Source organism: Planosporangium mesophilum (genome assembly GCF_016863255.1).
Lineage (GTDB): Bacteria > Actinomycetota > Actinomycetes > Mycobacteriales > Micromonosporaceae > Planosporangium > Planosporangium mesophilum.
On sequence record NZ_BOON01000035.1, the window covers coordinates 56,450 to 114,120 of the forward strand.

The following is a 57,671-nucleotide window of genomic DNA, read 5'->3' on the forward strand; positions in this document are numbered from 1 at the left end:
TCGTCGGCGCCGGCCTGCTGGGCGTCGGCACCCTGAAGGACCTGGCCCTGGTGCTGTTCGTCGGCATGTTGACCGGCGCGTACTCGTCGCTGTTCCTGGCGACCCCCTGGCTGGTCGACTTCAAGCTGTTCGACCAGCGCTACAAGCTGCACACCCAGCGGGTGCTCGCCAAGCGCGCCGCGGCGGCCAAGCAGGCCGAGGGCGGCGCCGAGGCCAAGCCGGGTCGCGCCCGGGCGAAAGACGCCGAGGCCGACGTGGACTCCGACCACCAGGCGCGGATCGACGCCCTGGCCGCGTCGTCCGCGCCCCGGGTGGGGGCCAGGCCCACGGGCGGCAAGCAGGCGCAGTCGCGTAAGCGGCCGGGTGGCGGCAAGCGTCGCTGACACTCGAACACAAGACGATCACCGTGAAGACCTTCCCGGCCGAGCCGCGGAAGGTCTTCACGATCGTGAGGGGAGCGACATGGTAGACGGCGACAGCGGGCCCGAGATGGCCCGGCGGGTGGCCGACCTGGCGGTGGATGTCCGGGACTTCCCACAGCCGGGCATTGTGTTCAAGGACCTGACCCCGCTCTTCGCGAGCGGACCGGACTTCGCGGCGACGATCGACGCGATCGTGGAGCACTACGGCGCGGACTCGTTCGACGTGGTGGCCGGCATCGAGGCCCGTGGCTTCATGATCGCGTCCGCGGTCGCGTACGCGGCGGGGGTCGGGGTCGTGCCGGTCCGCAAGGTCGGCAAGCTGCCGCGGAAGACGCTGCGCGAGACGTACGCCCTCGAGTACGGCGAGGCCACCCTCGAACTGCACACCGACTCGTTCACCCCCGGGCAGCGGGTGCTCGTGGTCGACGACGTGCTGGCCACGGGCGGTACGGCGGAGGCTTCGCTGAGCCTGGTCGAGCAGGCGGGCGGCGTAGTGACCGGATTCACGGTCCTGCTGGAACTCGCGTTCCTGGAGGGGCGGAAACGCCTGAAACCGCGGACGGTACACGCGCTTTTGACGGTTTGACGGCCCAACCGGACCCTGGCCGTTCGGTTTGTACCCCGGACGATCTGGTCGGAAAGCTTCCGTGAGCAGGTAGGATTGCCTTTCCGCCGACGGCGATGAGGAGCGGCGTGTGTCAGGCGATATCGCGCCTCCCGTGGAGGGCACAGTCAAGCCGATGAACCCGGCGCGCGGGGGATCCGGAGACGGGGTGACCGGCGAGCCGACCAACGGTCAGCCGAGCGCCGCCGATGGGTCGCGGCCGGTCGCCCCCGACGCCGCTGCCGGCGGTCCGGAACCGACCACCGGAGTCGTGCTGCCGTTCCGCGCCGCCGAGGGCGGCACCGGGACGCCGGCCGGCCGCCCGTCGCCGGGTTCCCGGCCGTCACCGGCCGCTCGACCGTCGCCCACCCCGGCCGCCCGGTCGGCGCCCACGCCCCCGACCCCGGCCACCCGGCCGGCGCCGCCGTCGACACCGTCCGGCGCCGGCGGATCCACCGCCGCGTCCGGGGGCCAGGGGTTCACGTTCGCCAGCGCGCCCACCGGCCGGCGGGTACGGGCCCGACTCGCGCGGTTCAACGCCCCCTGGCAGACGCAGACCGTCAGCGAGGCCCTCGAACCGCTGATCGCCAATCACCGGGCCAGCCACCCGAAGGCCGACATCCAGGTGCTCCAGCGCGCCTACGACACCGCCGCGCGCTGGCACAACGGGCAGTACCGCAAGTCCGGCGACCCCTACATCACCCACCCGCTCGCGGTCGCCGGGATCCTGGCCGAGCTGGGCATGGACACGACCACCCTGGTCGCCGCGCTGCTGCACGACACGATCGAGGACACCGCCTACACGCTCGACCAGATGCGCGCCGACTTCGGCGGTGAGGTCACGCTGCTCGTCGACGGCGTCACCAAGCTCGACAAGGTCAAGCTGGGCGACGCGGCCAAGGCCGAGACCATCCGCAAGATGGTGGTCGCGATGGCCAAGGACCCTCGGGTGCTGGTCATCAAGCTGGCCGACCGACTGCACAACATGCGTACCCTGACCTTCCTGCCCAGCACCAAGCAGGAGCAGAAGGCCAAGGAGACGCTCGAGATCCTCGCGCCGCTGGCCCACCGGCTCGGTATGAACACGATCAAGTGGGAGCTCGAGGACCTGTCGTTCAAGACGCTGTTCCCCAAGCGCTTCGAGGAGATCAACCGGCTCATCGGCGACCACGCACCGCAGCGGGAGGCGCTGCTGCGGCAGGTCACCCAGAAGGTCGCGATCGACCTCAAGTCGGCGAAGATCAAGGCCGAGGTCAACGGGCGGCCGAAGCACCTGTACTCGGTCTACCAGAAGATGATCGTGCGGGGCCGCGAGTTCGCCGACATCTACGACCTCGTCGGCGTCCGCATCCTCGTCGACACCGTCCGCGACTGCTACGCGGCCCTCGGTGTGATCCACGCGAACTGGCAGCCCGTTCCGGGCCGGTTCAAGGACTACATCGCGATGCCGAAGTTCAACATGTACCAGTCGCTGCACACCACCGTGATCGGTCCGACCGGCAAGCCGGTGGAGATGCAGATCCGCACGTACGCGATGCATCGCACCGCCGAGTACGGCATCGCCGCGCACTGGCGGTACAAGGAGACCAAGGGCGCCACGATCGCCGGCCCGCCGGCGCACATCGACGAGATGACCTGGCTGCGCCAGTTGCTGGACTGGCAGCGCGAGGCGAGCGACCCGAGCGAGTTCCTCGACGCGCTGCGCTTCGACCTGTCCAGCCAGGAGGTGTACGTCTTCACGCCGAAGGGCGACGTGATCGCGTTGCCGACCGGCTCCACCCCGGTCGACTTCGCGTACGCGGTGCACACCGAGGTCGGGCACAAGTGCATCGGGGCGCGGGTCAACGGCAAGCTGGTGCCACTGGAGAGCACGCTGTCCAACGGCGACGTCATCGAGATCTTCACCTCGAAGTCGGACACCGCCAGCCCCACCCAGGACTGGCTCGGCTTCGTCAAGAGCCCCCGCGCGCGTACCAAGATCCGGCAGTACTTCAACAAGGAGCGGCGCGAGGAGGCGATCGAACTCGGCAAGGAGGCGATCGTCAAGGCCATGCGCAAGCAGGGCCTGCCGCTGCAACGGCTGCTGACCACCGACGCGCTGCTCACGATCGCCCGTGACCTGCACCTGGCAGACGTCGCCTCGCTGTACGCGGCGGTGGGGGAGAGCCAGGTCTCGGCGCAGTCGGTGGTGCAGAAGCTCGTCGCCGGGTACGGCGGCGAGGAGGGGGCGGTCGAGGACATCGCCGAGACGGCGCTGCCGACCCGGCCCACCCGCCACCCCGGCGCCACCGCCGACCCCGGGGTGGTCGTCAAGGGCGCCGACGACGTCTGGATCAAGCTGGCGCGCTGCTGCACGCCGGTACCGGGGGACAAGGTGTTCGGCTTCGTCACCCGCTCCGGCGGCGTGAGCGTGCACCGGGAGGACTGCGCGAACGCGGGCGACCTGCAGGCCCAGGAGGAGCGGATCCTCGACGTGGCGTGGAAGCCGACGTCGGCCTCGACATTCCTGGTCGCGATCCAGGTCGAGGCGCTCGACCGGCACAAGCTGCTCGCCGACATCACCAAGTCGCTGTCCGAGGAGAAGGTCAACATCCTCTCGGCGACGGTGACCACCACCCGGGACCGGGTGGCGGTCAGCCGGTTCAGCTTCGAGATGGCCGACCCGAAGCACCTCGGGCACCTGCTCGCCGCGGTGCGGCGCGTCGACGGCGTCTACGACGCCTACCGGGTCACGTCCGGGGCCTAAATTCCTCGGCGCATGGGTCGGACATCGGTCCGGCCACCGTGCGTGCGCGAATCGGCGTGGAAAGCGGCTCGGAAGGGCATCGCGCTCAAAGCGGCCGGTGGGTGGAATCCTCCACCCACCGGCCGCTTTTCCGTACGGTGTGGATCAGCCCTTGTTCGGGGCGCCGACGGTGACCGAGAGGAACTTGAACTCCGTCTTCGGGCGACCGCCGCCGGGCTGCGGCTCGTACGCGCCGTCGTCGCCGCCGGCCGCCACCTTCTCGATGATGTCCATGCCCTCCACGACCTTGCCCCACAGGCTGTAGTCCGGAGACAGGCGCTGGCTGTCCACGTCGTTGAACAGGAAGAAGAACTGGCTGCCGTTGGTGTCCGGGCCGCTGTTCGCCATGGCGACCGAGCCCTTCGGGTACGCGGGGCGGCGGTCGGTCGGCAGGTTCTCGTTGGCGAACCGGTACGTCGGGCCGCCGGTACCCTGGCCGCCCGGGTCGCCGCACTGGAGGGCGCTGATGCCGGCGACGAGGCGGTGGCACGACGAGTTGTCGAGGAAGTGCTTGCTCGCCAGGTGGGCGAAGCTCGCGGCGGTGCAGGGCGCCTTCGCCAGGTCCATCTCGATCTTGACGACGCCGAGGTTGGTGTTGATCGTCATCGTCTGGGTACCGGACCGGGGCTCACCGGACGCCGGCGGCGTGCCGACGTCCTTGACGCCCGCCGGCAGTGCCTGCGTGGGCGCGCTGGGATCGACCGCGGAGTTCCACTTGCACGAGGTGGGCGAGGACGAGGCCGAGGCGGCGGTGTTGTTGGTCTTCTTGTCGCTGCCGGTGAGGGTCACCAGCAGGACGACGCCGACGAGCACGACCACGACGGCCAGGCCGGCACCGATCATCGCCTGCAGCCGGCGGCGCCGCTGGGCGGACTCGGCGCGCAGCGTCATCTCGCGCTCCAGCCTCGCGCGCGCGGCCGCGCGCTGTTGCCGGTCCCGGTTGGATGTCACGGTCTCTCCCTGCGATGAACGTACGGGTGGTGTGGTCAGTGGGTGCCGGGCAAGGTCACGCCGACGGTGCTGGCGAGGCCGGCGATGCCGGGGCGGGCGCCGGCCCGTTCGTGACGGTCAGGCTCTGGATCGTCACCTCGGTCTTGGGCTCGCCGTCGGTCGCGCTGGTCTTCGGGTTGACCCCGGCGGCCGCGATCTTCTGGACGAGGTCCAGACCCTTGGTGACCTTGCCGAAGACGGTGTACTTGGCCTCCAGCGACGAGCCGTCCTTGTACACGATGAAGAACTGGCTGCCGTTGGTGTCCGGACCGTTGTTGGCCATCGCCAGGGTGCCGGCGGGGTAGAGATTGGTGCTGGGCGGGGTGCCCGGGGACGCCGACGGCTCGGGCTGGGGCGTCGGCAGTTTCTCGTCCGGGAACTTGTAGGCCGGGCCGCCGGTACCGGTGGCCGACGGGTCGCCGCACTGCAGCACGTAGATGCCGTCAGTGGTCAGGCGGTGGCACTTGGTGTTGTTGAAGAACTGCTTGCCGGCCAGGTGCGCGAAGCTGGCGGCGGTGCAGGGCGCCCCGGCCCGGTCGAGTTCGGCCTCGACCACGCCCTGGTTCGTGGTGATCGTCATCGTGGCGGTGCCGGTCTTGGCGATCCCGGTCGTCGGCGGCTTGCCGACGTCTTTGACGGTGCCCTCGGCCGGTACCGGGGTCCAGGCGCAGTCCTCGGCGACGGTGGCCTTCTTGCTGCTGTCGAAGCCGCCGACGGCCCACACGATGCCGACCACGACCGCGACGACCGCGAGCCCGGCGGCGACCGAGGCCTGGATCTGACGGCGTCGACGCGCGGCCACGGCGCGGCGGGCGATCTGGCGCTCGACCTTGGCGCGGGCCAGCGCGCGCTGCCGGGACTTGCTTGGAGGCACCGGACGCTCCTTTTCGGGACTGTCGACAACGGGTGAGGCACGCGCCACACGCCCGCCAGAGTGTACGGGGCCACGCGGGTCGCAGGTCAATCCGGCAGGGCGCCCTGGGCAGATATCCGCTCGTCGGCGCGGTTAGGCTCGGATGGCTGCGCCGTTACGCTCAGCGGAAAGTACGCACGGAGGGTCGAGAGCTTGCTGGTTGCCGGATTTCCCGCCCAGGCGTTCGGGACGAACTGCTACGTCGTCGCGCCGGGCGTGGGGGAGCAGTGTGTGGTGGTCGACCCGGGCATCGGGGTCATCGACCAGCTCGACGCCGTGCTCGCCGAGCACCGCCTGCACCCGGCCGCGGTGCTGCTGACCCACGGGCACCTCGACCACACGTTCTCGGTGACGCCGGTCTGCGGTACGCGGGGGATCACGGCCTACATCCACCCGTCCGACCGCGAGCTGCTCGCCGACCCGACCAAGGGCCTGTCGATGGACATGACCGCGCTCTTCGGCGGCCGGCTGCCGTGGACCGAGCCCGACGACGTCGCGGAGCTGCCCGACGGTGGCACGATCAGCATCGCGGGCCTTTCGATCACGGTCGACCACGCGCCCGGCCATACCGGCGGGTCGGTGCTGTTCCGGATGCCGGGTGACGACGTGCCGCTGTGCTTCAGCGGTGACGTGCTGTTCGCCGGCTCCATCGGGCGCACCGACCTGCCGGGCGGCGACTCCGCGGCGATGATGGCGAGCCTTCGCGACAAGGTGCTGCCACTCGCCGACGAGACCGTCGTCCTGCCCGGCCACGGGCCCGAGACGACCATCGGCCGCGAGCGCGCGACCAACCCGTACCTGCGGGAAGCGGGCGCGGCCTTTCCCACCAGAGGCTGGTAGAGACTTTCATGACCCGTCCCAAGCCGATCAGTGGCTTCCCCGAGTGGATGCCGCCGCAGCGCACGATCGAGCAGTACGTCGTCGACCGCATCCGGAACACCTTCGAGCTCTACGGGTTCGCGCCGCTGGAGACCCGCGCGGTCGAGCCCCTCGACCAGCTCCTGCGCAAGGGCGAGACCTCCAAAGAGGTGTATGTGCTGCGCCGGCTGCAGGCCGAGGAGGGCGCGACCGACGACGACTCGCTCGGGCTGCACTTCGACCTCACCGTCCCGTTTGCCCGGTTCGTCCTTGAGAACGCCGGCAAGCTCCAGTTCCCGTTCCGGCGGTACCAGATCCAGAAGGTCTGGCGCGGCGAGCGGCCCCAGGAGGGCCGCTACCGGGAGTTCCTCCAGGCCGACATCGACGTCGTCGACCGGGACACCCTGCCGTTCCACTACGAGGCCGAGATGCCCCTGGTGGTCGCGGACGCGCTGGGTGGCCTGCCGATCCCGCCGATCCGCATCCAGGTCAACAACCGCAAGGTCTGCGAGGGCTTCTACCGCGGCGTCGGAATCGGCGACCCGGAGGCGGCCCTGCGGGCGGTGGACAAGCTCGACAAGATCGGGCCCGACCGGGTCGCGGAGCTGCTGGTCGAGACCGCCGGTGCGACCCAGGCACAGGCCAAGGCCGCGCTGGCGCTGGCCGAGATCTCGGCGACCGACGCCTCCTTCGCCGACGCGGTACGCGCCCTCGGCGTGGAGGATCCGCTGCTGGACGAGGGCCTGGCCGAGCTCGTCCGGGTCGTCGAGACGGCCAACGAGGTCGCGCCGGGCCTGGTGATCGCGGATTTGAAGATCGCTCGCGGCCTCGACTACTACACCGGCACGGTCTACGAGACCCAGCTGCGCGGGTACGAGCGGTTCGGCTCGATCTGCTCCGGCGGCCGGTACGACAACCTCGCGTCGACCGGTACCGAGCGCTTCCCCGGCGTCGGCATCTCGATCGGCGTCTCCCGGATGCTCGGCCTGCTCTTCGGGCACGACGCGCTGACGATCAGCCGGTCGGTACCGACGTGTGTGCTGGTCGCCGTGCCCACCGAGGACGACCGGCCGGCCTGCGACCGCACCGCCCGCGCGCTGCGGTCGCGAGGCGTCCCGACCGAGGTGGCGCCGACCGCCGCCAAGTACGGCAAGCAGATCAAGTACGCCGAGCGGCGGGGCATCCCGTACGTCTGGTTCCCCGGCGAGCCCGACACGGTCAAGGACATCCGCTCCGGTGAGCAGGTCGAGGCGGACGCGGCGACGTGGCAGCCGCCCGCCGAGGACCTGCGCCCGGTGGTGAGCGGTGCTTGATTGCCGGTAGGGCGCGGTGTTTCCTGGGTACATCCAGCAGTCGAGCCCGATGAGCCGGCCGTCGCCCCCGCGTCCGGCTCCCGGGCTACCACCCGATCCGAGCCGGGTAGGAGCGCGATGTCCCACGTCGATCCCGCCGCCGTCGGCGCATCCGCCGGCGGCGGGACCGCGAGCGTGCTGAACGGTGAGATCGGTCCGCCGCCGGGGGAGACGTCGAGGGAGACCGGGGCGTCGGCGGGACTGGACACCCGGTGACCCTGACCTGGGACATCGAGACCGATCCGCCGGTGGCGGTGATCTGGCTCATCGGCGAACTGGACGTGGAGACCGCGCCCGAGGTACGGCTCGCGGTGGCGACCGCACTGGCGGCGCAGCCGGCCGCGGTGGTGGTGGAGCTGTCGATGGTCACCGCGGCCGACGACGTCGTTCTCACCGTCTTCAGCGCACTGGCGCGGTCGGCGGTGGAGTGGCCGGGCTGCCCGGTGGTGCTCAGCGGGCCGACCGGTGAGGTCGCTGCCGGGCTGGAGCAGATGTCGATCAACCGGTCGGTCCCCGTACACCCGGACCGGGCACGCGCGCTCGCCGCGCTGGAGGGGGTGCCGGCGCCCCGCCGGTTCCTCCGGCGGCTGCCCGCCTCGCCCTCGGTCGCGGGGCCGGCCGCCCGCGCGACGGTCGCCGCGGCCTGCGAGGCGTGGCAGCTGACGCACGTCACGGACCGGGCCGAACTGCTGGTCACCGAGCTGATCAGCAATGCGATCCTGCACGCGAAGACCGAGATAGAATTGCTTGTCGCGCTGCGCGAGCCGTACCTGCACATCTCGGTGGTCGACGGCAGTAGCGCGCCACCCCGGCTCATGTCGGCCGACCCGACCGAGGTCCTGGGTGGTCGCGGGCTGATCCTCGTCGACGCGTTCGCGACGAAATGGGGGTTCCTGCCCACCCGGGACGGCAAGGTGGTGTGGGCCATGCTTCGTCTCGATTCGCCCCGCTACGGTGGGACGTCGCCCTGATGGGGTTGTGGCATCCTCCCGGTCCGCCGGTTGAGAGAATGCCGTTGGAACCCTGTGCCGTTTGAGCCAAACTGGGCCCGCACCCCGGGCCAGGCCATGAAGGAGAAGTACCCGTGATCCGTACCCATGAAGCCGGCACGCTGCGCGCCGCCGACGCCGGCACGACCGTGACGCTCGCCGGGTGGGTCGCCCGCCGGCGCGATCACGGCGGGGTGATCTTCGTGGATCTGCGGGACGCCTCCGGCACCACCCAGGTCGTGTTCCGAGGAGCGGAAGCGACCGAGGACCAGGAGCACGGTCGAGGAGCGGACGCGGCCGAAGGCCGCGGGCTCAGTCGGGAAGAGATTGGCGGCCTGAGCGAAGCTCACGCCCTGCGCAACGAGTTCTGCGTCCTGGTGACCGGCGAGGTGTCGCGCCGGCCGGCCGGCAACGAGAACCCCGAGCTGCCCACCGGCGAGATCGAGGTCACCGCGACCAACCTGGAGATCCTGTCCGAGGCGGCCCCGCTGCCGCTGCCCGTCGACGACAACGTCGAGGCCAGCGACGACATCAGGCTCAAGCACCGGTACCTGGACCTGCGCCGCAGCGGCCCGGCACGGGCGCTGCGCCTGCGCTCGAAGGCCAACCAGATCGCGCGCCGGGTGCTGCACGACCGCGACTTCTTCGAGATCGAGACGCCGACGCTGACCCGCTCCACCCCGGAGGGTGCCCGCGACTTCCTGGTGCCGGTGCGCCTGCAGCCCGGTTCCTGGTACGCGCTGCCGCAGTCGCCGCAGCTGTTCAAGCAGCTGCTGATGGTCGGCGGCATGGAGCGGTACTACCAGATCGCCCGCTGCTACCGCGACGAGGACTTCCGCGCCGACCGGCAGCCGGAGTTCACCCAGCTCGACATCGAGATGTCGTTCGTGACCCAGGACGACGTGATCGCGCTCGGCGAGGAGATCGTCTCCAACCTCTGGCGCGAGCTGGCAGACCACGAGATCACCACGCCGATCCCGCGGATCACCTGGCACGAGGCGATGGACAGGTACGGCTCCGACAAGCCCGACCTGCGGTACGGCCTCGAGCTGACCGAGCTGACCGACTACCTGCGCGGCACCGAGTTCCGGGTGTTCGCCGGCGCCATCGACGCGGGCGGGTACGTCGGCGCCGTGGTCATGCCCGGCGGCGCGTCGCAGTCCCGCAAGGAGCTGGACGGCTGGCAGGACTGGGCGAAGGCGCGCGGCGCGCGCGGCCTGGCCTACGTCGTGCTCGACGAGCAGACCGGCGAGGCGCGCGGGCCGGTCGCCAAGAACCTCTCGGCCGAGCACCTCGCCGGCCTGGCCGAGGCGGTCCAGGCCAAGCCCGGTGACGCGGTCTTCTTCGCCGCGTCGCCGTTCCGGCGCGAGGCGCAGGAGCTGCTGGGCGCCGCCCGGCAGGAGATCGCCCGCCGTACCGGCGTGATCGACCCCGACGCCTGGGCGTTCTGCTGGGTGGTCGACGCCCCGATGTTCGAGCGCACCGACGACGGTGGCTGGACCGCGGTGCACCACCCGTTCACCTCGCCCAACGCGGAGTGGATCGACCGGTTCGAGGACGCGCCCGACCAGGCGCTGGCGTACGCGTACGACATCGTCTGCAACGGCAACGAGATCGGCGGCGGTTCCGTGCGTATCCACCGCGCCGACGTCCAGCGCCGGGTGTTCGCGCTGCTCGGCATCACGCCGGACGAGGCCGACGAGAAGTTCGGCTTCCTGCTGGAGGCGTTCAAGTACGGGCCGCCGCCGCACGCCGGCATCGCGTTCGGCTGGGACCGGGTGACCATGCTGCTGGCCGGCGCCGACTCGATCCGCGAGGTCATCGCGTTCCCGAAGACCCGGGGCGGGTACGACCCGCTGACCAGTGCCCCGACGCCGATCACGCCGCAGCAGCGGGCCGAGGCGGGCGTGGACGCCAAGCCGAAGACGCCGGCGATCCCGGGTACCTCCGGGATCGCGGTTCCGGTCGAGCACAGCCGCTGACGTCGCCGAAGTCGTGGTCTCCCGAGCCTCGGGAGACCACGACTTCGTTGTTTCGCGGCAATGGTGACGCCGGCCGCGTGCCCGGAGATCGTGGCATGCCATGATGTCGCCCGTGGTTGTCTCCGCCGGTCAGTTCGACGCTCCCCAGGCAGCGACGCCCCCGCTGGGGACGCCCCCGCGTCTGCCCGCGCAGCCGGCCGCCGGGGAGTCCTCGCCCGGCGGTCGGACCGGTGGCCGGCTGGCGGTCCTCGACGGGCTGCGCCTGGTCGCGGCGCTCGCGGTCGTGACGTACCACTACACGTACCACGCGCCGCGCACCTGGGGAGCGCCGTCCACGGAGGTCTTCAGCAGGACGTCACTGGTCACCGGGTACGGCTGGCTCGGCGTCGAGCTGTTCTTCGTGATCAGCGGCTTCGTGATCTGCATGAGCGCCTGGGGCCGGGGCCTGGGCCGGTTCTTCGTGTCGCGGGTGGTGCGGCTGTATCCGGCGTACTGGTTCGCGGTCCTCGCCACCACCGCCGTGGTCGCCGCGGTCATGGTCGGGCATCCCCGGCCGAGCGGGACCGACCTGCTGGTCAACCTGACCATGTTGCAGCGGCCGATGGGCGTGCCGGAGATCGACGGGGTGTACTGGACGCTCTGGGAGGAGCTGCGCTTCTACCTGCTGTTCGCGATCGTGATCTGGCGCGGGCTGACCTACCGCAGGGCGGTGCTGTTCTGCCTGCTGTGGACGGTCGCGTCGGTCGTGGTCAGCGGTTCGCCGCACGCGGTCCTCCACCTCGTCGTGGGCGACGAGTTCTCGCCGTTCTTCATCGCCGGCATCGCGTTCTACCTGATGCACCGCTTCCGCCCCACCATCCTGCTGTGGGGCATCGTCGGGGTGTCCTGGGCGCTGGGCCTGAAGCGGGTCTACCCCACCGCCGAGTACGTCGCGCGGTCCGGCGACCGCCCCCACCTGTGGCTGGGCGTGGTCCTGGTGGTCACCGGCATCTTCGCGGTCATGGCCGCGATCTCCCTCGGGTGGTTGAACTGGATCCGCGGCGGATGGTTGACCATCGCAGGCGCCCTGACGTACCCGCTCTACCTGCTGCACCAGGAGATCGGGTACGTGGTGATCGTACGGCTGCACGACCGGGTGCCGAAGTGGCCGCTGCTGATCGGGCTGCTCGCCGCGATGCTGCTGGCCGCCTGGCTGGTGCACCGCTTGGTGGAGCGCCCGCTGGCGCCGCGGCTGAAGCGCGCCCTGACCGCCGCCATGGCTGACGCCGCCACCGCCGACACCGCCGCAGGCGGCACCGCAGTGGATCAGCAGCCGCGACGCTCCGGGTAACCTCGTCGCGGTGGACGACACGGGACTATTCGAACTCGGCGGGGGGCAGCCCCGCGCCGGTGGCGGCGACGCGACGGCGGGCGAGACGTTCGCCGCGCCGCTCCAGGACGCGCCGCTGGCGGTCCGCATGCGTCCCCGTACCCTCGATGAGCTGGTCGGCCAGGACCACCTGCTGACGCCGGGCGCACCGCTGCGCCGCCTGGTCGAGGGCGACTCGCCGATGTCGGTGGTCCTGTGGGGGCCGCCCGGCTGTGGCAAGACCACGATCGCCCACCTGGTCGCGGGCGCGACCGACCGCCGGTTCGTGGCCATGTCCGCGCTGTCGGCCGGGGTCAAGGACGTGCGCGCCGTGATCGACACCGCGCGCCGGACCCGTCGCTCCGGCGGCGCGCAGACCGTGCTCTTCATCGACGAGGTGCACCGCTTCTCCAAAACCCAGCAGGATTCGCTGCTCGCGGCGGTGGAGGACCGTACCGTCACGCTGCTGGCCGCGACCACCGAGAACCCGTACTTCTCGGTGATCTCGCCGCTGCTGTCCCGCTGCGTGCTGCTCACGCTGCAACCCCTCGACGACGATGCGGTGCGGCTGCTGCTGCGGCGCGCCGTCACCGACGAGCGCGGCCTGGGCGGCGCGGTCACCCTCGCGGCCGACGCGGAAGATCACCTCGTCCGCTTGGCGGGCGGTGACACCCGGAAGGCCCTGACCGCGCTCGAGGCGGCCGCCGGCGGCGCGCAGGCGCAGGGCGCGGCCGAGATCGACCTGGCGACCGCGGAGAAGGCGGTCGACGTGGCGGCGCTGCGCTACGACCGGGCCGGCGACGAGCACTACGATGTGGTGAGCGCGTTCATCAAGAGCATGCGCGGCTCCGACGTCGACGCCGCGCTGCACTGGCTGGCCCGCATGCTGGTCGCGGGGGAGGATGCCCGGTTCATCGCCCGCCGCATGGTGATTTTCGCGAGCGAGGACGTGGGGATGGCCGACCCGATGGCGCTGGTGGTGGCGAACGCCGCAGCAGCCGCCGTCGAGTACGTGGGCCTGCCCGAGGTGCAGCTCAACCTCGCCCAGGCGGTGATCCACCTGGCCACCGCGCCGAAGTCGAACGCGGTCACGACGGCGATCTTCGCGGCGATGGGCGACGTGCGGTCCGGTACCGGCGGTCCGGTGCCGCGCCACCTGCGCGACGCGCACTACCAGGGTTCGAAGGGGCTCGGCCACGGGGTCGGGTACGCGTACCCGCACGACGACGCGCGCGGGGTGGTGGCCCAGCAGTACCCGCCGGACGGGGTGGTGGGTCGCGACTACTACCGGCCCACCAGCCACGGCGCCGAGCGCCCGGTCGCGGAGCGGCTGGCCAGGCTGCGCCGGATCGTCCGCGCCGGGGCGGCCGGATCGGCACCGGAAGGGCGGTCGGCACCGGAAGGGCGGTCGACCCCGGGAAAACCACCGTCGGAAAAGAGTTAGGGCGGTAATCGGCTGGGTCTCACGATGGTGGGACCGTGGCCGAGGTGGTCGAGCGACCGGAGCGAATCGGGTGGATCGGCGCCGAATGCGAAACGGCGAGTCGGACAGTCGCGACGCGACCGGTCGATACCGACGGTAGGGTCTTGCGGAGTTGGCGGATGTACAGGTGTGCCCGAAGGAGGAAGTCGTGCAGATGCATGGCTGGGAGATAGCGCTGCTGATCGTTTCCGGCGCGTTCGCGTTGCTCGTCATCGCGCTGATCGTGCCGATCCTGCGATTGCGGCACACCGTCGACGCGGCGACCAGGACGCTCCGTGACGTCGCCGACGCCACCGGGCCGCTGCTTCGCAACGTCAACGAGACGGTCGAGAACGTCAACACCGCTCTGGGCCAGGCGCAGACGTCGCTCGACGGCGTCAACGTGCAGCTCGCGCGGCTGGACAACATCACCGACAACATCCAGCACGTCAGCGCGAACGTCGCCAACCTGTCGACCGTGGTCACCGCGGCCGCGGCCAACCCGCTGGTGAAGGTCGCCGCCTTCGGGTACGGCGTCCGTAACGCCGCCGCCAGGCGGCGCCGCTCCGACGAGGAGTCCGAGGTGCGCGACGAGCTCAAGCGCCGCCGGCGCCGGCCCCGCCCGTTCGGCGCCTGAGGAGGGACGAGAAGATGCGACGCTTGCTGTGGCTCGGCGTCGGCCTCGCGGTCGGTGCCCTCGCGGTCCGGGCGATCAACAAGAAGATGCAGGCCCTGACCCCTACCGGAATCGCCGGCTCGGTCCGGGAATCCGCTGTCGGTCTCCTCGGCGAGGTGCGTAGCTTTGTAGAGGACGTCCGAGAGAGCATGGCCGAGCGCGAGGCGGAGATCCACGACGCGTTCCAGGCCGGCGCCCTACTCGATGAGCACGACGAAGAAGGAAAACAGAACTGATGAGGACAGCGGAGATCAAGCGGCGTTTCCTGGCCCACTTCGAGGCGAACGGCCATGCCGTCGTGCCCAGCGCTCCGCTGCCCGCTATCGACGACCCCAACCTGTTGTTCGTCAACGCCGGCATGGTGCAGTTCGTGCCGTACTTCCTGGGGCAGCGCACGCCGCCGTGGAAGCGGGCGACGAGCGTACAGAAGTGCATCCGCACCCCGGACATCGACGAGGTCGGCAAGACCAGCCGGCACGGCACGTTCTTCCAGATGAACGGCAACTTCTCGTTCGGCGACTACTTCAAGGAAGGCGCGATCACCCTCGCCTGGGACCTGGTCACCAAGTCCGTTGACGAGGGCGGCTTCGGCCTGGACCCCGAGCGGATCTGGGCGACCGTCTACCTCGACGACGACGAGGCGTTCGACATCTGGCACCACAAGATCGGGTTGCCCAAGGAGCGCATCGTGCGCCGGGGCAAGGCCGACAACTACTGGTCGATGGGCATCCCCGGCCCGTGCGGCCCGTGCTCCGAGATCTACCTCGACCGTGGGCCGGAGTACGGCCGCGAGGGCGGCCCGGAGGTCGACGAGGACCGGTACATGGAGTTCTGGAACCTCGTGTTCATGCAGAACGAGCGGGGACCGGGCACCGACAAGGAGAACTACCCGATCCTGGGCGAGCTGCCGGCCAAGAACATCGACACCGGCATGGGCCTGGAGCGGATGGCCTCGATCCTGCAGGGCGTCGACAACATCTACGAGATCGACGAGATCAAGCCGATCCTCAACAAGGCCGCGGAGTTGACCGGCAAGCAGTACGGGGCGCGGTCGGGGCATCTGGCGAGCGAGTCGCACCCGGACGACGTGCGGCTGCGGGTCATCGCCGACCACGTGCGCACCTCACTGATGCTCATCGCCGACGGCGTCACGCCGTCCAACGAGGGCCGCGGCTATGTGCTGCGCCGCATCATGCGCCGGGCGATCCGGGCGATGCGGCTGCTGGGTTGGCAGGGCCGGGCGCTGCCGGAACTGCTGCCGGTGGCGCGCGACTGCATGGCCCCGTCCTACCCCGAGGTGGTCAGCGACTTCGAGCGGATCGCCAGCTACGCGTACGCCGAGGAGGAGGCGTTCCTGTCGACGTTGCGCGCCGGTACGACGATCCTCGACACGGCGGTGGCGGAGACGAAGCGCGCCGGCGGCACCAGGCTGACCGGCGAGCAGGCGTTCCAGCTGCACGACACGTACGGCTTCCCGATCGACCTCACCCTGGAGATCGCGGGCGAGCAGGGGCTCTCGGTCGACGAGGAGGGCTTCCGGCGCCTGATGGGCGAGCAGCGCAGCCGGGCCAAGGCCGACGCGCAGGCGCGCAAGACCGGCCACGTCGACCTGTCGGCGTACCGGGCGGTGCTCGAGTCGGGCGGCCCGGTGGAGTTCACCGGGTACGAGGAGACCCGCCGGGAGTCGCGGCTGCGGGCGCTGCTGTCCGGCTCCGGTACCGGGCTGTCCGGTGCCGGCGTGGGCGACACGGTCGAGCTGGTGCTCGACGCCACCCCGTTCTACGCGGAGGGCGGTGGCCAGCAGCCCGACCAGGGCATCATCACCGTGGGCGGCGGCAGCGTCGAGGTGTTCGACGTCCAGCAGCCGATCCCCGGCCTGATCGTGCACCGGGGGCGCGTGGTCGAGGGTGAGATCCGCCGGGGCGAGACCGGGTACGCCGAGATCGACGTCCTGCGCCGCAAGGCCATCTCGCGCGCCCACACGGCGACGCACCTGGTGCACACCGCGATGCGGAATTTCCTGGGCGAGTCGGCCACCCAGGCCGGTTCGCTCAACGCCCCGGGCCGGTTGCGCTTCGACTTCAACACGCCCGGCGCGGTGTCGCCGAGCGTGCTGCACGACATCGAGCAGCAGGTCAACGAGGTGTTGATGAGCGATCTCGACGTGCACGCGTTCATCACGTCGCTGGAGGAGGCCCGCAAGCTCGGTGCGATGGCCCTCTTCGGGGAGAAGTACGGCGACGAGGTTCGGGTCGTCGAGGTCGGTGACTACGCCCGCGAGCTGTGCGGTGGTACTCACGCCGCCCGCTCCGGGCAGCTGGGCCTGGTGAAGATCGTCCAGGAGTCGTCGATCGGCTCCGGGGTGCGCCGGGTCGAGGCGCTGGTCGGCATGGACGCGTTCGGCTACCTGGCGCGCGAGCACGTGCTGGTCAGCCGGCTCGCGGAGCTGTACCGGGTGCCCGGCGACCAGGTGGCCGACCGGGTCGAGCAGACCGTGGCCCAGCTGCGCGAGGCGGAGAAGGAGCTGGAGAAGCTCCGGGCCCAGCTCGTACTGGCCAACGTCGGCGCGCTCGTGGCCGGTGCGCGCGACGTCGGTGGCGTGTCTTTCGTCGGCGTCGAGGCGCCGGAGGGTACCGGCGGCAACGAGGTGCGGACCCTGGCGCAGGAGATCCGCGGCCGGATGCCGGCCGACCGGCCGGGCGTGGCCGCGGTGACCGCGAGGTCCGGCGGCAAGGCGTCGCTGATCGTGGCGACCAACCCGGCCGCGCGGGACCGGGGCCTGTCCGCGGCGGACCTGGTCAAGGGCGCGTTGTCCGGGCGCGGCGGCGGCAACGCCGAGCTGGCCCAGGGCGGTGGCGCGCCGGCCGGTGACGCGCCCTCGCTGCTGGCCGCGGTGGAGAAGGCGATTGCCAACTCGTAATCCTGGATCTTGGACACTTGGCGGGGCCATGACCCCGCCAAGTGTCCAGGAGTGCCAGTGGGGTGAGTGGTGATCCGCGGAGTGCGTCTCGGCGTGGACGTCGGCTCGGTACGGGTCGGCGTGGCCAGCTCCGACCCGGACGGGATCCTCGCGACTCCGCTCGCGACCGTGTCCCGAGATGTCACCCAAAGTAGCGATATTCCTTCCGACATGGCCGAGATCGCCCGGCTTGTCCGGGAGTACGAGGCCATCGAGGTGGTGGTCGGGCTGCCCATCAACCTCGCTGGCAAAGAGGGTCCAGCAGCCGCCTCCATCAGGCAATACGTGGAGATTCTAAAGGCAGTTGTCGATCCCGTCCCGGTGTTGTTCGCCGATGAGAGGCTGTCTACCGTCATAGCGACGCGTAGGCTGTCGGATCGAGGCGTGCGAGGGAAGCGCCAACGGGCTGTCGTCGACCAGGTGGCCGCCGTAGAGATTCTTCAGTCCTGGCTAGACGCGCAACGGAGGCGAAGCTGATGTTGGACGAGCTCGAGCTTGCGTTCGACGACCAGGATCGTGAGCGTGGGCGGAGCCGGCATCGGCGGTCGGCGGCGCGCCGCGCCCAGAACGGCGGCGGTGCGCGCCAGCCGAAGGGGCGCGGCCGGTCCCTGCTCGCGCTGGCGCTGTCGATCGTGCTGCTCGGCGTCCTCGGCGCCGGCGGCTGGTACGGCTACACGAAGGTCACGGAGTTCTTCTCGGCCGCCGACTACTCGGGCCCCGGCACCGGAAAGGTCGAGGTGCAGGTGAAGTCGGGCGACTCGGCCGCCGACATCGGCCAGAGCCTCTTCAATGCCGGCGTCGTCAAGAGCGCCCAGGCTTTCGTCGACGCGGCCGCGGACAACCCGCAGGCCAAGAACATCCAGCCGGGCACCTATCAGCTCCGCAAGGAGATGCGGGCGAAGGACGCCCTGGCGCTCCTGCTGGGTGACGACAGCAAGCTGGTCAACAAGATCACCATCCCCGAGGGTCTGACCATGCAGGCGACCTTCAAGAAGCTGTCCGAGTACACCCACCTCCCGGTGGAGGAGTTCCAGGCCGCAGCAGCGGACCCGGTCGCGCTCGGTGTGCCGGAGGCCTGGTTCACCCGCGGCGACGGCAAGCAGCCCGCCAAGAGCGTGGAGGGCTTCCTGTTCCCGGACACGTACCACTTCGACCCGGGCGTGACGCCGAAGCAGATCCTGCAGAAGATGGTCGGCAACTTCCTCGCCGTCGCCGACGAAAACAAGATCATGGATCTCGCGCAGTCCAAGCAGGTCGCGCCGTACGAGGTGCTGATCACGGCGTCGCTGGTACAGGCGGAGGCCGGCACCCCGGCCGACATGCCGAAGGTCTCGCGGGTGGTCTACAACCGGCTCAACCACAAGCCCAACGCGATGCCGCTGGAGTTCGACTCGGCCACCAACTACTGGCGCGAGCTGCGCGGTCAGGAGCGCAAGCACAACCTGACCACGCCGGAGCTGAACGACCCGAACAACCCGTACCGCACCTACGGGGTGACCGGCCTGCCGCCGGGGCCGATCAGCAACCCCGGCAAGGAGGCGCTGCTCGCGGCGGTCAACCCGACCCCGGGGCCGTGGCTGTTCTTCGTGCTCATCGACAAGCAGGGCAACTCGGCGTTCACCGACAACCTGGCCGAGCACGAGCGCAACATCGCGACCGCCCAGCGCAACGGTGCGTACTGACGTGTCGAACCGCCGCGCCGCCGTGCTCGGCAAGCCCATCGGCCACTCGCTGTCCCCGCTGATCCACAACGCCGGGTACGCCGCCGCCGGGTTGACCGACTGGAGCTATACGGCGATCGAGTGCGTCGAGTCGGAGCTGGTCGGTCTCGTCGCCGGGCTCGGCCCCGAGTGGGCCGGGCTGTCGCTGACCATGCCGCTCAAGGAGGCGGCGCTCGCGGTGGCCGACGCCGTATCGCCGGTCGCGGCCGCGATCGGCGCCGCCAACACCCTGGTACGGGTGGAGCACGGCTGGCGCGCCGACAACACCGACGCGCCGGGGATCGTCGACGCCCTCGGCGTCGTCGGGCTCCTCACCGCCACCCGGGTCGCCGTGCTCGGCGCCGGCGGCACCGCCCGCGCCGCCCTCGCCGCCGCGGCCGCCCTCGGCGCCGGCGTCACCGTGTACGCCCGGCGGCCCGAGGCGATCGCTCAGCTCGAGCCCGTGGCCGCGGCGCTCGGGGTGGAGCTGACCGGCGCCGACTGGGCCTCGGCGGCGAACTGCGTCGACGCCGACGTGGTGATCTCGACCGTGCCCAAGGGGGTCGCCGACGGGCTCGCCGAGGCGGTCCGGTGGCGGTGCGGGGTGGTCCTGTTCGACGCGCTGTACGACCCGTGGCCGACCCCGCTCGCCACGGCGGCCGCGCGGGCCGGCTGCCCGGTCGTGTCCGGGTACGACCTGCTGCTGGCCCAGGCCGTCCGCCAGTTCGAGTCCTTCACGGGCGTACCCGCCCCGGTCGACGCGATGCGCGCGGCCCTGCCCGTCTCTCCGTGATCATGGGATGGGCCGGGAGCGGACGCGGGGACGGTTACGCGACGTGTCAGACTGTCACCCGTGCTGCGCTGGTTGACCGCTGGAGAATCCCATGGTCCGGCCCTCGTGGCGATCCTGGAGGGGGTACCCGCCGGGGTCGCGGTGACGAGTGCTGAGATCGCCCATGAGCTGGGCCGCCGCCGCCTGGGCTACGGCCGGGGCGCCCGGATGAGCTTCGAGCAGGACGAGGTCGAGATCATCGGCGGCATCCGGCACGGGCTCACCCAGGGCAGCCCGGTGGCCGTGCGGGTCGGCAACAGCGAGTGGCCCAAGTGGGAGACGGTGATGTCGCCCGACCCGGTCGACGCCGGGGAACTCGCCGGGCTGGCCCGCAACGCTCCGCTCACCCGCCCCCGGCCCGGCCACGCCGACCTCGCCGGCATGCAGAAGTACGGCCACACCGACGCCCGCCCGATCCTGGAGCGCGCCAGCGCGCGGGAGACCGCCGCGCGGGTGGCGGCGGGCACCGTGGCGAAGTCGTTCCTGCGTCAGGCGCTCGGCGTGGAGATCGTCTCGCACGTGATCGAGCTGGGCAGCGTCGCGGTCAAGCCGGGACTGCTGCCGCACCCCGAGGACGCCGAGCGCATCGACGCCGACCCGCTGCGCTGCCTCGACCCGGAGGCGAGCGCCCGCATGGTCGAGGAGGTCGACGCCGCGAAGAAGGACGCGGACACGCTCGGCGGGATCGTCGAGGTTCTCGCGTACGGGGTGCCGCCGGGCCTGGGCAGCCACGTCCAGTGGGACCGCAAGCTCGACGCCCGGCTGGCGACCGCCCTGATGTCGATCCAGGCGATCAAGGGGGTCGAGATCGGTGACGCCTTCACCCAGGCCCGCTCGCGCGGGTCGCAGGCGCACGACGAGATCGTCCCGAGCCCGGACGGGGTGCGGCGGGTCACCGACCGGGCCGGCGGTCTGGAAGGCGGCATCACCAACGGCGAGCCGGTGCGGGTACGCGCCGCGATGAAGCCCATCTCCTCGCTCAACCGGGCGCTGTCCACGGTGGACGTGTCGACCGGCGAGCCGGCGACCGCCATCAACCAGCGCTCCGACGTGTGCGCCGTGCCGGCCGCGGCCGTCGTCGCCGAGGCGATGGTGGCGCTGGTGCTGGCCGAGGCGGCGCTGGAGAAGTTCGGCGGTGACTCGGTCGCCGAGATCCAGCGCAACCTGCGCGGCTACCTCGACAACCTGGTAATCCGATGACCGCTCCGAAGTGTGTGCTCGTCGGGATGATGGGCGCGGGCAAGACGACGGTCGGCCGGTTGGTGGCCGAGCGTCTCGGCGCGCCGTTCCGCGACGTCGACGCCGAGATCGAGGCGGCCGCCGGAAAGCCGATCTCCGAGATCTTCATCGACGAGGGTGAGGAGCACTTCCGGGCCCTGGAGCGCCAGGCCGTGGCCGACGCGCTCGACGGCTTCGACGGCGTGGTGGCCGTCGGCGGTGGCGCGATCCTGTCCGACGAGACCCGCAAGCGCCTCGCGTACCACCGGGTGGTGTACCTGTCGGTGGAACTGGCCGATGCGCTCAAGCGCGTCGGCCTGGGCGCGGGCCGGCCGATGCTGGCGATGAACCCCCGCGCCACCCTCAAGTACCTGCTCGACCAGCGCCGGCCGCTCTACGAGGAGGTCGCCACGCTGGTGGTCCGCACCGACGGCCGCGCCCCGGACGAGGTCGCCGCCGAGGTCACGGCCGCGCTCAGCGCTTGACCTGTACCGCGTACACCCCGCCCTGCTCGCCGAGCAGGACGCGGTTGCCCAGCGGGGCGTCGAGGGTGACCGGGTAGCGGGCCGTCCGCAGCATCATGTCGCTGATGCACTCGCCCTTCTCTGCGTGCGCCACGGCGCCGGTGGGCACGGTGCGCAGCGCGATCGTCACGGTTTCCCGCGTCGACGTCGTGACCGGCTCCGATCTCGTGATCGGTTCGCCCGGGCAGGGTGGCCCCGGCGCGGGCAACTCGACGGTGACGGTACGGCCGTCGGGGTCGAGGGCGGCGTGGCCGAGCGTCGTCGGCGGCACCGCGCCCGCCCGCCAGAACACCTCGGGACCGACCGCCGGCCAGGCGATCGGTCCCAACGCGTCCACCGGGTGGAACAGCCAGGCCGGTAGCTCGACCTGGCCCCGGTCGGTGGCGAATGTCGTGCTGCCCAGTTCCACGCGGGTGATGCGCAGCGGTGTGGTCTGTTCGACCGTCTTGACGTCGGGGTGGGCGCAAAGCTCGGCGAAGGCGTCCTGGGCGCCGATCAGGGGCAGCTCCCTGGTTCCGTCGGGGAGCGCGACCGGCCGCGGACCCGGCAGGAACGCCGGCAGCGGGGTGTCGAGCCTGAGGTTGCCGCTGACGGCCGCCACCTTCGCCTCGTCGGAGGTGTACCCGGCGTGCTTGGCCACCGGGCCGAGCAGCACGATCGGGCGGGGCGTCCGGTCGACCGGGAAGTCCCGCCAGTCGCCGTCCGTGGCGGGCGGAACGGGCGTCCTCGCGACGGGCGTGCGGGGCAGTGAGTGGGCGCAGCCGGCGAGGAGGAGGGCGGCGGAGGCGGCCAGCAGGCCTCGGTACAGCGAGGGCATGTCGTTGTGACGCCCGTCATCCCCGCCCGGTTTCCGTCACTTCCATGATCACGGGGATTTTTCCGTGTCCGAGCACGGAAAATCCTCCCGGATCATGGGCGGTGCGGCGGGACCAGGAGGTGCTTCGGCGCTCGGAGTAGGATCCGGACGCGATGAGTGAACCCACCGTGATCACGGTCGCCGGGGACCAGCCGTACGAGGTGGTCGTCGGCCGTGACCTGCTGACTTCCCTGCCGCCGCTGCTGGAGGGCGCCGCCCAGGTGGCCGTGCTGTTCGCGGCCCCGCTGCGCGGGTACGCCGACCGGGTCGTCGCCGCGCTGCGCGACGCCGGGCTGGCCCCGCTGCCGATCGAGGTACCCGACGCCGAGGCGGGCAAGGGCATCGAGGTCGCCGCCCGGTGCTGGGACGCGCTCGGCGGGGCGGGCTTCACCCGTACCGATGCGGTTGTCGGGGTGGGCGGGGGAGCCGTCACCGACCTGGCCGGCTTCGTCGCCGCCTGCTGGCTGCGCGGGGTACGGGCGGTGCAGGTGCCGACCAGCCTGCTGGGCATGGTCGACGCCGCGGTCGGCGGGAAGACCGGCGTCAACACCGCCGCCGGCAAGAACCTGGTCGGCGCTTTCCACCCGCCGGCCGGTGTGCTCTGCGACCTGTCCACCCTGGACACGCTGCCCGCCGACGACCTGCGGGCCGGCCTGGCCGAGGTCGTCAAGTGCGGGTTCATCGCGGACCCGCGGATCCTCGGGATCGTGGAGGCCGACCCGGCCGCCGCGGCCGACCCGCGCAGCGCCGCGCTGCGTGAACTCGTCGAGCGGTCGGTGCGGGTCAAGGCCCGGGTCGTCGGGGAGGACCTGCGCGAGTCGGGCCTGCGGGAGATCCTCAACTACGGCCACACGCTCGGCCACGCGATCGAGAAGATCGAAGGGTACCGCTGGAAGCACGGTCATGCGGTCTCGGTCGGCCTGGTCTACGCCGCGTCCCTGGCCCGCCGCGCGGGCCGGCTCGACGACGCCACCGCCGCCCGGCACCGGGCGGTGCTGACCTCGCTCGGGCTGCCGGTGTCGTACCGGGCCGAGGCGTGGGCGGACCTGCACGCGGCGATGCGGGTGGACAAGAAGGCGCGCGGCGCCCGGCTGCGCTTCGTCGTGCTGGACGGTTTGGCAAGTCCGTCCATTCTGGACGGGCCGTCGGATGAGCTGCTGCGGGCGGCGTACACGGAGGTGGCGCAATCGTGAAGGTGTACGTGCTCAACGGGCCGAACCTGGGGCGGCTCGGCACCCGCCAGCCGGAGGTTTACGGCCGCACCACGTACGCCGACCTCGTCGAGTTGTGCGTAGCGGCCGGCAAGGAGCGCGGTCTCGACGTCGAGGTGCGCCAGACCGACGCCGAGCACGAGATGCTGGGCTGGCTGCACGAGGCCGCCGACGCCGGCGTCGCGGTCGTGCTCAACCCCGGAGCGTGGTCACACTACTCGTACGCGCTGCGCGACGCCTGCGCCATGCTCCGCGCCCCGCTCGTCGAGGTGCACATCTCCAACATCCACGCCCGGGAGGAGTTCCGGCACCACTCGGTCGTCTCCGCCGTCGCGACCGGTGTGATCTGCGGGCTCGGCGTCGACGGGTACCGGCTCGCGCTGCACCACCTCGCCGGGCCGGCCCGCGAGGCGTAGGTGACGCGCCCGCGCCGGGATCTTGGACACCGCGCGGTGCGACGGGCCCGCCGGGTGCTCACGATCCCGGCGGGAGCGTGGGGGCCATCGACGGGTGATCACGTTCGGGTCGGTACACTTCTTCGGTTCAGTAGGCGAGCCGAAGACGGAGACACGCGTACGTATGGCCACCACCAATGACCTCAAGAACGGCCTGGTCCTCAACCTCGACGGCGAACTGTGGGCCGTCGTGGAGTTCCAGCACGTCAAGCCGGGCAAGGGCGGCGCCTTCGTGCGGACCACGCTGAAGAACGTGCTCTCCGGCAAGGTCGTCGACCGGACCTTCAATGCGGGTACCAAGGTCGACACCGCCACCGTCGACAAGCGGACGATGCAGTACCTGTACGCCGACGGCGAGGACTTCGTCTTCATGGACCTCGACACCTACGACCAGATCCACGTACCGGGCGCCACGGTCGGTGACGCCTCGAAGTACCTGCTGCCCGAGGCGGAGGCGACGGTTGCCACCCACGAGGGCGTGCCGCTGTACGTGGAACTGCCCACCAGCGTCGTCCTGGAGATCACGTACACCGAGCCGGGCCTGCAGGGCGACCGGTCCACCGGCGGCACCAAGCCGGCGACCGTGGAGACCGGGGCCACCGTGAACGTGCCGCTGTTCATCTCCAACGGCGAGAAGATCAAGGTCGACACCCGCGACGGCCGTTACCTCGGACGGGCGTGAGTCAGTCATGAGCAAGCCCGGCGGCCGCAGCTTCACCGGAGACGTCACGTCGACGATGTCGTCGCGGCGGAAGGCCCGCAAGCGCGCACTGGACGTGCTGTACGAGGCCGACCTCCGCCAGGCGCCGATCACCGACATGCTCGAGGCGTACCTGGAGCGGCTGCCCGAGCCACGGCCGGAGCAGTTGGACTTCACGGTGTCCCTGGTCGAGAGCGTTGCCCGCGAGCGCGACCGGATCGACGAGCTGATCTCCAGCTACGCGGAGGGGTGGACCCTCGACCGCATGCCGGTGGTCGACCGCAACCTGGCCCGCATCGCAGTGAACGAGCTGCTCTACCGCGAGGACATCGACGACGCGGTGGCGATCACCGAGGCCGTGGAGCTGGCCAAGATCCTGTCGACCGAGGACTCGCCGCGCTTCCTCAACGGCGTGCTCGGGCGGATCGCCGAGTACGCCACTCGCTGAGGACCGCTGACAACCACAGGACCGCTGTCGACAACAGCGCCGGTCCAGGAGGAGTGGCCGCCCCTTGTGGGGCCACCGCTCTTTCTGGGCCGGCGCTGTTGTCGACAGGCGTCGGTCAGGAGTTGAACAGGCTGCGCGGGTCGGCGACGGTCACGCCGGCCTCGGTGAGCCGCTCGACCAGGGCCGAGGGCGAGAAGTCGTAGACGATGGCGAGCGCCCGCAGGTCGTCGGCGCGGATCGAGAGCACCCGGCCGTTGTAGTCGCCGCGCTGCTGCTGGATGGCGCGCGCGTACCGGGCGACGTAGGCCAGGTCCTCGCTGCTCTGGTCGTAGAGCTTCTCGAGGTCCAGGACGATCTTGTTGGTCGGCTCGTGCCGTACGCCGCTACCCTCGGGAAGCAGTTCCGCGACGGGTACCCGGTAGAACTCGGCCAGCTCGGCGAGGCGCGAGACGGTCACGGCGCGGTCGCCGCGCTCGTACGAGCCGACAACGACGGCCTTCCAGCGCCCGGCCGACTTCTCCTCCACGCCCTGCAGGGAGAGGCCCTGCTGCTGTCGGATAGAGCGCAGGCGGGCACCAAGAGACTTGGCGTATTCAGACGGCATACGGACACTCCCAGTCACTGGCCCGAGGATTCTCCCGAGCAATCGCTACGGAGCGTGACCGTAATCGGGTTGAGACACGTGGTCAAGTGGTCGTGACCCTTCCGTTTCCCTGGTCAGCCCGGTTGCTAGGCTTGCGGACGGCCCGACGTCCTTTAACGACCCGTCCCGTGAGGCGGGGAAGGAGGTCCTTCTTTGTCGTACCCACCATCCGGCCCACCGGCGGATCCCGGCGCCTCAGACCGCGCCGATTCCCCTGGTAGCGCCGCAGATCGGCTCGCTAGCACGGGCGGCACCGCGGCCCCGCCCCGCCCGCCGGCCGCCACCTTCTCCTCAGCCCCGGCAGCCTCCGGTGGGACGGACGCGCCGTCACGGTCGCGTGACGCCGGCACCCCTGACCGGCCCGTCAAGACGATCCTCTCGGCCGCCGACATCGCCCGGGTGGTCGACAGGATCGCGCACCAGATTCTGGAGAAGACCTCCGGCGCCGCCGACACGATCCTGCTGGGCGTGCCCACCCGGGGCGTACCGCTGGCGCGCCGGCTGGCAGAGCGCATCCACACCTTCGAGAACGTGGCCGTGCCGGTCGGCGCGCTCGACGTCACCCTGTACCGCGACGACCTGCGGCTGCGCGGAGCGCGGGCGCTGGGCCGCACCGAGCTGCCGCCGGGCGGCATCGACGGCCGCCGGGTGATCCTGATCGACGACGTGCTCTTCTCCGGCCGCACCGTACGGGCAGCCCTGGACGCGCTCGGTGACCTCGGCCGGCCGCGCTCCGTGCAGTTGGCCGTGCTGGTCGACCGGGGCCACCGCGAGCTGCCCATCCGCGCCGACTACGTGGGTAAGAACATTCCGACGGCGCTGGCCGAGATCGTGCGGGTCGCGCTGGCCGAGACCGACGGCACCGACGAGGTGCGCCTGCTGGGAGGTACCCGATGATCCGACACCTGTTGTCGGCCGCGGACCTGGACGCGGCCACCGCGACGCTGGTCCTGGACACCGCCCACGAGATGGCCCTGCTCGCTGACCGCGAGGTGAAGAAGCTGCCCACACTGCGTGGTCGTACCGTGGTCAACCTCTTCTACGAGGACTCCACCCGGACCCGCATCTCGTTCGAGGCGGCGGCCAAGCGGCTGAGTGCCGACGTGATCAACTTCTCTGCGAAGGGGTCGAGCGTCTCCAAGGGCGAGAGCCTCAAGGACACCGCGCTCACCCTGCAGGCGATGGGCGCCGACGGGGTCGTGGTCCGGCACCCCGCCTCCGGCGCGCCGCACCGGCTCGCACACTGGGTCGACGGGAGTGTGCTCAACGCCGGTGACGGCACCCACGAGCACCCGACCCAGGCGCTGCTCGACGCGTACACGATGCGCTCCCGGCTGGGGCGGCTGGAGGGACTCAACGTCGCGATCGTCGGCGACGTGCTGCACAGCCGGGTGGCCCGCTCCAACGTCCTGCTGCTGCACACCCTCGGTGCCAAGGTGACGCTGGTCGCGCCGCCGACGCTGCTGCCGGTGGGGGTCGAGGCGTGGCCGGCTCGGACCAGCTACCAGCTCGACTCGGTGCTGCCGGACTCCGACGTGGTGATGATGCTGCGGGTGCAACGGGAGCGGATGGACGAGGCGTACTTCCCGTCCGCCCGCGAGTACTCGCGCCGCTACGGCCTGGACACCGCGCGGATGCGACGGCTGCCCGAACACGCGATCGTGATGCACCCCGGCCCGATGAACCGGGGCATGGAGATCACGCCGGAGGTGGCCGACTCCGTGCGCTCCACCATCGTCGAGCAGGTCGCCAACGGCGTGAGCGTCCGGATGGCAGTGCTCTACCTACTGCTCGGGGGGAAAGTGTGACCACGTATCTGATCAAGGGTGTGAGTGTCCTCGGTGGACCGGCGACGGATCTGGTGATCCGCGACGGAGTCGTTGCTCAAATGGGCAACGACCTCTCCGCCGTCGACGCGCGCGAGATCGACGCCGGCGGGCTCGTCGCCCTGCCCGGTCTGGTGGATCTGCACACCCACCTTCGCGAGCCCGGCCGCGAGGACGCCGAGACGGTCGAGACCGGATCGCGCGCTGCGGCAATGGGTGGCTACACCGCCGTCTGCGCGATGGCGAACACCTCGCCGGTCGCCGACACCGCCGGCGTCGTCGAGCAGGTCTGGCGGCTCGGCCGGGAGGCGGGCCTGGTCGACGTGCAGCCGGTCGGCGCCGTCACCGTCGGCCTGGAAGGTACCCAGCTCGCCGAGCTGGGCGCCATGGCCGACTCCGCCGCCCAGGTGCGGATCTTCTCCGACGACGGCCACTGCGTGTCCGACCCGCGCCTGATGCGGCGCGCGCTGGAGTACGTGAAGGCCTTCGACGGGGTGGTGGCCCAGCACGCCGAGGAGCCGCGGCTGACCGTGGGCGCCCAGATGCACGAGGGCGAGGTCGCCGCCGGCCTGGGCATGACCGGCTGGCCGGCGGTGGCCGAAGAGTCGATCATCGCCCGGGACGTGCTGCTCGCCGAGCACGTCGGCGCCCGGCTGCACGTCTGCCACGTCTCCACGGCGGGCAGCGTCGAGATCCTGCGCTGGGCCAAGCGGCGCGGTGTCCGGGTCACCGCCGAGGTGACCCCGCACCACCTGCTGCTCACCGACGAGCGCGCCACCTCGTACGACCCCGTCTTCAAGGTCAACCCCCCGCTGCGTACCGCAAGCGATGTTGCGGCCTTGCGCACTGCGTTGATCGAGGGAGTGGTCGACATCATTGCCACCGACCACGCGCCGCACACCCTGGAGGACAAGGAGTGTGAGTGGGCCTACGCACGTCCGGGAATGGTGGGGCTGGAGACGGCGCTGTCGATCGTCGTGGACGTAGCGCTGGACACGCTCGGATGGGACGGGATCGCGGAACGCATGTCGCGTACCCCGGCCCGCATCGCCGGGCTCACCGACCACGGCCTCGACATCGGTGTCGGTGTGCCGGCCAACATCACCCTGGTCGACCCGGCCGCCCGCTGGCGGGTGGAGCCGGCCGACCTGGCCAGCCGTAGCCGCAACACCCCGTACGCAGGCTTGACCCTGCCGGCCCGGGTGGTCGCGACGTTCCTGCGCGGCGAGCCGACGGTTCTCGACGGAAAGGCGGTCAAATGACCCGCAGACCCAGCGCCGTACTCGTACTCGAAGACGGCACGACCTTCCGCGGCGAGGCGTACGGCGCCGTGGGGGAGACCTTCGGTGAGGCCGTCTTCTCCACCGGCATGACCGGGTACCAGGAGACCCTGACCGACCCGTCGTACCACCGCCAGGTCGTGGTCATGACCGCGCCGCACGTCGGCAACACCGGCGTCAACGGCGAGGACGACGAGTCCGGCAAGATCTGGGTGGCCGGGTACGTGGTCCGGGACCCCTCCCGGTCGTACTCCAACTGGCGCGCCAAAGGCGGCCTGGAGGATCGGCTGGCCGCCGAGGGCGTGGTCGGCATCTGCAACGTCGACACCCGGGCGCTCACCCGGCACCTGCGCGAACGCGGCGCGATGCGGGTCGGTATCTCCAGCGTGGACGACGACGTCGCGGGCGTGCTCGAGCGGGTACGCCGGTCGCCGGAGATGACCGGCGCGGACCTGGTCGGTGAGGTGACCACGGCCGAGCCGTACACGGTCAAGGCCGAGGGCGAGCATCGCCTCACCGTCGCCGCGATCGACCTGGGCATCAAGCGCAACACCCCGCGCCGGATGGCGGCCCGCGGCATCACCACCCACGTGATGCCGGCGACCGCGAGCGTCGACGACGTCCTCGCCACCGGCGCCGACGCGGTGTTCCTGTCCAACGGCCCGGGCGACCCGGCCGCCGCCGACGACCAGGTCACGCTCACCCGGTCGCTGTTGGAGCGCCGGGTGCCGCTGTTCGGCATCTGCTTCGGCAACCAGATCCTGGGCCGGGCGCTGGGCCTGGGCACCTTCAAGCTCAAGTACGGTCACCGCGGCATCAACCAGCCGGTACTCGACCGGTCCACCGGCCGGGTCGAGGTGACCGCCCACAATCATGGGTTCGCGGTCGCGGCCCCGCTGGACGAGACCGTGGCGACGACCTTCGGCCCGGCCGAGGTCAGCCACGTCTGCCTCAACGACAACGTGGTCGAGGGGCTGCGACTGCTGGACGCCCCGGCGTTCTCCGTGCAGTACCACCCGGAGGCCGCGGCGGGCCCACACGACGCCGACTACCTGTTCGACCGCCTGCTGGAATTGGTGAAGCGTGCCTAAGCGGACCGACCTCAAACACATTCTCGTCATCGGCTCCGGGCCGATCGTCATCGGCCAGGCCTGCGAGTTCGACTACTCCGGCACCCAGGCCTGCCGGGTGCTGCGCGCGGAGGGCCTGCGGGTCACGCTGGTCAACTCCAACCCTGCGACGATCATGACCGACCCGGAGTACGCGGACGCCACGTACGTGGAGCCGATCACTCCGGAGTTCGTCGAGCTGGTGATCGCCAAGGAGCGGCCGGACGCGCTGCTGCCGACGCTGGGCGGGCAGACCGCGCTCAACACCGCCGTCGCGCTGCACGAGTCCGGCGTACTGGAGAAGTACGGCGTCGAGCTGATCGGCGCCGACATCGAGGCGATCCGCCGCGGCGAGGACCGGCAGCTGTTCAAGGACATCGTCGCCAAAGCCGGTGCTCGCATCGGCTTCAGCGATGCCGCCGGTGGCGACCTCGTTCCTCGGAGCCGGGTCTGCCACTCGATGGACGAGGTCCGCGAGACCGTGGCGGAGCTCGGCCTGCCGGTCGTGATCCGGCCGTCGTTCACCATGGGCGGGCTGGGTTCCGGAATGGCACACACCCCCGAGGATCTCGACCGGCTGGCCGGCAGCGGGCTGGCCGAGTCCCCGGTGCACGAGGTCCTCATCGAGGAGAGCGTGCTCGGCTGGAAGGAGTACGAGCTCGAGCTGATGCGCGACCGCAACGACAACGTCGTCGTGGTCTGCTCCATCGAGAACGTCGACGCGATGGGCGTGCACACCGGCGACTCGGTCACCGTCGCGCCGGCCATGACGCTCACCGACCGCGAGTACCAGCGACTGCGTGACCTCGGCATCGCGGTGCTGCGTGAGGTCGGCGTGGACACCGGCGGCTGCAACATCCAGTTCGCGGTGAACCCGAAGGACGGCCGGATCGTCGTCATCGAGATGAACCCGCGCGTCTCCCGGTCGTCGGCGCTCGCGTCCAAGGCGACCGGCTTCCCGATCGCGAAGATCGCGGCGAAGCTCGCCATCGGGTACACCCTCGACGAGATCCCCAACGACATCACCCGCGAGACGCCGGCCGCGTTCGAGCCGACGCTCGACTACGTCGTGGTGAAGATCCCGCGCTTCGCGTTCGAGAAGTTCCCGGGCGCCGACCCGGAGCTGACCACGACGATGAAGTCGGTCGGCGAGGCGATGGCGCTGGGCCGCAACTTCACCGAGGCGCTGGGCAAGGCGATGCGGTCGGTCGAGACGAAGGCGTCCGGATTCTGGACGCTGCCGGATCCCGACCGGACGCTGGAGGAGACCCTCGAGGCGTTGCGGGTACCGCACGACGGCCGGCTGTACACGGCCGAGCGGGCACTGCGCCTGGGTGCGTCGGTCACGGACGTGTCGGACGCCTCCGGCTTCGACCCGTGGTTCGTCGACCAGCTCGCCTCGCTGGTGGACCTGCGCACCGAGATCCTGGAGGCGGCCGTCCTCGACGAGCCGCTGCTGCGCAGGGCCAAGCGCGCCGGGCTGTCGGACCGGCAGATCTGCGCGCTGCGGCCGGAGTTCGCCGGTGAGGACGGGGTACGCACCCTGCGCCACCGGCTCGGGCTGCGGCCGGTGTACAAGACCGTCGACACCTGCGCCGCCGAGTTCGCCGCGAAGACGCCGTACCACTACTCGTCGTACGACCACGAGACCGAGGTGACCGGGTCCGACCGGCCGAAGGTGCTGATTCTCGGCTCCGGGCCCAACCGCATCGGCCAGGGCATCGAGTTCGACTACTCGTGCGTGCACGCGGTGCTGGCGCTCCGCGAGGCCGGCTACGAGACCGTCATGGTCAACTGCAACCCGGAGACCGTCTCCACCGACTACGACACCGCCGACCGGCTGTACTTCGAGCCGCTGACCTTCGAGGACGTCCTCGAGGTGTACCACGCCGAGAACTCGTCCGGCCTGGCCGCCGGCGGCCCCGGCGTCGTGGGCGTGGTCGTCCAGCTCGGCGGTCAGACCCCGCTCGGCCTGGCCCGGCGCCTGGCAGAGGCGGGCGTGCCGATCGTCGGTACCTCGCCGGAGTCGATCCACCTGGCCGAGGAGCGGGGCGCGTTCGGCAAGCTGCTCGACGAGGCCGGGCTGCGCTCGCCCGCGCACGGCACCGCGACCAGCTTCGCCGACGCCAAGACGATCGCCGACGAGATCGGGTACCCGGTGCTGGTGCGGCCGTCGTACGTGCTCGGCGGGCGGGGTATGGAGATCGTGTACGACGAGGAGACGCTGCGCGACTACATCGGCCGCGCCACCGCGATCTCCCCGAACCACCCGGTGCTGGTCGACCGTTTCCTCGACGACGCCATCGAGATCGACGTGGATGCGCTCTGCGACGCGACCGGTGAGGTGTATCTCGGCGGCGTCATGGAGCACATCGAGGAGGCCGGTATCCACTCCGGCGACTCGTCCTGTGTGCTGCCGCCGATCACGCTGGGCGCGGCGCACATCGCGGAGGTGCGCCGCTACACCGCCGCCATCGCGCGCGGCGTCGGGGTGCGCGGCCTGCTCAACGTCCAGTACGCGCTGAAGGACGACATCCTGTACGTGCTGGAGGCCAACCCGCGCGCCTCGCGTACCGTGCCGTTCGTGTCCAAGGCCACGGCGGTGCCGCTGGCCAAGGCGGCCGCCCGGATCATGCTCGGGGCGTCCATCGACGAGCTGCGGGACGAGGGGATGCTGCCGCCCTCCGGTGACGGCGGGAAGCTGCCGGAGAGCGCGCCGATCGCCGTCAAGGAGGCGGTGCTGCCGTTCAAGCGGTTCCGCACCCCGGCCGGCAAGGGCATCGACAGCCTGCTCGGCCCGGAGATGAAGTCCACCGGCGAGGTCATGGGCATCGACCGGACGTTCGGCCATGCGTTCGCGAAGTCGCAGGCCGCCGCGTACGGCTCGCTGCCCACGTCGGGGAAGATCTTCGTCACGGTGGCCAACCGCGACAAGCGGGGCATCGTCTTCCCCGCCAAGCGCCTGGCCGACCTGGGCTTCTCCATCCTCGCCACGGACGGCACCGCGTCGGTGCTGCGCCGGTACGGGGTCGAGTGCGAGGTGCTGCGCAAGCACTTCGAGGGCGACGACGGTACCCGCGACGCGGTGGAGCTGATCGCGTCGGGTGAGGTGAGCCTGGTGATCAACACGCCACAGGGCTCCGGGGCGCGGCTGGACGGGTACGAGATCCGTAGCGCCGCGGTGGCGGCGGACATCCCGTGCATCACCACCCTGCCGGGCGCCGCGGCGGCCGTCATGGGCATCGAGGCGCTGATCCGGGGCGAGATGACGGTACGCCCGCTGCAGGAACTGCACGCGAAGCTGCGTCCGGAGACCACCTCGGACTGAGCCGGCCCCGCGCGGCCGACGCGGGTCCACCTTGTGGCGACGCGGCGCGGTCACGATGCTGAGAGCGTGGATCTACTTCCCACCGTGCTCTCGGCCGTGGCCGCGTCCGTCGCCGCGGTGTTCGCCGGGGTGAACCTGTACCTGTCCGGGCGGCGGGAACACGTGAAGTGGGCGCGCGACGCGCTCGTGGAGACGTTCCGGGCGTTTCTCGACGCGAGTTTCCAGAGCAAGGACGCGGTCAAGGCGGCGGTCCGGCTGAGCTGGTCCGGCGGTGACCCCGGCCGGCTCGCCGAGCTGCGGCGCGAGGCGGTGGCCGTCGAGCACGAGATGCGGCGGCTCCAGACCCGGCTGCGGCTGCTGACCTCGTCCGAGGTCGTCGCGTCCGCCCACGCGCTGCGGTCGGCGGTAGCGGAGTACGTGGCGGTGCTCGACGCGATCGACCCGGTGTCGGCCGAGACGGACCGCGAGCTTCGCCGTCGGCTGTGGACACTGCGCGAGGCGTTCATCGCGGCAGCCAAAGGTACCCTCGCCCTTTAGCGCGGTCAGAACGTCGGCCGCCGACGCAGGCCGGAGCCACCGGCCAGGATCTGATCATGGGCGGCCACCAGCGCGAGCGCCCGCTTGGCGGGTGGCAGGTCCTTCTGGTACGTGCGACGCAGCAACTGTTCGGCGAGGGCGACGTGCCACTCCCACCGCCGGCGCTCCTGCTCCAGCGGCGGCAGCACGTCGTACCGGTGCTCGGCGATCCAGCGCAGGGCGGCGACCACCGACGCGTTGCGCTCCTCGTCGTCGTCGATGGCCGGGTCGAGGTCCCCGAGCAGCCACGCCACCCGGCGCCACCGGGCGAACCGGTGCCAGAAGAAGGACTCCACGCCGGCGTCGAGGCTGCGCAGTACCAGGTCGACGGCGAGCCGGGCCACGTCGTTCGCCCAGTGGTGGGGCCCGAACCTGGCGAGGTCCACCAGCAGCGGCTGCGCGTCGTGCTTCGCGACCAGCACGTTGCCCCCGTGCAGGTCGCCGTGGCTCACGCACAGCAGGAGATCGTCGGCGGCGTCGGTGGCCGCGACGTCGCCGAGCCGGCCGTCCCAGCTGAAGCCCTCGACCACGTCGATGACGGCCTGCAGGTCGTCGATACCGGCGCCGGCCGGGTGGGCCAGGGCGGGCCCGAGTTCGTCGACGGCGGCCCGGACGAGCACCCGGCGGAACGCGGGCAGGACGAGCCGCTTGATGGCCCGTTCGCCGTCGGAGACCACGCCGTCGCGGTACCCGACGCTCAGGCCACCACGCAGGAAGAGCCGCTCCATCACCTGCGGCACCACGGGCGCGACGGCCGGGTCGGTGATCCAGCGCCGCAGCGGCAGCGCCTCGTCGGCGAAGGCCATGCCCAGCGCCGCCCAGCCGTTGCGCGGCCCGACGGCCCCGATGTAGGGCACCACCAGCGGGTGGGCGTACAGGCCGGCGCTCCTCTCGGAGTTGCGCTGCTCGAGCCGCAGCGCCTCCACGTCCTTGCTCACCTTGATGAACAGTTGCCGGTGCGAGCCGTCGGCGAGCGTCGCCGCCGCCCGCATCACCCGCGCACCGGAGGCACCCGGCGTGACGTAGCTGAGGGCGATCTCGGTGGGCGTCATCTCGCGCGCCGCGAAGACGTCCGCGAGCAGCAGCCGGAGGGTGGGGTGCCCGGCGTCGTGGACCACCGACTGCATCCCCGGTTCCTCGGGGATCTTCAGGCTCGGCCCGAACGGGACCATGTCGCGCTCGCACAGCAGTGCGTACACCTTGCGGACGAGCTCCTGATGCCCGCCCTGTTTGGCGTCGGCCAGCAACTGCTGACGGCGAAGCACGATATCGGCGCCGCCGTCGGCCGCCTCGTGCTCCAGCCGCGGCTGGTGCACCGAGCCCTGGGTCAGGGCGACGATGACGGTCTTGTCCGACGCGGTGCGGGCCTGCTCCACGACCTCGATGCCGCGCGGCGCCAGTGGTGCGTTCGCCTCCGCGTCGTGGCGGACCGGCCGGGTGGGGAACAGCAGGTCCGCGATGACCACCGGGAACGGCTCGGACCGGTCGCGCCGCGAGATGCGGTCGCACGCGGAGTCGACGTCGTCGTCGAACACGATGCGAAGCTCGCAGCCGAGCTTGTCGAACGAACGCACCAGGCGCTTCTCCAGTACCTTGAGGTTGTCCTCCTCGTCGTCGACGAAGAGGATCTCGACGGTCTGCTTCGGCATGGTCATCGGCGTGCTCCGTTCCCGCCGGCGGTGGTCCACCGCGACAGGCGCAGGTGGGCCTCGAAGCTCCACCCCTCCGCCGGGTCCACGGTCTCCAGGCCACCGTCGAAGTCGCGAAGTTTGCGCTGCACGGAGGCGATTCCCTTGCCCGGCCGGGCGGCGGCCCGGGTGCCGGTGTTGCGGCACACGACGGTGACGTGATCCGGCCCGGGACGTACCAGGATGTGCAGATCCACCCGCCGGTCCGCGCAGTCGGGGTCGCGGTGGGTGACGACGTTGTCGATGAGCTGCATGACGGCGTTGCCGAGCAGCTCCTCGTGGCAGAAAACCTCGACCTCGTCACCGTGCTCCGGTTCGATCGTGATGTCCACCGGCAGCTCGAGGCCGTGGGCCTCGTCGCGGCACCGCACGAGGGTCTTGTGCAGCGGCGCCGGGCAGGCGCTGATGAAGGCGGCCAGCGTCGCCGGTCTGAAGGCGTCGCCGTCCACCGACAGCACATTGCGCCGGAGCTCGTCGAGTTGGCCGGCGACGTTGCTCCACGCCATGTCCAGCTCCTGGGGCGGCAGGTCCAGGGCGTGCAGCTCCTGCAGGGCGGAGGCCAGCTCGGTCAGCTTGCGGGCGGCCTCGTCGGCCAGCAACCACACCCGCTCGGCCGGTCCGAAGTGCTCCTCGGCGAATGTCCCGAGCAGCGGCCCGGACAGCGGAGGCAGGAACGGCAGGACGTGTACCTGCAGGAACGCTTCGATGCTCAGCCAGCTGCGCCACATCACGGCCCACTCGTCCGGCCCACTGTCCCTGGTCAGCGGCTCCTCCATCTGCAGCAGGAGCCGGATCATCGCCGCTTCCGCATCGGGATGGTGGCGCAGCATGTCGATGTAGTGCTCTCGTAGCCGCGCCCAGGCCTGCTGCGCGTCGAGGGTCTCCTGCTCGACCGAGGCGCGGTCGACCGCGAACAGGATCCTGGTGAGCAGCCACCTCATCTCCTCCGCCTGCTGCTCGGTGGCGGACCTCGGGCCTGACGCCTCCCGGCACCGGACGATCTGCGCGCGCAGGTCCGGCAGCGAGACCGGGATCTCGCCCGGTGGTCGGCGGACGACGTGGTGGAGCTGGTACACGATGTGCAGCAGCAGCGTCGAGCTGTGCAGCGACGCGGACCACAGCTCGGGCAGGTATGCCACCAGGCTCTCCGGGGCCGCGGTCGCGAGGACCACCAGCGCCTGTAGCCGCAGCCGCTCCGGGGCGGCCTGGTCGCGGGCCACCCCGCAGGCCAGTTGCGCCACATGGCTGCGGCACCCGGTGAACCGCAGCGGTGGAAGCTTCAGCCACTGCCGCTCCGCGGCCAGCAGCCGGACGGCGGCGTGGGCGGCCGGGCTGCCCGGTTCGCCGGCGAGGCCGGCCATGAGGTCGGCGAGCCGTTGCGAGCGGGACGTGGAGCGCAGCGCGGCCACCAGGTGGCCGCGCAGCCGGATGTACTCCACGGCCTCGTCGGACCTGACCGGTACGCCGAAGGCGTCGGCCTGCCGGGACACCGCCTCCTCCCGGGTGACCGGTGTGAGCTGCCTGGCCAGCTGCCGGGCGTGCTGGGCCACCTGCGGTGACAGCAGGCCGTCGTCGGCCTCGCCGGACAGCTGGGCGGCCAGGCGGCACAGTGGACAGTTGCCGCGGGGTACGGCGGAGATTTCGAGCGCGGTGAGGAAGCGCACCCGGGTGGGCACGGCGTCCGCGGCCGATCCGTCCACCGACCGGATCATGGTCAGCGCCCGCTCCTCGTGGTCGTGCAGTTGGCTGAGCAGCACCACGCCGAGGATCCGGGCCGCGCCGGCCTCCGCCGCGAGGCGGATGAGCTGCGTCATCGTGGCGGCGTTCAGGCATCCCCAGTCGGCGAGCACGACGTCGCACCCGGGCGGCAGGGGGTCGAGGGCGTCCGGGAACGCCCACCGCGAGCCGGCGACGGAGCGGGGTACCGCCAGGGTGGGCACCGGCCGGCGGGCGCGCAGACTGCGGGTGAGCCGCCGCGCGATGAGGCGGGCGAATCTGGCGGCGTAGTCGTCGGCCCCGCCCGGGTAGCAGACCACGATCTGGCGGTCGCCCGTCGCCCGCCCGGTCTCGTCGAGCCACTGCAGGACCGTCGAGGTCATCTTCTCGGCCACCTGCTTGCTGAGCGGGCTGTCCGAGTCGATGACCCGGCCGGCGTCGAGGTAGACGGTGAAGTGGCCGTGTGCGGACCGCTCGATGTGTCCGAGGCCGATCACCCGGGACTGCTCGGCGCATCCGGCCAGGAACTCGTCGGGTTTCCAGATGTGGGGCCGGCCGCGCTCGGCCCGGCTGTCCGGCGCCGGCGACCGCAGCAGCGGGTCGATGTCCACGATCTGGTCCGCCGGTACCCGGGGCTCCTGGATCTCGGCGCGGACCAGTCGCACGACGGGGACGACCTTGCCGTACACCTCGATCGGTCCGTCCGTCGGCCGGGCGTCGATCGGCACGATGATCGCCCGTGGGATCGCGCCCCAGCTCAGCACCTCGGCCAGCGCGCGCCGCACCTCGTTCTCGGTCAGCAGGATGTCCGCGCAGAGCACCACCTGCGTGTGGGCGCGGATCCGGTCCACCCCCTGGGGCGCGTCGAACTGGTCGGCCATGACGTAGACCGATCCGCGTAGCCCCGCGCTCTCCACGAAGGTCTGCGACAGGTTCAGGGCGACGGGCCCGACCTGGACGATGTGGGTGTCCGGATGCAGCGCCTCGGGTACGTCCGCGGCCAACTTCTGCATCAGCAGGAACGCGGCGGTCGCGGTACCGATCGTGCTCTCGACCAGGACGTCGACCTCGAACCAGCGGTCGGTCAACCGCAGCGTCGGGGTCCGGTAGGCGCCCCGCAGGATCCCCGGGCCGCCCCGGTCCATCGCCTCGCGCAGCGCCTCGTGCGCCATGCGCTGCAACTGCCCGATGACGTCGGCGGGCCGTACCGACAGCCGGACCCAGTCGCCGTCGGGCTCGACCAGGCGGTCCTGGTCCCTCAGCAACTGCCGCATCGCGGCCGCGTCGGGGGAGCGCGAGACCGGCAACCGCTCCCGCGCCAGCAGTTCGTCGAGCAGCCCGCGGACCTCCGGCGCGCCGCCGCACCAGTGTGAGTGGCCGGTGTCGTCGATGAGCAGGAACGGGCCACCCCGCAGCTGGTCACCGGCCTCCGCCGCCGGCTGGTGATGCAGCGCGTCGACCGCGGCCTCCAGCCGTACCGGGTTGACGCCGGTCACCACGACGCCGACCACCGTCGGCGCGGCCAGCCTCGCGGCGGCGCGGAGGATCTCGACCAGTCGTTCGTGGGGCACGCTGCGCCCCATGCCGCCGTCCACCGTCACGATCACGTCGTGCTCGCGGGCGAGGTCGTACGCGGCGTCGAACGCCTTGGCGTCGTCGGCCTTGACCGGTACCCACCGGAAGTCGAGCCGGGTGCCGGCGGCCCGCGGTGCCACGGCGACCGGGTCGAAGCGCGTGGCCTGCGGCAGCACCGTGACGTCCACGAGCGTGCCCGCGGCCGGTACCAGCCCGGACTGCCGGACCGGTTCGGTCACGTCGCCGGGCCCGTACACGTAGCCGCTGAAGGCGTCGGCGCTGCGGATGAGGACGGCCCCGCCGTAGGTCCGTACCAGTCGCAGCACCCGCCACAGGCCGCGGGTCCCCAGGCGCGGGTCGGTGCCCTTCGGATCGCTGGTGGACCAGCGGTCGAACGCCCAAAGGATCGTGCCGTCGCCGAGTCCTCCGGGCGCGGCCCACGGCCTGCCGGCGACCTCGCCCGCGGTGGTCCGGGGCAGGTGCGGCGACAGCCGCGAGACGAGGCCTGCGCCGGAGTCGCCGACCACGAGCCGGATCATCGTGGAGCCGGAGGCCGTCACCCACCGGGTCAGGTCGTGCAGGTGCGCCGGTGTGCCGTCGGGGTCCGTCGGCCCGTCCGGCCCCGGCAGGTGGGCGCCGACCAGGGCGTGCAGCGGCGGCCCGGTCAAGCCGTCCGCGGCGTAGATGGCGGTGTTCTCCACCAGTTCGTGTACGGCCACGTCGACCAGGAGCCGGGCGTCCCGTTGCGACAGTCCGATGTCGCGCAGCCCGGCCTGGACGGCGCCGAGCGCCTCCGACTGCAGCAGCGGTTCGCCGGTACCGGGCGGAATCCAGCGAAAGGGGAGGTACCGGTCGCCACCGGCCGTCGTGGGGTGATCGGCGTCGAAGCCGGTACCCTCGGCCGGTCCGCGGACCTCGACGCTCGCCTGCGGCAGGTGCGGCATGCGGATCGCCGACGTGAAGCCGGTCGCGTCGAGCATCTGCAGGCAGCGCCCCCGGCGCCACCCGGCGCCCGCGTCTTCGCCGGGCGTCCCGGCGCGGGGCGCCGCGACCGGCAGGTCCACCCCCAGTCGGGTTCCGCCGCGGGCCGCGCGCTCCGCCACCAGCAGCAGCTGCGCGAGCGAGCCGAACTCCGCGCACTCCACGGCCGCGAGGTCGAGGTGCAGATTCACCGGCCGGCGGTCGGGCGGACGTCGGCCGGACAGCAGCGGCCGGAGGGCGTGGTCGAGAGTTGCGGTGGTGAGTGCCTGAGGGAAGGTCAGGATCACATCGACTCCCAGGGGACGGCCGGACCGTCAGTCGCTCGCGAGCGGCGAAACCAACAGTGGAGTCGGCCCAGTCTATTCGCAGAGAGCAATGTGTTGTCTACTGAAAGCAACACATGCGACTCGGTCCCGGTCGGGGCGCGGGTGATCCTGTGGCGGAATCGACGCATCTCCGCCGGTGGGGACCTATCGTCTTTCTTGCCGACGGGTAGAAAACGCCGACTGGCCGGCCCCCGGGCTCTGGCCCACAGGCTCTGGCCCCTCCGGGCGTACCGGCGACTGCGCTAGCATCCACCGCGCTCAATATCATGAATCCCGCATGCCCTATCTACCGCCAAGGGGACGCCCCATGACACGGCTGGTGGCTCGCGAACCGGAGGCGTCGTCGACGTCGCTTCGGATCCGTCGACCCGACGACTTCCACCTACACCTGCGGCAACACGACATGCTCCGGGCGGTGCTGCCGGCGACCGGCCGGCACTTCGCCCGGGCTCTGGTGATGCCGAACACCGACCCACCGGTCGCCGACGCCGACGCGCTGGCGCGGTACCGCTCGGAGATCGTCTCGGCCAACGAGTGGCCCTTCGAGCCGCTGATGACCATCAAGCTCACCGCCGGAACCGGCGACAAGACGGTACGGCTGGCCGGCGAGGCGGGAGCGGTGGCGGCGAAGCTGTACCCGCGCGGGGTCACCACCAACTCGGCGGACGGGGTCGACGAGGTCGACGACCTCTATCCCGCGTTCGCGGCGATGGTCGACGTCGGCATGGTGCTCTGCGTGCACGGCGAGAGCCCGGACGCGTTCTGTCTCGACCGCGAGGAGGCGTTCCTGAGCGCCGTCCTGCCACGGATCACCTCCGAGTTCCCGACGCTGCGGGTCGTGGTGGAGCACGCGTCGACGGCGGCCGCCGTGCGGTGGGTGCGCGACCACCGGGACCGCACCGGTACCTCCACGGTCGCCGCCACCATCACCGTGCACCACCTGTTGCTCACCCTCGACGATGTGATCGGCGACCTGCTGTCACCGCACCACTTCTGCAAACCGGTGGCGAAGCGGCCCGAGGACCGGGCGGCGCTGGTCGAGGCCGCCACCAGTGGCGACCCGGCGTTCTTCCTCGGTACCGACAGCGCGCCGCACGCCCGCGAGGCCAAGGAGTGCGCGTCCGGATGCGCGGGGGTTTTCACGGCGCCGGTCGCCCTGCCGGTGCTCGCCCAGGTCTTCGAGTCCGCCGGTGCCCTCGACCGGTTGGAGCGGTTCACCTCCGTGGCCGGCGCGCACTTCTACGGGCTGCCGCTCAACGAGGGCGTCGTGACGCTGCGGCGCGAGCGCTGGCGCGTGCCGGCCGAGTACCACGGGGTCGTGCCCTTCCTGGCCGACCGGTACCTGGACTGGCGCGTGTCCGAGGACGGTGAGTGACCCATGGACGTACTGCGGCAGTTGGCCGAGCGGGGCGCCATCTCCACCGACCGGCACTTCGTGTACGCCAGCGGCAGGCACGGCGCCGCCTACATCAACCTCGACCACGCGCTACCGGACACGACGCTGATGGCGCGACTGTGCCGCGAACTGGCGGCGCCCTTCCAGGGGCAGGCCGAGATCGTGGCGGCTCCCGCGGTCGGGGGCATCGTGCTGGCCGTCCTCACCGCCCAGGCGCTCACATCGGACGGCGGCGCCGCGATCCCCGCGGTCTGGGCAGACAAGACGGGCGGCGGCGGCCTCGCGGTGGAGCGGGCCGGCTTCGCCGACCTGCTGCGCGGCCGGGCGGCACTGGTCGTGGAGGACCTCATCACGACCGGGGGCTCGGTGGCCGCGGTGTGCCGGGAGGTCGAACGGCACGGCGCCCGGGTCGTCGGGGTCAGCGCCGTCTGCAACCGCGGCGGCGCCACCGCCGGAGAGTTGCGCGTACCGCGCCTGCACTCGCTCGCCGAGGTCGAACTCGCCGCGTTCCCGGCCGACGCCTGCCCGCTGTGCGCGGAAGAGATACCGATCGTGGCTGACGTGGGCCACGGCGGCGAGTTCCAGGCGTTGCGGCCGGACTATCCCGGCGGCTTCGTACCGCTGATCTCCGTCGGCGGTGAGTGCCCTGGTCGCGGCGTGTAGGCGCGCCGCACCTGGGTAGCGGGCCGTGGCCGCGACAGGCCACGGCGGCGGGTCCATCCGGTCCCGCTACCGTTGGGCAGTCGTTTTGTTGTTCAACTTACTCGGCCCGCGGAACCGGTGAAGAGTTCGCGGGCCGGGACCGGATCGACGGTGAGGAAACGTGCTGTACAGGCGGGTGGCCCGACCGGTGCTCTTCCGAGTCAAGGGGGGCGACGCCGAGGGTGTGCATGAGCTGACGCTGCGGTGGCTGGGCCGGCTCGGCTCGGTCGCGCCGGGCGCTCCGTACTCTCCACCCGGGGCCGGGTGCACGGTGTTCGGGGTGCGCTTCCCCAACCCGGTGGGGCTGGCCGCGGGCATGGACAAGGACGGCCGGGCGCTGCGGGCGTGGCCACGGCTCGGGTTCGGCTTCGTCGAGGTCGGCACGGTCACCCGGTACGCGCAGCCGGGCAACGACCGGCCGCGGCTGTTCCGGTTGAAGGACAGCGGGGCTGTCATCAACCGGATGGGCTTCAACAACGCCGGCGCCTCCGCCCTGGCCGCCCGCCTGGCCTCGGTCGGCAAGCTGCCGGTGCCGCTGGGCATCAGCCTCGGCAAGTCGAAGGTGACGCCGCTGGAGGAGGCCGTCGACGACTACGTCGCGTCGATGCGTGAGCTGTACCCGTACGGCGACTACTTCGCCGTCAACGTCTCCTCGCCCAACACTCCGGGGCTGCGTACCCTCCAGAACGCCGAACACCTCGACGCGCTGCTGGGCGCGCTGTGCGCGGAGGCGGACGGGCGGCTGGGCCCGCCCAAGCCCGTACTGGTCAAGGTGGCTCCCGACCTCACCGACTCCGCCCTAGGCGAGGTCCTCGAGGTCTGCGACACCCACGGTGTCTCGGGGCTCATCGCCACGAACACCACCCTGCGGCGTGACGGGGTGGCACCCGCCGACGAGCGGCTCGCCGCCGAGGCGGGTGGGCTGAGCGGCGCGCCGCTCACCGACCGCGCCCTCGAGGTGGTGCGGTTCGTCAACCGGGAGACCGGCGGCCGGCTGCCGGTGATCGGGGTGGGCGGCATCATGCACCCCGACGACGCGCTGCGGATGCGAGACGCCGGCGCGAGCCTGGTCCAGTTGTACACCGGCCTGATCTATGCCGGGCCGGCCCTCGTACGCGGATGCGTACGGACACTTTCGTCTACAAGGAGCGGTCAATGAGTGACGGACGGTTCGGTGCGCGACTGCGCGCCGCGATGGATGCGCGCGGACCGCTGTGCGTGGGCATCGATCCGCACCCGGCGCTGCTGTCCGCGTGGGGGCTGCCGGACACGGCGGCGGGCCTCGAACGATTCACCCGAACGGTGGTTGAGGCGGTCGGCGATCGGGCCGCGGTGGTCAAGCCGCAGTCCGCCTTCTTCGAGAGATTTGGGTCACAGGGCATCGCGGTCCTCGAGTCGGCTATCCGACAGTTGCGGGAAGCAGGGTCATTGATCTTGCTCGATGTCAAACGAGGTGACATCGGCTCGACCGCGGCGGCGTACGCCGACGCGTACCTGGACCCGGCGAGTTCGCTGCGCGTTGATGCGATCACGGCGAGTCCCTACCTGGGGTTCGGATCACTCACGCCGATGATCGAGAAGGCGGTCGCCACGGGCGCCGGCGTTTTCGTGCTGGCCCTCACCTCCAACCCCGAGGGGTCGTCGGTCCAGCACGCGCGTACCGCCGACGGGCGGACCGTCGCGCAGCTGGTCATCGATGAGATTTCGCAGCTCAACAAGGGTGTCAGTCCACTGGGGGACATCGGCGTCGTGGTCGGCGCGACGGTTGGGCAGACCGGGCACGACATGAGCGAACTGGGCGGTCCGGTGCTGGTTCCGGGCCTCGGTGCGCAGGGTGGCCGCCCCGAAGACCTGCGAACCGTCTTCGGCGACGACCTGAGTGCGGTGCTGCCCGCGTACTCCCGGGAGATCCTGTCGCGGGGGCCCTCGGTGGTCGCGCTGCGGGACTCGCTGGAGCAGCTTATGGACGCGTGTCGGAGGGTGGTGCAGCCGATCGGATGACGCGACGCGGATGTGATCAAGCCACTCCGACGTTGCTGAAACCGCCGCCGACCGCTAGTTTTCCCGGCGCTGGCAACGCATGATTCAGCTAGCGCCACAGATTCATGGACCACCGTTTCGTCAAGGGACCCGAGGAGACCTGGTGCCGCTCCCGTCATTGAGCCCCGAACAGCGCGCTGCCGCTCTCGAGAAGGCTGCGGAGATTCGTAAGGCTCGTGCTGAGCTCAAAGAGCAGCTCAAGCAGGGCAAGACCACGCTCGCCAAGGTACTCGAGCAGGCTGAGGCCGACGACGTCGTCGGTAAGCTGAAGGTGTCAGCCGTCCTGCAGGCGATGCCCGGTATTGGCAAGATCCGTGCGACTCAGATCATGGAGAAGCTCAAGATCGCCGATAGCCGGCGCCTGCGTGGCCTCGGCGAGCAGCAGCGTAAGGCACTGCTTGGGGAGTTCTCTGCCAACGGCAAGTGAGCGTTGTGTAGAAACAAGCAGTGAGCAACGATGACGAGGCGCGCCCGGTTTCAGTCCGATTGACTGTCTTGTCCGGCCCCAGCGGGGTCGGGAAGGACAGCGTGATCGAGCTGATCCGGGCGCGCTCGCCTTGGGTGCGCCTGTCCGTGTCGGTCACCACTCGGCGTAAGCGCGACTACGAGGTCGACGGAACCCACTACCACTTCGTCAGCCGGACAGAGTTCCAGCGGATGGTGTCCGCCGGGGAGCTGCTGGAGTGGGCGGAGTTCGCCGGCAACCTGTACGGCACGCCCCGCGCCCAGGTCGAGGGGTACCTCGCCCAGGGCATCCCGGTGCTGCTGAAAATCGACATTCAGGGCGCCCGGCAGGTCCGCGCGGCGATGGCCGACGCGCAGTTGGTCTTTCTCGCCCCGCCGAGCGTCGAGGAGCTGGAACGCCGGCTCACCGGCCGCGGTACCGAGGATCCCGACATGATCGCCCGCCGCCTGCAGCACGCCCACGAGGAGCTCGCGGCCGCCAAAGACTTCGACGAGATCATCGTGAACGACTCGATCGAACACGCCGCGGACGAACTGGTAAGCTTGCTCGGTTCTCCAGCACTCCGCTGAGAACATCGTCTAGCCCGTCTCGAGGATTTTCATAGTGTCCGGAATCGTGGCCAACCCCGAGGGCATCACCAACCCGCCGATCGACGAGCTGCTGGAGAAGACCACCTCCAAGTACGCCCTCGTGATCTTCGCGGCGAAGCGCGCCCGGCAGATCAACGCGTACTACAGCCAGCTCGGCGAGGGCCTGCTGGAGTACGTCGGTCCGCTGGTGGAGACGACGCCGCAGGAAAAGCCCCTGTCGATCGCCATGCGCGAGATCAACTCGACGCTGCTGACCGCCGAGCCGATCGAAGGCTGAGCGCCTTACCGAGCGGAGCGGGGCCATCGACACGTCCGGCCGTCGTCACGGCCCCGCGGTGGAGCGGAGCGAGGCCGTGACAGAGGTCGTACTGGGAGTTTCCGGAGGGATCGCCGCCTACAAGGCGTGTGAGCTCCTCCGGCTGTTCACCGAGTCGGGGCACCGGGTGCGGGTCGTACCCACCGCCTCGGCGCTGAAGTTCGTCGGCGCGCCCACCTGGGCCGCACTGTCCGGCCAGCCGGTGAGCACCGAGGTCTGGGACGCGGTGCACGAGGTGCCGCACGTCCGCCTCGGCCAGCGCGCCGACCTCGTCGTGGTGGCTCCCGCGACCGCGGACGTGCTGGCCAAGGCCGCCACCGGCCAGGCCGACGACCTGCTCACCAACACCCTGCTGACGGCGCGGTGCCCGGTCATGTACGTGCCGGCGATGCACACGGAGATGTGGGAGCACCCCGCCACCGTGGAGAACGTCGCCACCCTGCGCCGGCGCGGTGCCGTGGTGATCGAGCCGGCCGTCGGCCGACTCACCGGCGTCGACACCGGCAAGGGCCGGCTGCCCGACCCGGCGGAGATCTTCGCCATGGCCAGGCGGGTGCTCGCCCGCCCCGATCAGCAGCCCGATCTCGTCGGCCGCCACGTGGTCGTCACGGCCGGCGGTACCCGCGAGCCGATCGACCCGGTCCGGTTCATCGGGAACCGGTCCAGCGGCAAGCAGGGGTACGCGTTCGCCCGCGCCGCCGTCGCCCGGGGCGCCCGGGTGACGATTGTCTCGGCCAACGTCGCGCTGCCCGCCCCCGCCGGCGCGGACATCGTGCGGGTCGGCACCACCGAGGAGCTGCGGCAGGCCACCCTCAAGGCCGCCGAGGAGGCCGACGCGGTGGTGATGGCGGCCGCTCCCTGTGATTTCCGGCCGGAGCACTACGAGGCCGAGAAGATCAAGAAGCGGGACGGCGCGGACGCGCCCACGCTGCGCCTGGTCGCCAACCCGGACATCGCCGCCGAGCTGGGCGCGCGCAAGCGGCCCGGCCAGGTGCTGGTCGCGTTCGCCGCGGAGACGGCCGCCGAGCCGGTCGCGCTGGAAAACGCCCGCGAGAAGTTGCTGCGCAAGCGCGCGGATCTGATAGTTGTCAACGAGGTCGGAGTGGACCGTACGTTCGGGGCCGACACCAACGCCGCGATCGTCCTCGGCCCGGAGATTGAACCCATCCGGATCGGGGAGCGCTCCAAGGAGGAGCTCGCCGATGCGGTACTGGACCTGGTCTCCGGTCGGCTGTGTCACACACCCGGCGCCGGGTGAGCCCTGGCCGACAACGCCAGCAACTGGTCTTACACTCTGCCGATAGTTTTCAAGCCGCAAAGGAGCACCGTGGCACGGCGAATGTTCACCTCCGAGTCGGTAACCGAGGGCCATCCGGACAAGATCGCTGACCAGATCAGCGACGGGATCCTCGACGCCCTGATCGGCGCTGATCCGCGCAGCCGCGTCGCGGTGGAGACGATGATCACCACCGGTCAGGTTCACGTGGCCGGTGAGGTCACGACGACGGCGTACGCCGACATCCCGTCCATCGTCCGCGAGACGATCCTGGGCATCGGGTACGACTCGTCGAAGAAGGGCTTCGACGGCGGTTCGTGTGGCGTGAGCGTGTCCATCGGCTCCCAGTCGCCGGACATCGCGCAGGGCGTGGACGCGGCGCTGGAGGCGCGCACCGGCGAGGCCGGTGACGACCTGGACGCCCAGGGCGCCGGCGACCAGGGCATGATGTTCGGCTTCGCCTGCACCGAGACGCCCGAGCTGATGCCGCTGCCGATCGCACTGGCGCACCGGCTGGCCCGCCGGCTGTCGGCCACCCGCAAGGACGGCACCATCCCGTACCTGCGCCCGGACGGCAAGACCCAGGTCACGGTGGAGTACGAGGGCCTCCGGCCGGTGCGGCTGAACACCGTCGTGGTGTCCAGCCAGCACGCGCCGGACATCTCGCTGGAGTCGCTGCTGACCCCCGACGTGCGCGAGCACGTGATCGCCCCCGAGCTGGAGAACCTCGGCCTGGACATCGAGGGCTACCGGCTGCTGGTCAACCCGACCGGGCGGTTCGAGATCGGTGGCCCGATGGGCGACGCCGGCCTGACCGGCCGCAAGATCATCGTCGACACGTACGGCGGGTACGCCCGCCACGGCGGCGGCGCGTTCTCCGGCAAGGACCCGTCCAAGGTGGACCGGTCGGCGGCGTACGCGATGCGCTGGGTGGCCAAGAACGTCGTGGCCGCGGGCCTGGCCGACCGGTGTGAGGTGCAGGTCGCGTACGCGATCGGCAAGGCGCACCCGGTCAGCCTGTTCGTGGAGACCTTCGGTACCGAGGTGGTGCCCGTCGATCGGATCGAGAAGGCCATCGGCGAGGTCTTCGACCTGCGCCCGGCCGCGATCATCCGCGATCTGGACCTGCTGCGCCCGATCTACCGGCAGACCGCCACGTACGGTCACTTCGGCCGCGAGCTGCCCGAGCTGACCTGGGAGCGCACCGACCGGGTCGCCGACCTGAAGTCCGCCGCCGGCGCGTAGCCGCCACTTTTCGCGATCGTGGACACGCGGCCGGGTCATAGGCCCGCCGCGTGTCCACGATCGCAGAATTTTCGGGTAAGAATGTCCGGTGAGTGAGGCGGCGTCCAAGCCCAAGGCCCCGGTGAAGGCACCGGCCCGCCGGGCGCCACGCGCCCGTCCGGAGCCGGCGGCCACGCTGCCGGTGGCCCGTATCTGCGTCGACCTGCCGCTGGCCCACCTCGACCGGCCCTTCGACTACCTCGTCCCCACGACCGCCGACGCCGACGCCGTGCCCGGCAGCCGGGTACGGGTCCGGTTCGCCGGCCAGCTCGTCGACGGGTACCTGCTGGAGCGCGTCGAGGACTCCGCGCACGGCGGCAAGCTGGCCTTCCTGGAGCGGGTCGTCTCGTCCGAGCCCGTCCTGCACCCCGAGACCGCCCGGCTGGCCCGGGCCGTTGCCGACCGCTACGGCGGGACCCTGGCCGATGTGCTGCGGCTGGCGGTGCCGCCGCGGCACGCCCGCGCCGAGACAAAGGCCGACGCCGCGCCCGTCGACACCGAGGCGCCGCCTCCACCGGATCAGACCGGATGGTCGGCGTACCCGGCGGGCGCCGCGTTCCTGCGCGCCGTCGCCGACGGCCGCCCCGCGCGCGCGGTCTGGAGCGCGCTGCCGGGGGAGGACTGGCCGGCGCGGCTGGCCGAGGCCGCGGCCGCCGCGGACACCGCCGGCCGGGGCGCCGTCCTCGTCGTCGCCGACGCCCGTGACCTCGACCGGCTCGACGCCGCGCTCGGCCGCGTCCTCGGGCCGGGCCGGCACGTCGCGCTGTCGGCCGCCCTCGGGCCGGAGGAGCGGTACCGGCGTTTCCTCGCGGCCAGCCGGGGGCGGGTACGCGTCGTCGCCGGCACCCGGGCGGCCGCGTTCGCCCCGGTCGAGCCGCTCGGCCTGGTCGCGATCTGGGACGATGGTGACGACCTGCACGCCGAGCCGCGCTCGCCGTACCCGCACGCCCGCGAGGTCCTGCTGACCCGCTCCCAGCTCGCCGGCTGCGCCGCGCTGGTCGGCGGGTTCGCCCGCAGCGCCGAGGCGCAGCAACTGGTGGAGACCGGCTGGGCCAAGGAGATCGCCGCCACGCGCGAGGACGTCCGCCGCGCCGCGCCGCACGTCCAGGCGGTCGGCGACGACGTCGAGCGGGACCGCGACCCGGCCGCGGCCTCGGCCCGGCTGCCCAGCATCGCGTGGCGGGCCGCCCGCGAGGCCCTCGCCGCGGGCGCGCCGGTGCTCGTCCAGGTGCCCCGCCGCGGGTACCTGCCCTCCGTCGCCTGCGCCGACTGCCACACTCCCGCGCGCTGCCCGTCCTGTTCCGGGCCGCTCGCGCTACGCGAGGCCGCCGGCGCGCCGGGCTGCCGCTGGTGCGGGAAGGTCGCCGCGGCGTACTCCTGCCCGCACTGCGGCGGCCGTCGGCTGCGGGCGTCCGTCGTGGGCGCCCGGCGTACCGCGGAGGAGCTGGGCCGAGCCTTCCCGGGCACTCCCGTGCGCACCAGTGGCCGCGACGGCGTACTGGCGAGCGTGCCGGCCCAGCCGGCGCTCGTCGTCTCCACGCCGGGCGCCGAACCGGTGGCCGAAGGCGGCTACGGAGCCGTCCTGCTGCTGGACACCTGGGCCCTGCTCACCCGCGCCGACCTGCGCGCCTCCGAGGAGACGATGCGCCGCTGGCTCGCCGCCGCCGCACTGGCGCGCCCGGCCCGTACCGGTGGCCGGGTCGTCATCGCCGCCGACGCCGGCATCCCGACGGTGCAGGCCCTCGTCCGGTGGGACCCGGCCGGGCTGGCGGCCCGGGAGCTGGCGGAGCGGCGCGAGCTGGCGTTCCCGCCCACGGTCCGGTTCGCCTCCCTGACCGGCGTACCCGACGCCGTCGCCGAGATGCTCGCCGCGGCCGACCTGCCGCCCGACGCCGAGCTGCTCGGCCCCGTACCCGCCGCCGACCCCGACTCCGAGCGCATGCTGGTACGGGTACCGCGCTCGGCGGGCCGGGCGCTCGCCGCCGCCCTGCACGCCGCGGCCGGGGTGCGCAGCGCGAAGAAGGCGCGCGACCCGGTCCGGGTCCAGGTCGACCCGCTGGAGCTGCTGTGACGGGGCCCTGCCGGCTGCGTGCTCGGCCTACCGGCCCCGGATCACGCTCCGCGGTACCCGTACACTCGGAAGGTCTTGACAAGCGTGGAAGGAGCGTGCCCGGGTGACCGTGCAGCCGATCCGCCTGTTCGGCGACCCGGTGTTGCGTACTCCGGCCGAGACGGTGGTCGATTTCGACAAGGAGCTGCGCAAGCTCGTCGAGGATCTGACCGAGACGATGCGCGACCAGTCCGGCGCCGGGCTCGCGGCCCCGCAGATCGGCGTGGGCCTGCGGGTGTTCACCTTCGACGTGGACGACGTCCTCGGGTACATCGTCAACCCGGTGCTGGAGTTCCCCGATTCCGAGGAGCAGGACGGCCCCGAGGGCTGCCTGTCCATCCCCGGGCTGTACTTCGACACCAAGCGCCGGCAGAACGTCGTCGCCAAGGGCTTCAACGTCCACGGTGACCCGATGCAGATCGTCGGGACCGGCCTGATGTCGCGCTGCATCCAGCACGAGACCGACCACCTCGACGGCGTGCTCTTCGTCGACCGGCTGGACCGCGCCGCCCGCAAGGAGGCGCTGCGGGCCATCCGCTCCGCGGACTGGTACGACCCGGGCAGGCCGCCGCAGATCAAGGTGAGCCCGCACGGTTCACGGGGTATCTTCGGCTAGCCATGCGACTCGTCTTCGCCGGTACTCCCGCCGTCGCCCTGCCCGCGCTCGACGCCATCGCCGCGTCGGGCCACGACCTGGTGGCCGTGGTCACCCGGCCCGACGCACCCGCCGGGCGCGGGCGGCAACTGCACCGTTCGCCGGTCGGCGCCTGGGCCGACGAGCGGGGGATCGAGGTACTGACCCCGCAGCGCCCCCGCGAGCCCGAGTTCCTCGACCGGCTGCGGGAGATCGCGCCGGACTGCGTACCGGTGGTCGCCTACGGCGCGCTGGTCCCCCCGGCCGCGCTGGAGATCCCGCGCCACGGCTGGGTCAACCTGCACTTCTCGCTGCTGCCGGCCTGGCGCGGCGCGGCCCCCGTGCAGCACGCCATCCTGCACGGGGACGAGCTGACCGGCGCGAGCGTGTTCGGACTCGAGGAGGGGCTCGACACCGGGCCGGTCTACGGCACCCTGACCGAGCCGATCAAGTCGTCCGACGACGCCGGCGAGCTGCTGGACCGGCTGAGTGTCGCCGGCGCCGGGCTGCTGGTGAGTGTGCTGGACGGAATCGGGTCCGGAACGCTGGAGCCGGTACCGCAGCCGCACGAGGGCGTCACCCTCGCGCCCAAGGTGACCGTCGAGGACGCCGCGGTGCGGTGGGGCGATCCGGCCTTCGCGGTCGACCGCCGGATCCGTGCCTGTACCCCCAACCCCGGCGCGTGGACCACGTTCCGGGGCGAGCGGGTCAAGCTCGGGCCGGTGACCGTGGTGCCGGGCGGCCCGCGGCTGCACCCCGGTGAGCTGCTGGTCGAGCGCGGGCGGGTGCTGGCGGGTACCGCCACCGACCCGGTCGCGCTGGGGGAGGTACGCGCGGCGGGCAAGAAGCCGATGCCGGCGGACGCGTGGGCCCGTGGGGTACGCCCGGACGCCGGTGAGCGGGTCGGGGCCGACGGCGGCGCGTGATGAGTGATTCGGGCGGGCGGCCGCGCCGCCCGGGACCGGGGGCCGACCGCGATCGTGGGCGGTCAGGCGGCGATCGCGACCATCCGCGGCGGGGCGCTGATCGCGACCGTGGGCCACAGGGCGGCGATCGCGACCGCCAGCGGCCGCGCGGTGACCGGGGCCACCGGCGCCCGCCGGCCGATCCGGCACGCCGGGCCGCGTACGAGGCGGTGGCGGCGGTGCACCGCGACGACGCGTACGCCAACCTGGTCCTGCCCCGGCTGCTGCGCCAGGCGCGGCTGCACGGGCGCGACGCGGCCTTCGCCACCGAGCTGACCTACGGCACGCTGCGGCTGACCGGCACGCTCGACGCGATCATCGCCGTCGCGGCCGACCGCGACGTCGCGCGCATCGACCCTCCCGTACGCGACGCGCTGCGGCTCGGCGCCTACCAGCTCCTGCGGACGAGGGTGGCGCCGCACGCGGCCGCGAGCACGACCGTCGACCTCGTCCGCGCGGTCGCGCCGGGCGCCATCGGTTTCGCCAACGCCGTCCTGCGCCGCATCGCCGAGCGGGACTGGGATGGCTGGATCGACCGGCTGGCCCCGAGCGCCGACGGCGACCCGGTACACCGGCTCGCGCTGGCCCACGCCCATCCCGAGTGGATAGTCCGGTCGTTCTCGGACTCGCTGCGTGCCGGTGGCGATCCCGAGGAGACGGCCCGCGCCCTGGCCGCCGACAACGTGGCCCCGCCGGTGCACCTGGCCGCCCGGCCCGGGCTGATGACCGCGGCCGAGCTGGCCGAGGAGGTCGGCGGCAAGGTCGGCCGGTACTCGCCGTACGCGGTCTACCTGCCGGGCGGGGCGCCGGGCGACGTCGCGGCGATCCACGAGGGACGGGCCCACGTACAGGACGAGGGCAGCCAGCTCGTCGCCGCGGCCCTCGCCGACGCCCCCGTGGACGGCCCGGACGACCGCTGGCTGGACCTGTGCGCCGGGCCTGGCGGCAAGTCCGGTCTGCTCGGCGCGCTCGCCGCCCAGCGGGACGCCCGCCTGACCGCCGTCGAGGTCACCCCGCACCGGGCGCAGCTCGTCACCACCGCCACCCGGGACCTGCCCGTCACCGTGATCACCGCCGACGGCCGGGACGTCGGCCAGATCGAGGAGCTGCCGGAGCAGGGCTTCGACCGGGTACTGGTGGACGCGCCGTGTACCGGTCTGGGTTCGCTGCGCCGGCGGCCGGAGTCGCGCTGGCGTCGCCAGCCGTCCGACCTCGCCCCGCTGACCCGGCTCCAACGGGAGCTGCTCGCCGCCGGCCTGCGCGCGGTGCGCCCCGGCGGGGTGGTGGCGTACGTGACCTGCTCGCCGCACCTGGTCGAGACGGAGGTCGGAGTCACCGAGGCGTGCCGGCGCTCCGGGTACCCGGCCGATCTCGTCGACGTGCGGCCGCTGCTGCCGGTCGACATGCCCGACCTCGGCGGCGGCCCGAGCGTGCAGCTGTGGCCGCACCGGCACGGTACCGACGCGATGTTCCTGGCCATGCTGCGCCGGGGCCCCGGCCCCTCATGATCATGAAGGATTTTCCGTGCCAGGCAGGGAAAATCCTTCATGATCATGAGGGGTGGACGGGCGGCGGCTGGCGGGCGGAGCATTCATCCGTACACTGACCGCGTGGTTGGTTCGTCGCTCATCGTCGCTCCCAGCATTCTCGCCGCCGACTTCGCTCGTTTGGGGGAGGAGGCGCGCGCGGTCGAAGGCTCGGCCGACTGGCTGCACGTCGACGTGATGGACAACCACTTCGTGCCCAACCTGACGATCGGCCTGCCCGTCGTGGAGCATCTGCTCAAGGCGACCACGCTGCCGTTCGACACCCACCTCATGATCGAGGCGCCGGACCGGTGGGCGCTGGGCTACGCCGAGGCCGGCTCCTACAACGTGAGCTTCCACGTCGAGGCGGCGGCCGACCCGGTCGGGCTGGCCAAGAACCTGCGGGCGGCCGGCAGCAAGGCCGGGCTGGCGATCGACCGGGACACGCCGATCGAGCCGTACCTGGAGATCCTGCCGCACTTCGACACCTTGCTGATCATGACGATCAAGGCGGGCTTCGGCGGGCAGAAGTTCATGCCGGAGCTGCTGGACAAGGTGCGTACGGCCCGGCGACACCTGGCCAGCGGGCACCTGGAGCTGCGGATCGAGGTCGACGGCGGTATCGCCGAGGACACCATCGAGGCCGCCGCCGAGGCGGGTGCCGACGCGTTCGTGGCGGGTACCGCCGTGTACGCGGCCGACGACCCGGCCGACGCCGTGCGGCGGCTGCGCCGGCGGGCCGAGGCGGTGGTGGCCGGCGGGTAGGCGCAACCCGGCCACCGCGAGGCCCGGTGCGGCGGACCAGCATGATCACGGGGTGAGACGACGAGGTGGACGAGGAGACTGCCGTGAGCGTCGAGGGGGTTGCGGTCGGTACCGGCGTGACCGAGCGCGACGGTGACCTGCTGATCGTGGTGGACGACGACGTGGACATCGCCCGCTTCGTCGAGGTCAACCTCACGTTCGAGGGGTTCCGGGTGCTGCTGGCCCACGACGGCGAGGAGGCGCTCGGGTTGATCGAAAGCCATCAGCCCGCGCTCGCCATCGTCGACGTGTCGATGCCCAAGATCGACGGTCTGGAGCTGACCCGGCGGCTGCGCGCCAACCCGCTGACCACGGCGATGCCGATCATCCTGCTCACCGCGCGCGGCCTGACCGCCGACAAGGTGATGGGGCTGACCGCGGGCGCCGACGACTACCTGGTCAAGCCGTTCGACACGATGGAGCTGGTGGCGCGGGTCCAGGCGACCCTGCGGCGAAACCAGGAGGCCCGCGAGATCTCGCCGCTGACCGGCCTGCCGGGAAACACCCGGATCCTGCGGGAGATCGCCGACCGGGTCAACGGTGGCACCGACTACGCCGTGTGCCACATCGACATCGACCGGTTCAAGAGCGTCAACGACGTGTACGGGTTCGCGCGCGGCGACGAGTTCATCGGCGCGCTGGCCCGGTGTCTGCACCGCGCCGTCGTGGGGGTGGGGCTGCCGCCCGCGTTTCTGGGCCACATCGGCGGTGACGACTTCATCCTGGTGTGCACCCCCGAGCAGGTGTACCCGGTGACTGAGAAGGCCGTGGTCGACTTCGAGGCGGCGGCCGACGCGCTGTACGACCCCGAGGACCGGGAGCGGGGCTACGCCGAGGTGGTCAAGCGCAACGGCGAAGTGCAGCGGGCGAACCTGGTCACGCTCTCGATCGGGGTCGCGGTGTCGAGCAACCGCGGGAACGCCAGCCCGCACGAGATCATCGAGATCGCCACCGAGATGAAGACCGTGGCCAAGCGCCACGACGGCTCGTACGTGGCGATGGACCGTAGACGATCCTGAGACGCGATCGTGGTGTGACGTGCGTCGCTCGTGGCGGGTCACCCTACCGGTCGGTGTGCAAGACTCGCAGGGTACCCACCACGCGCTGGCGGGGCTCGGTGAAAGTCCGAACCGGCGGTGACCCGGCCTGTACGGCCGGCAGCCCGCTACCCGGTCACATCCAGTGACCGGTGGATCCGGTGAAATTCCGGAGCCGACGGTGAAAGTCCGGATGGGAGGCAGCGCGCGGGAGTAGGCCGTATCCGGCGGCCGTGGGGTGCCGCGCCTGCGTTTCGCGGCAGCCCGTCCCTCCTGCTCGTCGTCGCCCGCCACCTCCGGCGCGCAAGCTGAGCGAAGGAGGCGGGCGTGTTCACCGGCATCGTCGAAGAGCTGGGCGCCGTCGTCGGCTGGAACGCCGACCATTCCCGGCTGGTGATCCGCGGCGAGGTCGTCGCCGCCGACGCCGGCCACGGGGACTCGATCGCCGTCAACGGCGTCTGTCTGACCGTCGTCGAGGTCGACGCTGACGTCTTCACCGCCGATGTCATGCAGGAGACCTTCGACCGCACCTCGGTCGGTGCCCTGGCACCCGGCGACCCGGTCAACCTGGAGCGCGCCGCGACCCTCGCCACCCGCCTGGGCGGCCACCTGGTGCAGGGACACGTCGACGGCGTCGCCACGATCGTGAGCAGGGTGCCGGGCGAGCACTGGGAGGCGGTCCGCTTCACCCTCCCGGAGCGGCTCGAACGGTACGTGGTGGAGAAGGGCTCGATCACCGTCGACGGCGTCTCCCTCACGGTGACCGCGGTCGGCCCGGACTTCTTCGAGGTCGGTCTGATCCCGACGACGCTCAAGCTCACCACGCTGGGTTCCAAGGGCGTCGGTGACCCGGTCAACCTGGAGGTGGACGTGATCGCCAAGTACGTCGAGAAGATGCTGGCCCGCCGGGACGGGGACGCCCGATGAACGCCCTGCTCTGGCTGCTCGACGCCCGCCTGGAGATCGCCGGTTCGCACGTACTGTGGCGCGAGATCGTCGGCAACGTCTTCGGCCTGGCCTCCGCCCTGCTCGGCATGCGCCGCCTGGTCTGGGCCTGGCCGGTGGGCATGTTCGGTAACGCGCTGCTGTTCACCGTCTTCCTCGGCGGGGCGTTCGCCACCCCGCAGGCGGTCGACCTGTACGGGCAGGCCGGGCGCCAGGTCTTCTTCTTCGCCGTCAGCGTGTACGGCTGGTGGCGCTGGTCGCGCAACCGCCGGCTGGGCACGTCGCCCGACGCCGGTGCGGTGGTGCCGCGCTGGGCCAGCGCCCGGGAGCGGGTCGGGCTGGTGGCCGCGGCGGTGATCGGTACCGCCCTGGCGTACCCGGTGCTCAAGGCGCTCGGCTCGTGGGGTCCGCTGCCGGACGCGTGGATCCTCGTCGGCAGCCTGCTCGCCACGTACGGAATGGCGCGCGGCTGGGTGGAGTTCTGGCTTATCTGGATCGCCGTGGACGCCGTCGGCGTGCCGCTGCTGCTGCAGGGCCGGTTCTACCCGTCGGCCGCGATGTACGGCGTGTACGGATTCTTCTGCGCCTGGGGCTTCGTCTCCTGGCTGCGCACGTCGCTCGCGTTGCGGCGCCGCACCGATCAGGCGCCCACCAGCTACGTGGAGGTGACGGCATGAACGGCTTCTCGGACATCGAGCGGGCGGTCGCGGACATCGCGGCCGGACGCGCGGTGGTCGTCGTGGACGACGAGAACCGGGAGAACGAGGGCGACCTGATCTTCGCGGCCGAGCTGGCCACGCCGGAGCTGCTTGCGTTCACGGTGCGGTACACGTCGGGCTTCATCTGCGCGCCGCTGACCGAGGCGGACGCCGACCGGCTGGAGCTGCCGCCGATGTACCACACCAACCAGGACCGGCGCGGCACCGCGTACACGGTGACCGTCGACGCCCGGGAGGGCGTCAGCACCGGAATCTCCGCCGCCGACCGGGCCCACACCATCCGGCTGCTCGCCGACGCGGGCACCACGCCGGCGGACCTGGCGCGGCCCGGACACGTCGTGCCGCTGCGCGCCCGCAAGGGCGGGGTGCTGCGCCGGCCCGGCCACACCGAGGCCGCGGTCGACCTGGCCGAGCTGGCCGGGCTGCGGCCGGCGGGGGTGCTGTGCGAGCTGGTCAACGACGACGGCACCATGATGCGCCTGCCGGAGTTGGAGAAGTTCGCCGCCGAGCACGGCCTGACGTTGATCTC

Annotated in this window: 52 protein-coding genes and 1 riboswitch (2 of these 53 running past the window's edge); of the genes, 46 read left to right on the top strand and 6 right to left on the bottom strand. The window is 71.6% G+C overall.

Features of this window, described 5'->3' with window-relative positions:
- From secF to Pme01_RS19490, 3 genes are all read left to right on the top strand, one after another.
- A protein-coding gene (gene secF, locus Pme01_RS19480; protein ID WP_203935740.1) for a protein translocase subunit SecF crosses the window boundary here: on the top strand, nt 1-383 show its 3' end. 781 nt of this gene lie to the left of the window's left edge; only the last 383 of its 1,164 coding nucleotides appear in the window; its start codon lies off the left edge, out of view; the stop codon is at nt 381-383.
- 79 nt (nt 384-462) lie between these two features.
- A complete protein-coding gene (locus tag Pme01_RS19485; protein WP_168116642.1) occupies nt 463-1,008 on the top strand; it encodes an adenine phosphoribosyltransferase in 546 nt (181 codons plus the stop codon).
- A gap of 109 nt (nt 1,009-1,117) precedes the next feature.
- Nucleotides 1,118-3,772 carry a RelA/SpoT family protein gene (locus Pme01_RS19490; protein ID WP_373315497.1) on the top strand — a complete coding sequence of 885 codons (2,655 nt, stop codon included), beginning with the start codon at nt 1,118-1,120 and terminating at the stop codon, nt 3,770-3,772.
- Between the two features lie 144 nt (nt 3,773-3,916).
- Here Pme01_RS19490 and Pme01_RS19495 read toward each other — a convergent pair whose 3' ends face one another.
- Both Pme01_RS19495 and Pme01_RS19500 read right to left on the bottom strand, forming a co-directional pair.
- Complete coding sequence (locus tag Pme01_RS19495; RefSeq protein WP_168116717.1) at nt 3,917-4,702, bottom strand: peptidylprolyl isomerase; 786 nt, start codon at nt 4,700-4,702, stop codon at nt 3,917-3,919.
- Nucleotides 4,703-4,817: 115 nt separating this feature from the next.
- Entirely contained in the window at nt 4,818-5,675 is an 858-nt protein-coding gene (locus Pme01_RS19500) for a peptidylprolyl isomerase (protein ID WP_168116643.1), read from the bottom strand.
- Nucleotides 5,676-5,867: 192 nt separating this feature from the next.
- On the opposite strand from Pme01_RS19500, the gene Pme01_RS19505 reads away from it, so the two are divergent.
- From Pme01_RS19505 to Pme01_RS19575, 15 genes are all read left to right on the top strand, one after another.
- Nucleotides 5,868-6,554, top strand: a complete 687-nt coding sequence (locus Pme01_RS19505) for an MBL fold metallo-hydrolase (RefSeq protein WP_168116644.1) — start codon at nt 5,868-5,870, stop codon at nt 6,552-6,554.
- An 8-nt stretch (nt 6,555-6,562) separates the two neighbouring features.
- Nucleotides 6,563-7,885, top strand: coding sequence for a histidine--tRNA ligase (hisS, locus tag Pme01_RS19510; RefSeq protein ID WP_168116645.1), 1,323 nt, complete (start codon nt 6,563-6,565; stop codon nt 7,883-7,885).
- Between the two features lie 117 nt (nt 7,886-8,002).
- Complete coding sequence (locus tag Pme01_RS19515) at nt 8,003-8,140, top strand: hypothetical protein (protein WP_168116646.1); 138 nt, start codon at nt 8,003-8,005, stop codon at nt 8,138-8,140.
- The gene (locus Pme01_RS19520) at nt 8,137-8,895 is read left to right on the top strand and encodes an STAS domain-containing protein (protein ID WP_168116647.1); all 759 of its coding nucleotides are present in this window, start codon (nt 8,137-8,139) and stop codon (nt 8,893-8,895) included. The genes Pme01_RS19515 and Pme01_RS19520 overlap by 4 nt, the downstream gene beginning before the upstream one ends.
- 113 nt (nt 8,896-9,008) lie before the next feature.
- Nucleotides 9,009-10,895: an aspartate--tRNA ligase gene (gene aspS, locus Pme01_RS19525; protein WP_168116648.1), complete on the top strand. Its 1,887-nt coding sequence runs from the start codon at nt 9,009-9,011 to the stop codon at nt 10,893-10,895.
- Between the two features lie 112 nt (nt 10,896-11,007).
- Complete coding sequence (locus Pme01_RS19530) at nt 11,008-12,225, top strand: acyltransferase family protein (protein ID WP_168116649.1); 1,218 nt, start codon at nt 11,008-11,010, stop codon at nt 12,223-12,225.
- A 10-nt stretch (nt 12,226-12,235) separates the two neighbouring features.
- The gene (locus tag Pme01_RS19535) at nt 12,236-13,687 is read left to right on the top strand and encodes a replication-associated recombination protein A (RefSeq protein ID WP_239088335.1); all 1,452 of its coding nucleotides are present in this window, start codon (nt 12,236-12,238) and stop codon (nt 13,685-13,687) included.
- A 193-nt stretch (nt 13,688-13,880) separates the two neighbouring features.
- A complete protein-coding gene (locus Pme01_RS19540) occupies nt 13,881-14,342 on the top strand; it encodes a DUF948 domain-containing protein (RefSeq protein ID WP_168116719.1) in 462 nt (153 codons plus the stop codon).
- A gap of 14 nt (nt 14,343-14,356) precedes the next feature.
- Nucleotides 14,357-14,617 (top strand): hypothetical protein, encoded by a 261-nt coding sequence (locus tag Pme01_RS19545; protein WP_168116650.1) that lies wholly within the window; start codon nt 14,357-14,359, stop codon nt 14,615-14,617.
- Nucleotides 14,617-17,301 carry an alanine--tRNA ligase gene (gene alaS / locus Pme01_RS19550; RefSeq protein WP_168116651.1) on the top strand — a complete coding sequence of 895 codons (2,685 nt, stop codon included), beginning with the start codon at nt 14,617-14,619 and terminating at the stop codon, nt 17,299-17,301. The genes Pme01_RS19545 and alaS overlap by 1 nt, the downstream gene beginning before the upstream one ends.
- A 72-nt stretch (nt 17,302-17,373) precedes the next feature.
- Nucleotides 17,374-17,817: a Holliday junction resolvase RuvX gene (gene ruvX, locus Pme01_RS19555; protein ID WP_168116720.1), complete on the top strand. Its 444-nt coding sequence runs from the start codon at nt 17,374-17,376 to the stop codon at nt 17,815-17,817.
- Complete coding sequence (mltG, locus tag Pme01_RS19560; RefSeq protein ID WP_168116652.1) at nt 17,817-19,022, top strand: endolytic transglycosylase MltG; 1,206 nt, start codon at nt 17,817-17,819, stop codon at nt 19,020-19,022. The genes ruvX and mltG overlap by 1 nt, the downstream gene beginning before the upstream one ends.
- 1 nt (nt 19,023) lies before the next feature.
- On the top strand, nt 19,024-19,833 hold the full coding sequence (locus tag Pme01_RS19565; RefSeq protein ID WP_168116653.1) for a shikimate dehydrogenase: 810 nt from the start codon (nt 19,024-19,026) through the stop codon (nt 19,831-19,833).
- A 60-nt stretch (nt 19,834-19,893) separates the two neighbouring features.
- Nucleotides 19,894-21,072, top strand: a complete 1,179-nt coding sequence (gene aroC / locus Pme01_RS19570) for a chorismate synthase (RefSeq protein ID WP_168116654.1) — start codon at nt 19,894-19,896, stop codon at nt 21,070-21,072.
- Nucleotides 21,069-21,575 (top strand): shikimate kinase, encoded by a 507-nt coding sequence (locus Pme01_RS19575; protein ID WP_168116655.1) that lies wholly within the window; start codon nt 21,069-21,071, stop codon nt 21,573-21,575. The genes aroC and Pme01_RS19575 overlap by 4 nt, the downstream gene beginning before the upstream one ends.
- Here Pme01_RS19575 and Pme01_RS19580 read toward each other — a convergent pair.
- The gene (locus Pme01_RS19580) at nt 21,565-22,431 is read right to left on the bottom strand and encodes a hypothetical protein (RefSeq protein WP_168116656.1); all 867 of its coding nucleotides are present in this window, start codon (nt 22,429-22,431) and stop codon (nt 21,565-21,567) included. The genes Pme01_RS19575 and Pme01_RS19580 overlap by 11 nt on opposite strands.
- Nucleotides 22,432-22,583: 152 nt before the next feature.
- On the opposite strand from Pme01_RS19580, the gene aroB reads away from it, so the two are divergent.
- The 4 genes from aroB to nusB all read left to right on the top strand — a co-directional run bounded on the left by aroB (nt 22,584) and on the right by nusB (nt 25,284).
- Nucleotides 22,584-23,663 (top strand): 3-dehydroquinate synthase, encoded by a 1,080-nt coding sequence (gene aroB, locus Pme01_RS19585; RefSeq protein ID WP_168116657.1) that lies wholly within the window; start codon nt 22,584-22,586, stop codon nt 23,661-23,663.
- Nucleotides 23,660-24,097 carry a type II 3-dehydroquinate dehydratase gene (aroQ, locus tag Pme01_RS19590; RefSeq protein ID WP_168116658.1) on the top strand — a complete coding sequence of 146 codons (438 nt, stop codon included), beginning with the start codon at nt 23,660-23,662 and terminating at the stop codon, nt 24,095-24,097. Before aroB ends, aroQ begins: the two co-directional genes overlap by 4 nt.
- Nucleotides 24,098-24,260: 163 nt before the next feature.
- Nucleotides 24,261-24,818: an elongation factor P gene (gene efp / locus Pme01_RS19595; protein ID WP_168116659.1), complete on the top strand. Its 558-nt coding sequence runs from the start codon at nt 24,261-24,263 to the stop codon at nt 24,816-24,818.
- A 55-nt stretch (nt 24,819-24,873) separates the two neighbouring features.
- Entirely contained in the window at nt 24,874-25,284 is a 411-nt protein-coding gene (nusB, locus tag Pme01_RS19600) for a transcription antitermination factor NusB (protein WP_168116721.1), read from the top strand.
- A gap of 115 nt (nt 25,285-25,399) precedes the next feature.
- Here nusB and bldD read toward each other — a convergent pair whose 3' ends face one another.
- The gene (gene bldD / locus Pme01_RS19605; RefSeq protein WP_168116660.1) at nt 25,400-25,888 is read right to left on the bottom strand and encodes a transcriptional regulator BldD; all 489 of its coding nucleotides are present in this window, start codon (nt 25,886-25,888) and stop codon (nt 25,400-25,402) included.
- Between the two features lie 411 nt (nt 25,889-26,299).
- Here bldD and pyrR point away from each other — a divergent pair, with 411 nt between their 5' ends.
- From pyrR to Pme01_RS19635, 6 genes are all read left to right on the top strand, one after another.
- Nucleotides 26,300-26,824: a bifunctional pyr operon transcriptional regulator/uracil phosphoribosyltransferase PyrR gene (gene pyrR / locus Pme01_RS19610; RefSeq protein WP_203935747.1), complete on the top strand. Its 525-nt coding sequence runs from the start codon at nt 26,300-26,302 to the stop codon at nt 26,822-26,824.
- The gene (locus Pme01_RS19615; protein WP_168116662.1) at nt 26,821-27,735 is read left to right on the top strand and encodes an aspartate carbamoyltransferase catalytic subunit; all 915 of its coding nucleotides are present in this window, start codon (nt 26,821-26,823) and stop codon (nt 27,733-27,735) included. The genes pyrR and Pme01_RS19615 overlap by 4 nt, the downstream gene beginning before the upstream one ends.
- A complete protein-coding gene (locus Pme01_RS19620; protein ID WP_168116663.1) occupies nt 27,732-29,015 on the top strand; it encodes a dihydroorotase in 1,284 nt (427 codons plus the stop codon). The genes Pme01_RS19615 and Pme01_RS19620 overlap by 4 nt, the downstream gene beginning before the upstream one ends.
- Entirely contained in the window at nt 29,012-30,124 is a 1,113-nt protein-coding gene (gene carA / locus Pme01_RS19625) for a glutamine-hydrolyzing carbamoyl-phosphate synthase small subunit (RefSeq protein WP_168116664.1), read from the top strand. Before Pme01_RS19620 ends, carA begins: the two co-directional genes overlap by 4 nt.
- Entirely contained in the window at nt 30,117-33,470 is a 3,354-nt protein-coding gene (gene carB, locus Pme01_RS19630; protein ID WP_168116665.1) for a carbamoyl-phosphate synthase large subunit, read from the top strand. Before carA ends, carB begins: the two co-directional genes overlap by 8 nt.
- A gap of 66 nt (nt 33,471-33,536) precedes the next feature.
- Nucleotides 33,537-34,007, top strand: coding sequence for a hypothetical protein (locus Pme01_RS19635; protein ID WP_168116666.1), 471 nt, complete (start codon nt 33,537-33,539; stop codon nt 34,005-34,007).
- Nucleotides 34,008-34,012: 5 nt separating this feature from the next.
- Here the strand turns inward: Pme01_RS19635 and Pme01_RS19640 are convergent, their stop codons facing one another.
- Together Pme01_RS19640 and Pme01_RS19645 are read right to left on the bottom strand one after the other, a co-directional pair.
- On the bottom strand, nt 34,013-35,701 hold the full coding sequence (locus Pme01_RS19640; RefSeq protein ID WP_168116667.1) for a response regulator: 1,689 nt from the start codon (nt 35,699-35,701) through the stop codon (nt 34,013-34,015).
- Entirely contained in the window at nt 35,698-40,293 is a 4,596-nt protein-coding gene (locus Pme01_RS19645) for a hypothetical protein (protein WP_168116668.1), read from the bottom strand. The genes Pme01_RS19640 and Pme01_RS19645 overlap by 4 nt, the downstream gene beginning before the upstream one ends.
- Nucleotides 40,294-40,639: 346 nt before the next feature.
- Here Pme01_RS19645 and pyrC point away from each other — a divergent pair, with 346 nt between their 5' ends.
- The 18 genes from pyrC to Pme01_RS19735 all read left to right on the top strand — a co-directional run.
- On the top strand, nt 40,640-41,707 hold the full coding sequence (gene pyrC, locus Pme01_RS19650; protein WP_203935742.1) for a dihydroorotase: 1,068 nt from the start codon (nt 40,640-40,642) through the stop codon (nt 41,705-41,707).
- Between the two features lie 3 nt (nt 41,708-41,710).
- Nucleotides 41,711-42,391: a phosphoribosyltransferase family protein gene (locus Pme01_RS19655; protein WP_168116670.1), complete on the top strand. Its 681-nt coding sequence runs from the start codon at nt 41,711-41,713 to the stop codon at nt 42,389-42,391.
- 160 nt (nt 42,392-42,551) lie between these two features.
- Complete coding sequence (locus Pme01_RS19660) at nt 42,552-43,589, top strand: quinone-dependent dihydroorotate dehydrogenase (RefSeq protein ID WP_168116671.1); 1,038 nt, start codon at nt 42,552-42,554, stop codon at nt 43,587-43,589.
- Nucleotides 43,586-44,431, top strand: a complete 846-nt coding sequence (pyrF, locus tag Pme01_RS19665) for an orotidine-5'-phosphate decarboxylase (protein WP_168116672.1) — start codon at nt 43,586-43,588, stop codon at nt 44,429-44,431. The genes Pme01_RS19660 and pyrF overlap by 4 nt, the downstream gene beginning before the upstream one ends.
- A 142-nt stretch (nt 44,432-44,573) precedes the next feature.
- Nucleotides 44,574-44,897, top strand: coding sequence for an integration host factor, actinobacterial type (gene mihF, locus Pme01_RS19670; RefSeq protein ID WP_168116673.1), 324 nt, complete (start codon nt 44,574-44,576; stop codon nt 44,895-44,897).
- Nucleotides 44,898-44,956: 59 nt separating this feature from the next.
- Entirely contained in the window at nt 44,957-45,505 is a 549-nt protein-coding gene (gmk, locus tag Pme01_RS19675) for a guanylate kinase (RefSeq protein WP_168116674.1), read from the top strand.
- Between the two features lie 34 nt (nt 45,506-45,539).
- Complete coding sequence (gene rpoZ, locus Pme01_RS19680) at nt 45,540-45,803, top strand: DNA-directed RNA polymerase subunit omega (protein ID WP_168116675.1); 264 nt, start codon at nt 45,540-45,542, stop codon at nt 45,801-45,803.
- Between the two features lie 76 nt (nt 45,804-45,879).
- Entirely contained in the window at nt 45,880-47,100 is a 1,221-nt protein-coding gene (coaBC, locus tag Pme01_RS19685) for a bifunctional phosphopantothenoylcysteine decarboxylase/phosphopantothenate--cysteine ligase CoaBC (RefSeq protein ID WP_168116676.1), read from the top strand.
- Between the two features lie 69 nt (nt 47,101-47,169).
- Nucleotides 47,170-48,363 (top strand): methionine adenosyltransferase, encoded by a 1,194-nt coding sequence (gene metK / locus Pme01_RS19690; RefSeq protein ID WP_168116677.1) that lies wholly within the window; start codon nt 47,170-47,172, stop codon nt 48,361-48,363.
- Between the two features lie 88 nt (nt 48,364-48,451).
- Complete coding sequence (locus tag Pme01_RS19695) at nt 48,452-50,473, top strand: primosomal protein N' (RefSeq protein WP_168116678.1); 2,022 nt, start codon at nt 48,452-48,454, stop codon at nt 50,471-50,473.
- A 103-nt stretch (nt 50,474-50,576) separates the two neighbouring features.
- Nucleotides 50,577-51,128, top strand: a complete 552-nt coding sequence (gene def / locus Pme01_RS19700) for a peptide deformylase (protein WP_168116679.1) — start codon at nt 50,577-50,579, stop codon at nt 51,126-51,128.
- Between the two features lie 2 nt (nt 51,129-51,130).
- The gene (gene fmt / locus Pme01_RS19705) at nt 51,131-52,072 is read left to right on the top strand and encodes a methionyl-tRNA formyltransferase (protein WP_168116680.1); all 942 of its coding nucleotides are present in this window, start codon (nt 51,131-51,133) and stop codon (nt 52,070-52,072) included.
- Nucleotides 52,072-53,619: an RsmB/NOP family class I SAM-dependent RNA methyltransferase gene (locus Pme01_RS19710; RefSeq protein ID WP_168116681.1), complete on the top strand. Its 1,548-nt coding sequence runs from the start codon at nt 52,072-52,074 to the stop codon at nt 53,617-53,619. Before fmt ends, Pme01_RS19710 begins: the two co-directional genes overlap by 1 nt.
- A gap of 102 nt (nt 53,620-53,721) precedes the next feature.
- Entirely contained in the window at nt 53,722-54,402 is a 681-nt protein-coding gene (gene rpe / locus Pme01_RS19715) for a ribulose-phosphate 3-epimerase (RefSeq protein ID WP_239088339.1), read from the top strand.
- 83 nt (nt 54,403-54,485) lie between these two features.
- Nucleotides 54,486-55,460 (top strand): GGDEF domain-containing response regulator, encoded by a 975-nt coding sequence (locus tag Pme01_RS19720; RefSeq protein ID WP_239088340.1) that lies wholly within the window; start codon nt 54,486-54,488, stop codon nt 55,458-55,460.
- Between the two features lie 80 nt (nt 55,461-55,540).
- A riboswitch (FMN riboswitch) is annotated at nt 55,541-55,687 on the top strand.
- A 118-nt stretch (nt 55,688-55,805) separates the two neighbouring features.
- Nucleotides 55,806-56,405, top strand: coding sequence for a riboflavin synthase (locus tag Pme01_RS19725; protein ID WP_168116682.1), 600 nt, complete (start codon nt 55,806-55,808; stop codon nt 56,403-56,405).
- On the top strand, nt 56,402-57,100 hold the full coding sequence (pnuC, locus tag Pme01_RS19730; RefSeq protein WP_168116683.1) for a nicotinamide riboside transporter PnuC: 699 nt from the start codon (nt 56,402-56,404) through the stop codon (nt 57,098-57,100). Before Pme01_RS19725 ends, pnuC begins: the two co-directional genes overlap by 4 nt.
- On the top strand, nt 57,097-57,671 hold the 5' end (the start) of the coding sequence (locus Pme01_RS19735) for a bifunctional 3,4-dihydroxy-2-butanone-4-phosphate synthase/GTP cyclohydrolase II (protein ID WP_168116684.1). It continues 661 nt past the right edge of the window; 575 of the gene's 1,236 nt are visible here — the first part of the coding sequence; it begins with the start codon at nt 57,097-57,099; the stop codon falls past the right edge of the window. Before pnuC ends, Pme01_RS19735 begins: the two co-directional genes overlap by 4 nt.

Coding starts and splice junctions, on each gene's coding strand:
- Pme01_RS19485 (WP_168116642.1), top strand. CDS start 463: ATGGTAGACGGCGACAGCGGGCCCGAGATGGCCCGGCGGGTGGCCGAC.
- Pme01_RS19495 (WP_168116717.1), bottom strand. CDS start 4,702: ATGACGCTGCGCGCCGAGTCCGCCCAGCGGCGCCGCCGGCTGCAGGCG.
- hisS (WP_168116645.1), top strand. CDS start 6,563: ATGACCCGTCCCAAGCCGATCAGTGGCTTCCCCGAGTGGATGCCGCCG.
- Pme01_RS19515 (WP_168116646.1), top strand. CDS start 8,003: ATGTCCCACGTCGATCCCGCCGCCGTCGGCGCATCCGCCGGCGGCGGG.
- Pme01_RS19540 (WP_168116719.1), top strand. CDS start 13,881: ATGCATGGCTGGGAGATAGCGCTGCTGATCGTTTCCGGCGCGTTCGCG.
- Pme01_RS19545 (WP_168116650.1), top strand. CDS start 14,357: ATGCGACGCTTGCTGTGGCTCGGCGTCGGCCTCGCGGTCGGTGCCCTC.
- alaS (WP_168116651.1), top strand. CDS start 14,617: ATGAGGACAGCGGAGATCAAGCGGCGTTTCCTGGCCCACTTCGAGGCG.
- mltG (WP_168116652.1), top strand. CDS start 17,817: ATGTTGGACGAGCTCGAGCTTGCGTTCGACGACCAGGATCGTGAGCGT.
- Pme01_RS19575 (WP_168116655.1), top strand. CDS start 21,069: ATGACCGCTCCGAAGTGTGTGCTCGTCGGGATGATGGGCGCGGGCAAG.
- Pme01_RS19580 (WP_168116656.1), bottom strand. CDS start 22,431: ATGCCCTCGCTGTACCGAGGCCTGCTGGCCGCCTCCGCCGCCCTCCTC.
- aroB (WP_168116657.1), top strand. CDS start 22,584: ATGAGTGAACCCACCGTGATCACGGTCGCCGGGGACCAGCCGTACGAG.
- efp (WP_168116659.1), top strand. CDS start 24,261: ATGGCCACCACCAATGACCTCAAGAACGGCCTGGTCCTCAACCTCGAC.
- nusB (WP_168116721.1), top strand. CDS start 24,874: ATGTCGTCGCGGCGGAAGGCCCGCAAGCGCGCACTGGACGTGCTGTAC.
- bldD (WP_168116660.1), bottom strand. CDS start 25,888: ATGCCGTCTGAATACGCCAAGTCTCTTGGTGCCCGCCTGCGCTCTATC.
- Pme01_RS19615 (WP_168116662.1), top strand. CDS start 26,821: ATGATCCGACACCTGTTGTCGGCCGCGGACCTGGACGCGGCCACCGCG.
- carA (WP_168116664.1), top strand. CDS start 29,012: ATGACCCGCAGACCCAGCGCCGTACTCGTACTCGAAGACGGCACGACC.
- Pme01_RS19640 (WP_168116667.1), bottom strand. CDS start 35,701: ATGACCATGCCGAAGCAGACCGTCGAGATCCTCTTCGTCGACGACGAG.
- pyrC (WP_203935742.1), top strand. CDS start 40,640: ATGACACGGCTGGTGGCTCGCGAACCGGAGGCGTCGTCGACGTCGCTT.
- Pme01_RS19655 (WP_168116670.1), top strand. CDS start 41,711: ATGGACGTACTGCGGCAGTTGGCCGAGCGGGGCGCCATCTCCACCGAC.
- pyrF (WP_168116672.1), top strand. CDS start 43,586: ATGAGTGACGGACGGTTCGGTGCGCGACTGCGCGCCGCGATGGATGCG.
- fmt (WP_168116680.1), top strand. CDS start 51,131: ATGCGACTCGTCTTCGCCGGTACTCCCGCCGTCGCCCTGCCCGCGCTC.
- Pme01_RS19710 (WP_168116681.1), top strand. CDS start 52,072: ATGAGTGATTCGGGCGGGCGGCCGCGCCGCCCGGGACCGGGGGCCGAC.
- pnuC (WP_168116683.1), top strand. CDS start 56,402: ATGAACGCCCTGCTCTGGCTGCTCGACGCCCGCCTGGAGATCGCCGGT.